The sequence below is a fragment of the Caballeronia sp. PC1 genome, assembly GCF_021353155.1.
Lineage (GTDB): Bacteria > Pseudomonadota > Gammaproteobacteria > Burkholderiales > Burkholderiaceae > Caballeronia > Caballeronia cordobensis.
Genome location: NZ_JAJUBH010000001.1, coordinates 455,320 through 511,953, shown reverse-complemented (window position 1 = coordinate 511,953; position 56,634 = coordinate 455,320). Strand labels below are relative to the sequence as shown.

The 56,634-nt window shown below is 64.6% G+C and carries 52 protein-coding genes and 2 tRNA genes (2 of these 54 cut by a window edge); 24 read left to right on the top strand and 30 right to left on the bottom strand.

From position 1 onward, the window contains the following. Positions 1-963, top strand: partial view of an MFS transporter gene (locus LY284_RS02495; RefSeq protein ID WP_233384420.1) — the 3' portion only. It extends 297 nt beyond the left edge of the window; only the last 963 of its 1,260 coding nucleotides appear in the window; its start codon lies off the left edge, out of view; the stop codon is at positions 961-963. 334 nt (positions 964-1,297) lie between these two features. Next, a complete protein-coding gene (locus LY284_RS02490) occupies positions 1,298-2,269 on the top strand; it encodes a fimbrial protein (RefSeq protein ID WP_233384412.1) in 972 nt (323 codons plus the stop codon). 18 nt (positions 2,270-2,287) lie between these two features. Here the strand turns inward: LY284_RS02490 and LY284_RS02485 are convergent, their stop codons facing one another. From LY284_RS02485 to LY284_RS02465, 5 genes are all read right to left on the bottom strand, one after another. Then, a complete protein-coding gene (locus tag LY284_RS02485; RefSeq protein ID WP_233384402.1) occupies positions 2,288-4,198 on the bottom strand; it encodes a propionate--CoA ligase in 1,911 nt (636 codons plus the stop codon). Between the two features lie 139 nt (positions 4,199-4,337). After that, positions 4,338-4,814, bottom strand: coding sequence for a hypothetical protein (locus LY284_RS02480; RefSeq protein WP_233384400.1), 477 nt, complete (start codon positions 4,812-4,814; stop codon positions 4,338-4,340). After that, complete coding sequence (locus LY284_RS02475; protein WP_233384398.1) at positions 4,811-5,062, bottom strand: hypothetical protein; 252 nt, start codon at positions 5,060-5,062, stop codon at positions 4,811-4,813. The genes LY284_RS02480 and LY284_RS02475 overlap by 4 nt, the downstream gene beginning before the upstream one ends. 138 nt (positions 5,063-5,200) lie before the next feature. Beyond that, complete coding sequence (locus LY284_RS02470; protein ID WP_233384396.1) at positions 5,201-5,953, bottom strand: 5'-methylthioadenosine/adenosylhomocysteine nucleosidase; 753 nt, start codon at positions 5,951-5,953, stop codon at positions 5,201-5,203. Next, entirely contained in the window at positions 5,950-8,316 is a 2,367-nt protein-coding gene (locus tag LY284_RS02465) for a UvrD-helicase domain-containing protein (protein WP_233384387.1), read from the bottom strand. The genes LY284_RS02470 and LY284_RS02465 overlap by 4 nt, the downstream gene beginning before the upstream one ends. 182 nt (positions 8,317-8,498) lie before the next feature. Here LY284_RS02465 and LY284_RS02460 point away from each other — a divergent pair, with 182 nt between their 5' ends. Together LY284_RS02460 and galU are read left to right on the top strand one after the other, a co-directional pair. Next, the gene (locus LY284_RS02460) at positions 8,499-11,366 is read left to right on the top strand and encodes a valine--tRNA ligase (RefSeq protein WP_233384373.1); all 2,868 of its coding nucleotides are present in this window, start codon (positions 8,499-8,501) and stop codon (positions 11,364-11,366) included. Between the two features lie 79 nt (positions 11,367-11,445). Beyond that, entirely contained in the window at positions 11,446-12,327 is an 882-nt protein-coding gene (gene galU, locus LY284_RS02455; RefSeq protein WP_014191873.1) for a UTP--glucose-1-phosphate uridylyltransferase GalU, read from the top strand. Between the two features lie 70 nt (positions 12,328-12,397). Here the strand turns inward: galU and LY284_RS02450 are convergent, their stop codons facing one another. Further along, positions 12,398-12,625 carry a sulfurtransferase TusA family protein gene (locus LY284_RS02450; protein ID WP_008341954.1) on the bottom strand — a complete coding sequence of 76 codons (228 nt, stop codon included), beginning with the start codon at positions 12,623-12,625 and terminating at the stop codon, positions 12,398-12,400. A 345-nt stretch (positions 12,626-12,970) separates the two neighbouring features. Between LY284_RS02450 and LY284_RS02445 the strand changes: the two genes are divergently transcribed. Then, the gene (locus LY284_RS02445) at positions 12,971-13,306 is read left to right on the top strand and encodes a helix-turn-helix domain-containing protein (protein WP_233384344.1); all 336 of its coding nucleotides are present in this window, start codon (positions 12,971-12,973) and stop codon (positions 13,304-13,306) included. A gap of 9 nt (positions 13,307-13,315) precedes the next feature. Here the strand turns inward: LY284_RS02445 and LY284_RS02440 are convergent, their stop codons facing one another. The 3 genes from LY284_RS02440 to LY284_RS02430 are packed head-to-tail and all read right to left on the bottom strand — an operon-like array spanning position 13,316 to position 16,201. Further along, positions 13,316-14,332 (bottom strand): Gfo/Idh/MocA family oxidoreductase, encoded by a 1,017-nt coding sequence (locus tag LY284_RS02440; protein ID WP_233384336.1) that lies wholly within the window; start codon positions 14,330-14,332, stop codon positions 13,316-13,318. Next, a complete protein-coding gene (gene iolG / locus LY284_RS02435; protein ID WP_233384327.1) occupies positions 14,329-15,333 on the bottom strand; it encodes an inositol 2-dehydrogenase in 1,005 nt (334 codons plus the stop codon). The genes LY284_RS02440 and iolG overlap by 4 nt, the downstream gene beginning before the upstream one ends. Next, positions 15,323-16,201, bottom strand: a complete 879-nt coding sequence (locus LY284_RS02430) for a MurR/RpiR family transcriptional regulator (RefSeq protein ID WP_053568490.1) — start codon at positions 16,199-16,201, stop codon at positions 15,323-15,325. Before LY284_RS02430 ends, iolG begins: the two co-directional genes overlap by 11 nt. Before the next feature lie 203 nt (positions 16,202-16,404). Here LY284_RS02430 and LY284_RS02425 point away from each other — a divergent pair, with 203 nt between their 5' ends. The 7 genes from LY284_RS02425 (at position 16,405) to iolB (ending at position 25,755) form a co-directional block, all read left to right on the top strand. Then, complete coding sequence (locus LY284_RS02425; RefSeq protein ID WP_014191877.1) at positions 16,405-17,457, top strand: sugar ABC transporter substrate-binding protein; 1,053 nt, start codon at positions 16,405-16,407, stop codon at positions 17,455-17,457. Positions 17,458-17,578: 121 nt separating this feature from the next. Continuing rightward, on the top strand, positions 17,579-18,730 hold the full coding sequence (locus LY284_RS02420) for an ABC transporter permease (protein ID WP_053568491.1): 1,152 nt from the start codon (positions 17,579-17,581) through the stop codon (positions 18,728-18,730). Positions 18,731-18,741: 11 nt separating this feature from the next. After that, entirely contained in the window at positions 18,742-19,527 is a 786-nt protein-coding gene (locus tag LY284_RS02415; RefSeq protein WP_041730532.1) for an ATP-binding cassette domain-containing protein, read from the top strand. Positions 19,528-19,539: 12 nt separating this feature from the next. Further along, positions 19,540-21,522, top strand: coding sequence for a 5-dehydro-2-deoxygluconokinase (gene iolC, locus LY284_RS02410; protein ID WP_233384325.1), 1,983 nt, complete (start codon positions 19,540-19,542; stop codon positions 21,520-21,522). After that, positions 21,519-23,402 carry a 3D-(3,5/4)-trihydroxycyclohexane-1,2-dione acylhydrolase (decyclizing) gene (iolD, locus tag LY284_RS02405; protein WP_233384323.1) on the top strand — a complete coding sequence of 628 codons (1,884 nt, stop codon included), beginning with the start codon at positions 21,519-21,521 and terminating at the stop codon, positions 23,400-23,402. The genes iolC and iolD overlap by 4 nt, the downstream gene beginning before the upstream one ends. Before the next feature lie 644 nt (positions 23,403-24,046). Then, a complete protein-coding gene (gene iolE / locus LY284_RS02400; protein ID WP_233384314.1) occupies positions 24,047-24,943 on the top strand; it encodes a myo-inosose-2 dehydratase in 897 nt (298 codons plus the stop codon). Further along, the gene (iolB, locus tag LY284_RS02395; RefSeq protein ID WP_045450822.1) at positions 24,940-25,755 is read left to right on the top strand and encodes a 5-deoxy-glucuronate isomerase; all 816 of its coding nucleotides are present in this window, start codon (positions 24,940-24,942) and stop codon (positions 25,753-25,755) included. The genes iolE and iolB overlap by 4 nt, the downstream gene beginning before the upstream one ends. Here the strand turns inward: iolB and LY284_RS02390 are convergent. From LY284_RS02390 to alaS, 8 genes are all read right to left on the bottom strand, one after another. Next, positions 25,752-26,444, bottom strand: a complete 693-nt coding sequence (locus LY284_RS02390) for an ABC transporter ATP-binding protein (RefSeq protein WP_233384312.1) — start codon at positions 26,442-26,444, stop codon at positions 25,752-25,754. The two genes, iolB and LY284_RS02390, sit on opposite strands and share 4 nt — an antisense overlap. Continuing rightward, entirely contained in the window at positions 26,441-27,181 is a 741-nt protein-coding gene (locus LY284_RS02385) for an ABC transporter ATP-binding protein (RefSeq protein ID WP_233384310.1), read from the bottom strand. Before LY284_RS02385 ends, LY284_RS02390 begins: the two co-directional genes overlap by 4 nt. Then, entirely contained in the window at positions 27,178-28,266 is a 1,089-nt protein-coding gene (locus LY284_RS02380) for a branched-chain amino acid ABC transporter permease (protein ID WP_233384308.1), read from the bottom strand. Before LY284_RS02380 ends, LY284_RS02385 begins: the two co-directional genes overlap by 4 nt. Further along, positions 28,259-29,140: a branched-chain amino acid ABC transporter permease gene (locus LY284_RS02375; protein WP_232355432.1), complete on the bottom strand. Its 882-nt coding sequence runs from the start codon at positions 29,138-29,140 to the stop codon at positions 28,259-28,261. Before LY284_RS02375 ends, LY284_RS02380 begins: the two co-directional genes overlap by 8 nt. Before the next feature lie 70 nt (positions 29,141-29,210). Next, positions 29,211-29,645 carry a thioesterase family protein gene (locus LY284_RS02370; protein ID WP_014191888.1) on the bottom strand — a complete coding sequence of 145 codons (435 nt, stop codon included), beginning with the start codon at positions 29,643-29,645 and terminating at the stop codon, positions 29,211-29,213. Positions 29,646-29,720: 75 nt separating this feature from the next. Continuing rightward, positions 29,721-30,776 carry a low specificity L-threonine aldolase gene (locus LY284_RS02365; protein ID WP_233384296.1) on the bottom strand — a complete coding sequence of 352 codons (1,056 nt, stop codon included), beginning with the start codon at positions 30,774-30,776 and terminating at the stop codon, positions 29,721-29,723. A gap of 112 nt (positions 30,777-30,888) precedes the next feature. Then, positions 30,889-31,134 (bottom strand): hypothetical protein, encoded by a 246-nt coding sequence (locus LY284_RS02360; RefSeq protein ID WP_041730535.1) that lies wholly within the window; start codon positions 31,132-31,134, stop codon positions 30,889-30,891. A 154-nt stretch (positions 31,135-31,288) separates the two neighbouring features. Further along, on the bottom strand, positions 31,289-33,913 hold the full coding sequence (gene alaS, locus LY284_RS02355; RefSeq protein ID WP_233384294.1) for an alanine--tRNA ligase: 2,625 nt from the start codon (positions 33,911-33,913) through the stop codon (positions 31,289-31,291). Between the two features lie 213 nt (positions 33,914-34,126). Here alaS and LY284_RS02350 point away from each other — a divergent pair, with 213 nt between their 5' ends. Next, entirely contained in the window at positions 34,127-35,347 is a 1,221-nt protein-coding gene (locus LY284_RS02350) for a CaiB/BaiF CoA-transferase family protein (RefSeq protein WP_233384292.1), read from the top strand. 37 nt (positions 35,348-35,384) lie between these two features. Here LY284_RS02350 and LY284_RS02345 read toward each other — a convergent pair whose 3' ends face one another. Further along, positions 35,385-35,597, bottom strand: a complete 213-nt coding sequence (locus tag LY284_RS02345; RefSeq protein WP_041730537.1) for a hypothetical protein — start codon at positions 35,595-35,597, stop codon at positions 35,385-35,387. A 331-nt stretch (positions 35,598-35,928) separates the two neighbouring features. On the opposite strand from LY284_RS02345, the gene LY284_RS02340 reads away from it, so the two are divergent. Further along, a complete protein-coding gene (locus tag LY284_RS02340) occupies positions 35,929-37,638 on the top strand; it encodes a glutamine--tRNA ligase/YqeY domain fusion protein (protein WP_045450829.1) in 1,710 nt (569 codons plus the stop codon). A gap of 92 nt (positions 37,639-37,730) precedes the next feature. Beyond that, positions 37,731-38,687 carry a transporter substrate-binding domain-containing protein gene (locus LY284_RS02335; RefSeq protein ID WP_077157320.1) on the top strand — a complete coding sequence of 319 codons (957 nt, stop codon included), beginning with the start codon at positions 37,731-37,733 and terminating at the stop codon, positions 38,685-38,687. Here the strand turns inward: LY284_RS02335 and LY284_RS02330 are convergent, their stop codons facing one another. The 3 genes from LY284_RS02330 to LY284_RS02320 form a co-directional block, all read right to left on the bottom strand. Further along, entirely contained in the window at positions 38,688-39,137 is a 450-nt protein-coding gene (locus tag LY284_RS02330; protein ID WP_233384284.1) for an NUDIX hydrolase, read from the bottom strand. A gap of 19 nt (positions 39,138-39,156) precedes the next feature. After that, positions 39,157-39,555 carry an RT0821/Lpp0805 family surface protein gene (locus LY284_RS02325; RefSeq protein WP_233384281.1) on the bottom strand — a complete coding sequence of 133 codons (399 nt, stop codon included), beginning with the start codon at positions 39,553-39,555 and terminating at the stop codon, positions 39,157-39,159. Between the two features lie 123 nt (positions 39,556-39,678). Further along, on the bottom strand, positions 39,679-41,022 hold the full coding sequence (locus LY284_RS02320) for a cytochrome-c peroxidase (RefSeq protein ID WP_233384272.1): 1,344 nt from the start codon (positions 41,020-41,022) through the stop codon (positions 39,679-39,681). 247 nt (positions 41,023-41,269) lie between these two features. On the opposite strand from LY284_RS02320, the gene LY284_RS02315 reads away from it, so the two are divergent. Further along, on the top strand, positions 41,270-42,835 hold the full coding sequence (locus LY284_RS02315; RefSeq protein ID WP_233384252.1) for an acid phosphatase: 1,566 nt from the start codon (positions 41,270-41,272) through the stop codon (positions 42,833-42,835). Positions 42,836-42,903: 68 nt separating this feature from the next. On the opposite strand, the gene LY284_RS02310 is transcribed toward LY284_RS02315, so the two are convergent. After that, positions 42,904-43,605 carry a GntR family transcriptional regulator gene (locus LY284_RS02310; RefSeq protein WP_233384237.1) on the bottom strand — a complete coding sequence of 234 codons (702 nt, stop codon included), beginning with the start codon at positions 43,603-43,605 and terminating at the stop codon, positions 42,904-42,906. A gap of 148 nt (positions 43,606-43,753) precedes the next feature. On the opposite strand from LY284_RS02310, the gene LY284_RS02305 reads away from it, so the two are divergent. Together LY284_RS02305 and LY284_RS02300 are read left to right on the top strand one after the other, a co-directional pair. Beyond that, positions 43,754-44,956: an amidohydrolase family protein gene (locus tag LY284_RS02305; protein WP_233384228.1), complete on the top strand. Its 1,203-nt coding sequence runs from the start codon at positions 43,754-43,756 to the stop codon at positions 44,954-44,956. Next, positions 44,953-46,254, top strand: a complete 1,302-nt coding sequence (locus tag LY284_RS02300) for a cyanate transporter (RefSeq protein ID WP_233384219.1) — start codon at positions 44,953-44,955, stop codon at positions 46,252-46,254. The genes LY284_RS02305 and LY284_RS02300 overlap by 4 nt, the downstream gene beginning before the upstream one ends. On the opposite strand, the gene LY284_RS02295 is transcribed toward LY284_RS02300, so the two are convergent. From LY284_RS02295 to LY284_RS02280, 4 genes are all read right to left on the bottom strand, one after another. After that, the gene (locus LY284_RS02295; RefSeq protein WP_233384208.1) at positions 46,154-46,609 is read right to left on the bottom strand and encodes a hypothetical protein; all 456 of its coding nucleotides are present in this window, start codon (positions 46,607-46,609) and stop codon (positions 46,154-46,156) included. The genes LY284_RS02300 and LY284_RS02295 overlap by 101 nt on opposite strands. A gap of 239 nt (positions 46,610-46,848) precedes the next feature. After that, positions 46,849-46,925 (bottom strand) — tRNA-Arg (locus LY284_RS02290). A 101-nt stretch (positions 46,926-47,026) separates the two neighbouring features. Beyond that, a complete protein-coding gene (locus LY284_RS02285) occupies positions 47,027-47,857 on the bottom strand; it encodes an undecaprenyl-diphosphate phosphatase (RefSeq protein ID WP_053568508.1) in 831 nt (276 codons plus the stop codon). A gap of 297 nt (positions 47,858-48,154) precedes the next feature. Then, positions 48,155-48,298: a hypothetical protein gene (locus LY284_RS02280; protein ID WP_156903062.1), complete on the bottom strand. Its 144-nt coding sequence runs from the start codon at positions 48,296-48,298 to the stop codon at positions 48,155-48,157. A gap of 128 nt (positions 48,299-48,426) precedes the next feature. Here LY284_RS02280 and LY284_RS02275 point away from each other — a divergent pair, with 128 nt between their 5' ends. The 3 genes from LY284_RS02275 (at position 48,427) to LY284_RS02265 (ending at position 50,494) form a co-directional block, all read left to right on the top strand. After that, complete coding sequence (locus LY284_RS02275) at positions 48,427-49,329, top strand: aldose 1-epimerase (RefSeq protein WP_014191902.1); 903 nt, start codon at positions 48,427-48,429, stop codon at positions 49,327-49,329. A 125-nt stretch (positions 49,330-49,454) separates the two neighbouring features. Next, on the top strand, positions 49,455-50,144 hold the full coding sequence (locus LY284_RS02270; protein WP_014191903.1) for a peptidoglycan DD-metalloendopeptidase family protein: 690 nt from the start codon (positions 49,455-49,457) through the stop codon (positions 50,142-50,144). A gap of 29 nt (positions 50,145-50,173) precedes the next feature. After that, positions 50,174-50,494 carry a hypothetical protein gene (locus LY284_RS02265; RefSeq protein WP_014191904.1) on the top strand — a complete coding sequence of 107 codons (321 nt, stop codon included), beginning with the start codon at positions 50,174-50,176 and terminating at the stop codon, positions 50,492-50,494. A 5-nt stretch (positions 50,495-50,499) separates the two neighbouring features. Here LY284_RS02265 and LY284_RS02260 read toward each other — a convergent pair whose 3' ends face one another. The 3 genes from LY284_RS02260 to LY284_RS02250 all read right to left on the bottom strand — a co-directional run bounded on the left by LY284_RS02260 (position 50,500) and on the right by LY284_RS02250 (position 51,242). Further along, positions 50,500-50,643 carry a hypothetical protein gene (locus LY284_RS02260; protein ID WP_233384199.1) on the bottom strand — a complete coding sequence of 48 codons (144 nt, stop codon included), beginning with the start codon at positions 50,641-50,643 and terminating at the stop codon, positions 50,500-50,502. Positions 50,644-50,921: 278 nt separating this feature from the next. Then, positions 50,922-51,095 (bottom strand): hypothetical protein, encoded by a 174-nt coding sequence (locus LY284_RS02255; protein WP_014191905.1) that lies wholly within the window; start codon positions 51,093-51,095, stop codon positions 50,922-50,924. Between the two features lie 70 nt (positions 51,096-51,165). Then, positions 51,166-51,242: transfer RNA gene (locus tag LY284_RS02250), tRNA-Pro, on the bottom strand. Positions 51,243-51,326: 84 nt separating this feature from the next. On the opposite strand from LY284_RS02250, the gene LY284_RS02245 reads away from it, so the two are divergent. Beyond that, a complete protein-coding gene (locus LY284_RS02245) occupies positions 51,327-51,785 on the top strand; it encodes a histidine phosphatase family protein (protein WP_014191906.1) in 459 nt (152 codons plus the stop codon). A gap of 147 nt (positions 51,786-51,932) precedes the next feature. After that, on the top strand, positions 51,933-52,757 hold the full coding sequence (locus LY284_RS02240; RefSeq protein WP_014191907.1) for a GNAT family N-acetyltransferase: 825 nt from the start codon (positions 51,933-51,935) through the stop codon (positions 52,755-52,757). A 61-nt stretch (positions 52,758-52,818) separates the two neighbouring features. Here LY284_RS02240 and ppx read toward each other — a convergent pair whose 3' ends face one another. Next, on the bottom strand, positions 52,819-54,330 hold the full coding sequence (gene ppx / locus LY284_RS02235) for an exopolyphosphatase (RefSeq protein ID WP_041730539.1): 1,512 nt from the start codon (positions 54,328-54,330) through the stop codon (positions 52,819-52,821). 264 nt (positions 54,331-54,594) lie between these two features. Here ppx and ppk1 point away from each other — a divergent pair, with 264 nt between their 5' ends. Next, a protein-coding gene (ppk1, locus tag LY284_RS02230) for a polyphosphate kinase 1 (protein ID WP_045450840.1) crosses the window boundary here: on the top strand, positions 54,595-56,634 show its 5' portion. 24 nt of this gene lie beyond the right edge of the window; the window shows 2,040 of its 2,064 coding nt (coding positions 1-2,040); the start codon lies at positions 54,595-54,597; the stop codon falls past the right edge of the window.

Below are 56,634 nucleotides of genomic sequence, written 5' to 3'. Positions count from 1 at the left end.
AAGCCGTATTCGCTTCCCGTGGGCATGGGCTTCACCTTGTCGGGCCTGCTGCTGATGTCGGTCGCGGGCAACTTCGGCACGCTGCTCATCGCGGCGGCGCTCGTCGGCTGCGGCTCGTCGGTGTTTCATCCGGAGTCGTCGCGGGTCGCGCGCATGGCCTCGGGCGGCAAGCACGGTCTCGCGCAGTCGCTGTTTCAGGTAGGCGGCAATGCGGGCTCGTCGCTGGGTCCCTTGCTCGCCGCGCTGATCGTGATTCCGCACGGGCAGAAGAGCATCGCGTGGTTCTCGGCGGCGGCGCTCGTCGCGATGTTCGTGCTGGCCAACATCGGCCGCTGGTACAAGCGCCATCCGGCGACGAAGAAGGGTCGCAAGCAGGTCGCGCACGCGACGCTGCCGCGCAACAAGGTCATCATGGCGATGAGCGTGCTGGTGCTGCTCGTGTTCTCGAAGTACTTCTATCTCGCGAGCATCACGAGTTACTTCACCTTCTATCTGATCAGCAAGTTCGGCCTGTCGGTGCAGGCTGCGCAGATTCATCTGTTCGTGTTTCTCGCGGCGGTGGCGGCGGGCACGATCATCGGCGGGCCGGTGGGCGACAAGGTCGGGCGCAAGTCCGTGATCTGGGTGTCGATTCTCGGCGTCACGCCGTTCACGCTCCTGATGCCTTATGCGAATCTGTTCTGGACGGGTGTCTTGTCGGTGATCATCGGGCTCGTGCTGGCTTCGGCGTTCTCGGCGATTCTCGTTTATGCGCAAGAGCTGATTCCCGGCAAGGTCGGGATGGTGGCGGGCTTGTTCTTCGGCTTCGCGTTCGGCATGGGCGGCGTGGGCGCGGCGGTGCTCGGGTATCTCGCCGACACGACGAGCATCGACTACGTGTACAAGGTGTGTTCGTTCCTGCCGCTGCTCGGCGTGCTGACGGTGGTGTTGCCGAAGACGCAGGAGACGCCGGCGAAGGCTTGAGGTTATTGCGGTCTGGATGGGCGATGCGCCCGGTCGATTGAATCGGCCGGGCGTTTTGCTTTGTGACGCGTTTCATCTTCGATGACCGGCAGCGTCGGCGTAACGGCAAGACATGAAGCAGTCTTCATAAGTTAGCCCTACGTATCATTTTCATTCCGGGAAAGAACAGCGGCATTGCGCCCACGCGCGCGTCTTTCTGAAATCACCGCTGTTTCCTATACTTCTGCACACTGGCCGCGCAAGGCCCGCAGCGCCGATGCTCGCACGATGACGACCGTCGTCTCCCATGAAACGCGGCGAAACATCGGCGCCGCTCACTTCACAGAACGTAACAATGACGCGAACGAATTGGCTTCGCCTGTTTCGTATTCTCGTGTTGCTCGCATTGCCGGCCTGTTCGATCGGTGAGGCGCGAGCGGACTGCACCGCGTCGAGCGGCATGCCCGCGGTGTTCAGTTACGGCTCCGTGGCCGTCTCGAACACGGTCGCCGTGGGCGACGTCATTCCGGGCACGGTGAAGGCCTTCACTGTCGTGGGAAAGTGCGTATCGAGCGGCGTGTTCGGCAAGCCTATCGTCGCTTGCCCGGGCAGCGGCACCGAAGTGTCCGGCATGACCGGCGTCTACCCGACGAACGTGGCGGGCGTCGGCATGAGAATGCGCGATTCCAACGGAAATCCTCTCTCTGGAACTGGCGGCTGCTCGATGACTTCCGTTCTGGGCTACGTCGGCGCGGACGGCCGCTACAACTTCACGGCGTCGTTCGAACTCGTGAAAACCGGCACGGTGTCGTCCGGGTTGCTGGTGGGTGCAATCTACTATTCCGGCGTGCTCAACACGGGCGTGCCGCTGAACGACGGCGCCTATACCATGTCCGTGCCGAACAACACGCCCGTCACGGCGATCACCTGCAACGTCACCGCCGCGACCGCGAATCAGACGATCACGCTGGCGACCGTCAGTCCCTCGGCGTTTCCCGCCCTCGGCTCGACGGCGGCGAGGACGCAGTTTTCACTGGATCTGAGTTGCCAGGCAGGCGTGAACGTCTGGGTGGTGTTCAGCTCGACATCGGGATCGTCCGGTATGGCAAGCGTATTGGGGAACGCCGGCACGGCGCAGTCCATTGGCGTGCAATTGCTCGACGCCACGCAAACGCCCATCACGCTCGATACGCCGCTCATGCTGACGTCCAGCACGACGGGCAACATGTCGTTCCCCTTCTTCACTCAATACATCCGCACGGGCGCCACTGCCGTCACGGCAGGCACCGTGCGCGCAACGGCCGTCTTCACATTGAACTATCAATGACGCGCGACGTTGCGCTCGTCATGCCTTGCCCTGTCGCGCGTCTCCCAGCGCCTCCCTGACCTGCATCAGCGCCCCCGGGTCTTCGATCGTCGGCAACTCGCCCGGATCGCGCCCTTCCGCGAGCGCGGCGATCGCCCTTCGCAGCAGCTTGCCGGACCGCGTCTTCGGCAGCATCGTCACGAAATGCACGCGCGATGGACGCGCGATCGCGCCGAGCTGCGAATCCACCGCGTGACACAGCTCCGCTTCGAGCCCCTCGCGCGCGCCGGGCGCGTTGATGCGGTCCGCGTCGCGCAGCACCACGAAGGCCGCCGCGGCCTGCCCCTTCACTGCATCCGCGATGCCGACGACGGCCACCTCCGCCACCGCCGGATGCGCCGACAGCGCCTCCTCGATCTCGCGCGTGCCGAGCCGATGCCCGGCGACATTGATCACATCGTCGGTGCGGCCGAGAATCGACACGTAGCCGTCTTCGTCCTGCACGCCCCAGTCGAACGTCGAATAGACCTCGTGGCCCGGCACGCTCTGCCAGTACGTGGAGACAAAGCGCTTGTCGTCGCGCCACACGGTCTGCATGCAGCCCGGCGGCAACGGATAGCCCAGCGTCACGACGCCCTTCTCGCCCGGCGCGCATACGTCGCCGGTCGCCTCGTTGCGCAGCCTGAGATCGAAGCCCATCGACGGCACGCCGGGCGAGCCGAGCTTCGACGGCAATTCCTCGATGCCGCGCGGTATCGCGATCATCGGCCAGCCGGTTTCCGTCTGCCAGTAATTGTCGATGACGGGCTTTTTCAGCGCGCTCTGGATCCACTGCGCGGTCGGCTCGTCGAGCGGCTCGCCCGCGAGAAAGAGCGTGCGCAGGCTCGACAGGTCGTACTTCTCCATCAGCGCCGGGTCCTGTTTCTTGAGGACGCGGATCGCGGTCGGCGCGGTGAACATCAGGTTGATCTTGTATTGCTCGACGAGCCGCCACCAGACGCCGCCATCGGGACGGATCGGCGTGCCTTCGTACATCACGGTGGTCAGACCCGCGATCAGCGGCGCATAAATGATGTAGCTGTGCCCAACGACCCAGCCGACGTCCGATGCGGTGAATATCGTGTCGCCCGGCGCGCCCTGAAAGATATGCTCCATCGACGCGGCGAGCGCGACCGCGTAGCCGCCCACATCGCGCTGCACGCCCTTCGGGCGGCCCGTCGTGCCGGAGGTGTAGAGAATGTAGGAAGGCTCGTTCGATTCGAGCCATTCGCAAGGCACGTGGGCATCGAAAAACTGTTCGCGCAGCGGCTCGTAGGCGACGAGATAGCTCGCCTGCAGACGCTCGGGCGCAAGCTGCCGGTCGATGAGCAAGACTTGCGGCACCTTGTATTCGGCGCGCGACAACGCCTCGTCGACGAGCGGCGTGTAGTCGATCACCTTGCCCGCGCGCGCGCCGGCATCGGCGGTGACGATCAGCGCGGGCTCGGCATCGTCGATGCGCGCCGCGAGATTCGGCGCCGCGAAGCCGCCGAACACGACCGAATGGATCGCGCCGATGCGCGCGCACGCGAGCATCGCGAACAGCGCTTCAGGGATCATCGGCAGATAGATCAGCACGCGGTCGCCCTTCTTCACGTGCAGCGAGCGCATGACCGCCGCCATGCGGTTCACTTCGGCATGCAGCTCGGCATAGGTGTAATGGCGCTCGATGCCCGTTTCCGTCGAGACATACACGAGCGCATCCTGTTGCGCGCGCGTGGCGAGATGCCGGTCCACCGCGTTATGGCACAGATTCGTTTTACCGCCGACGAACCAGCGCGCGAACGGCGGATGGCTCGCGTCGAGCACGGCGTCGAACGGCGTCTGCCAATGGATGCGGCGGGCCTGTTCGGCCCAGAACGCTTCGGGTTCGTCGATCGAGCGGCGATACGCTTCTCGGTAAGTCGGCATGCGCGTCCTCTGCAAAGCGGCGTTGACGGGCCTTAGCGGTGCATGGGGCCAGAGTCAGCGCTACAGCGCCAACGCTGGCCGACACAGCATAGAGCAGGCCACCGGACGCGGCTAGACAGGGGACGCCCTGATCGGCGTTCTACAGCGCCCGTGTGCGCGCGGCGGCGTCGTCAGCGGATGCCGTGTGCTTCAGCAGCACGGGCACGAGTTCGCCCGCAACCCGCATGCTCGACACGACGACCGTGCGCACGCCGCTGCCATCGGTCAGCGCGCGCAGCGTTTCGCGCGTCGTCGCACGCGCCTCGATGCGCGGCTCGATCACGATCATTCCGCGGCAGCAGGCGGCGAGCGTCGCGCGATGGGTACGCATCCACGCGGCGCGCAGGCGCGCGTCGTCGGCGGATTCGCTTTCGTCGTGCTCGGCCACCAGCACGAAAGGCGTCCCGAGCTTCACGAGGCGGCGCATCTGCGCGCTCCACGCGAATGCATAGCCGGGCTTCACGGCGCGCGGGCGCACGCGCACGAGCGGAAAGCGGCTCGTGTCGAAGAGGCGCGCATCGAGCGCGGGCGCGGAGGTCGATGTCGGGAACAGGTCGGCGGCGGTCACTTCGTTCACAGTGGTTTCGGGCTCCAGTAGTTGAGCGCGGCAATGAGACTCGGCCAGCGGGATCGTCGCGGCACGACGCGCCGTTTCGGCAACGCGCGCGGCGCACGGCGCTTGTCCTGCTTCGGCGCGGGTGTGCTCGCGGTGGATGTATCGCTCCAGGCGCGGCGCGTCGTTTCGAGCACCTTCGCCGCATTTGCGGCGATCGCGCGCGTCTCGCCTTGCGGACCGCGCGTGCGCGCGTCGGATTCGGTGGTCATGTCGGCCCTCCTCATGTCGGTCCTCCATTCGTGATGCTCATTGTATTGAGAATCATTCTCACTTACAAGAGAAGAAAAAGCGCGCGGGAAGGCGCGCCTTATCGATGATTCCTCGTCACGGCAAGGTTTTGGACCGCGTCAGGCGCGGGCGCGCAGGAAGCGCGACAAAATGCCCGACGAATACGTCGCGGCAATCGAGGCGAGAAATTCGGCGAACGATGCGGGCGCGGCCGCGTCGGCGGTATCGGAGATGGTGCGCACGACCGCGCACGGCACGTCGTGCTCGTAGCAGACCTGCGCGATGGCCGCCCCTTCCATTTCGACGGCGAGCGCGTCCGGCAATGCGTCGCGCAGGGCGAAGAGCGCGTCGTGGCTCGCGATGAAGCGATCGCCGCTCACGATGAGCCCGCGGTGCACACGCGGCGCGTTCACCGCGAAGCGCTCGGACAGCGCGCGGCCCGCCTCGGCGATGAACGCGTCGGCAGCGGCGGCGAGCGCATCGGAAAAGGCGCCGTCGGCGTGAAAGTGCGAACGGTCCAGCAGCGGCACCTCGAAGCGCGGAAAGAGCGGCGAAGCGTCGAGATCGTGCTGCATCAGCGCGTCCGCGACGACGATATCGCCCACCTGCACGTCGGCCCGCACGCCGCCCGCGACGCCCGTGAAGATGATCGCATCGGCCTCGAAAACGTGGATCAGCGCGCTCGCCGTCGCGGCCGCCGCCACCTTGCCGATGCGTGCGAGCGTCACGACGACAGGCAAGCCGTGCGCGTCGCCGACGTAATAATCGCGCCGCCCGAGCGTGACGGTGCGCACTTCGCCCGCCGCGCGCATCTGCGCGATCAGATCGCCCAGCTCCTGCGGCAACGCCGCCATGATGCCGAGCCGCTTCATTCGACGGCCTGCAGTTTCGCGACCGAGAGCGCGAGCCATTTCTCGCCGTGGCGCTTGAAGCGCACTTGGGCGCGCGCATCGCCGCCGGAGCCTTCGAGCGCGGTCACGGTGCCTTCGCCGAACTTCGTGTGGAAGACCGCCTGGCCGACCTTGAAGCCCGCATCGGCGGCGCGCTGCTCGTTGGCGAACGACGGCAGCGCAGCGCTCGCGCCCTGATCGCGCGCATAGCCCGCGGCGCCGCCGCGTTCCTGTCCCGGACGCGCGAACCAGTCGCGGCCCCAGCCGGCGTTGTCCGAACGGCCGCCCCAGCGCGCGCCCGCTTCCATCTTCGGCGTGAGCCATTTGAGCGAGCCTTCGGGCAATTCGTCGAAGAAACGGGAACGGATGTTGTAGCGCGTCTGCCCATGCAGCATGCGGCTTTGCGCGAACGACAGATAAAGCCGCTCCTTCGCGCGCGTGATCGCGACGTACATGAGACGGCGCTCTTCCTCCAGCCCGTCCGATTCCTGCGCGCTGTTCTCGTGCGGGAACAGCCCTTCTTCGAGACCGGTGATGAACACCGCCGTGAATTCGAGGCCCTTCGCCGCGTGCACGGTCATCAGTTGCACGGCGTCCTGGCCGGCTTGCGCCTGGTTGTCGCCGGCTTCGAGCGAGGCGTGCGACAGGAAGCCGGCGAGCGGCGTCATGGTGTCGGGGTTTTGCGCGGGATCGGTGATGGTCGGCGCATCGAGCACTTCGATCTCGCCGTCCTCGCTGACGATCTCGGGCGCAGCCGTAGCGTCGGGGCGCAGCGGAATCGAGCGCGCGGGCGTGTCGAGGCCGTAGCCTTCTTCGCTGACGAACGCCGCCGCCGCGTTCACGAGTTCCTGCAAGTTCTCCAGCCGGTCCTGCCCTTCGCGCTCGGTTTCGTAGAACGCGGCGAGACCGCTCGCGCGCACGACGTATTCGACTGTTTCGGGCAGGCTCATCTGCTGCGTCTCGGCGCGCATCTTCGCGATGAGCGTCGCGAACGCGCCGAGGCTCGATCCCGCCTTGCCGGTGACATACGGCACGGCGGCGGCCATCGAACAGTTATAGAGACGCGCGGCGTCCGCCACCTGCTCGATGGAGCGCGCGCCGATGCCCCGCGTCGGAAAATTGACGACGCGCGCGAACGCGGTGTCGTCGTTCGGGTTGTCGATGAGACGCAGATACGCGAGCGCGTGCTTCACTTCCTGTCGCTCGAAAAAGCGCAAGCCGCCATACACGCGATACGGAATGCCCGCATTCACGAGCGTATGTTCGATCGTGCGCGACTGCGCGTTGCTCCGGTACAGCACCGCGACCTCGCCGCGCGCAATGCCCGTGTTGATGAGCGCCTTGATTTCTTCGACGATCCAGCCCGCTTCCTGCGAATCCGTCGCGGCCTCGTAGACGCGCACCGGCTCGCCGTGGCCCGCGTCGGTGCGCAGATTCTTGCCGAGCCGCCGCGCGTTGTTCGCGATCAGATAGTTCGCCGTGTCGAGAATATGGCCGTGCGAGCGGTAGTTCTGCTCCAGCTTGATGAGATTGCGCACGCGGAATTCGTTCTCGAAATCGCGCATGTTGCCGACATTCGCGCCACGGAACGCGTAAATGGACTGGTCGTCGTCGCCCACGGCGAAGATCGCGTTGTGCTCGCCCGCGAGCAGCTTCAGCCACGCGTATTGCAGCTTGTTCGTGTCCTGAAACTCGTCGACGAGAATATTGCGGAAACGCGCCTGATAATGCGCGCGCAGCGGCGGATTGTGCGCGAGCAGTTCATGACAGCGCAACAGCAGTTCCGGAAAATCCACCACGCCTTCGCGCTGGCATTGCTGGTCGTAGGCTTCGTAAAGCTCGACGAATTTGCGATTGAACGCGTCGGTGGCGTCGACGTCTTTCGGACGCAGACCCTGCTCCTTCGCGTTGTTGATGAAGTACTGGAGGTTCTTCGCCGGATACTTTTCGTCGTCGACGTTCAGGCCCTTCATCAGCCGCTTGATGGCCGAAAGCTGGTCCGCTGTGTCGAGAATCTGGAAAGTCTGCGGCAGGCCGGCGTCGCGGTAATGCGCGCGCAGCATGCGGTTGCACAGGCCGTGAAAGGTGCCGATCCACATGCCGCGCGTATCGATGGGCAGCAAGGCGGACAGGCGCGCCATCATCTCGCGCGCGGCCTTGTTCGTGAAGGTCACGGCGAGCACGGTCGGCGGCGACGCGTAGCCCTGCTGGATCAGCCACGCGATGCGCGTAATGAGCACGCGCGTCTTGCCGCTGCCGGCGCCCGCGAGAATGAGCGCGGGCTCGTTCGGCAGCGTCACGGCGGCGAGTTGTTCGGGGTTCAGATTCGCGAGCAGGTCGGGCATGGGAAAGTCAGACGACGGAGAAACGGCGCAATCGGCGGGCCGACCATTATAAGACCGCGCCGATGGCAGCGTTTTTGCCCATCCCCTTCGACCGGGGGCCGAAAACGGCGGTCCGTCGTGTGGGAACCTTATAATTGGAGATTCCCTCGCATTTTTTCACGCTTTTTTCGGCAGATTTCACAATGAGCGACAACACGCTTGCCAAGAGCTTCGAGCCTCAAAATATCGAGTCCCAATGGGGCCCGGAATGGGAAAAGCGCGGTTACGCCGCGCCGACATTCCAGGAAGGCGCGAAGAATTTCTCCATCCAGTTGCCGCCGCCGAACGTCACCGGCACGCTGCACATGGGGCACGCGTTCAATCAGACCATCATGGATGGCCTCACGCGCTATCACCGCATGCTCGGCGAGAACACGCTGTGGGTGCCGGGCACGGACCACGCGGGCATCGCAACGCAGATCGTCGTCGAACGACAGCTCGATGCGCAAGGCGTCTCGCGTCACGATCTCGGCCGCGAGGAATTCCTCAAGCGCGTGTGGGCGTGGAAGCAGCAGTCCGGCTCGACCATCACGAATCAGGTGCGCCGCCTGGGCGCATCGATCGACTGGTCGCGCGAATACTTCACGATGGACGACAAGATGTCGGCCGCCGTGCGCGATGTCTTCGTCACGCTCTATAAGCAAGGGCTCATCTATCGCGGCAAGCGCCTCGTGAACTGGGACCCGGTGCTGGGCACGGCGGTGTCCGATCTCGAAGTCGTGAGCGAGGAAGAGAACGGCAGCCTGTGGCACATCCAGTATCCGCTGCCGGACGGCTCGGGACATCTCACCGTGGCGACCACGCGCCCCGAAACCATGCTCGGGGATGTCGCCGTGATGGTGCATCCGGAAGACGAGCGTTACCGGCATCTGATCGGCAAGACGGTGGTGCTGCCGCTGTGCGATCGCGAAATCCCGGTCATCGCCGACGAATACGTCGATCGCGAATTCGGCACGGGCGTCGTCAAGGTCACGCCCGCGCACGACTTCAACGACTATGCCGTCGGCCAGCGCCACAAGCTGCCGCAGATCGAGATCCTCACGCTCGACGCGAAGATCAACGACAACGCGCCGGCGAAGTATCGCGGCATGGATCGCTTCGAAGCGCGCAAGGTCGTCGTGCAGGATCTCGAAGCGCTCGGCCTGCTCGACTCCGTGAAGCCGCACAAGCTGATGGTGCCGCGCGGCGATCGCACCAACGTGGTCATCGAGCCGATGCTCACCGACCAGTGGTTCGTCGCGATGAGCAAGGCCGCGCCCGAGGGCACGTTCAATCCGGGCAAGTCGATCACGGAAACCTCGCTCGACGTCGTGAAGAGCGGCCAGATCAAGTTCGTGCCGGAGAACTGGACGACCACGTACTATCAGTGGCTCGAGAACATCCAGGACTGGTGCATCTCGCGCCAGCTCTGGTGGGGCCATCAGATTCCCGCGTGGTACGGCGAGAACGGCGAGATCTTTGTCGCGAAGACCGAGGAAGAAGCGCGCGCGGATGCCGACGCGCAAGGCTACACGGGCGCATTGAAGCGCGATGAAGACGTGCTCGACACGTGGTTCTCGTCCGCGCTCGTGCCCTTCTCCTCGCTCGGCTGGCCGAACGAGACGAAGGAACTTAAGGCGTTCCTGCCGTCGTCGGTGCTGGTGACGGGCTTCGACATCATCTTCTTCTGGGTCGCCAGAATGGTGATGATGACCACGCATTTCACCGGCAAGGTGCCCTTCGACACCGTTTACGTGCACGGCCTCGTGCGCGACGCCGAAGGCCAGAAGATGTCGAAGAGCAAGGGCAACACGCTCGACCCGATCGATATCGTCGATGGCATCGATCTCGAAGCGCTCGTCGCGAAGCGCACGACGGGCCTCATGAATCCGAAGGCCGCCGCGCAGATCGAAAAGAAGACGCGCAAGGAGTTCCCCGACGGCATTCCGGCGTTCGGCACGGATGCGCTGCGCTTCACGATGGCCTCGATGGCCACGCTCGGCCGCAACGTCAACTTCGATCTCGCGCGTTGCGAGGGTTATCGCAACTTCTGCAACAAGCTCTGGAACGCCACGCGTTTCGTGCTGATGAATTGCGAAGGCCACGATTGCGGCTTCGCGAATCCGGGCGCGTGCAAGCCGGGCGATTGCGGTCCCGGCGGCTACACGGACTTTTCGCAGGCGGACCGCTGGATCGTGTCGCTGCTTCAGCGCACGGAGGCGGAAGTCGAGAAAGGCTTCGCGGACTATCGATTCGACAACGTCGCGAGCGCGATTTACAAATTCGTGTGGGACGAATACTGCGACTGGTATCTCGAACTCGCGAAGGTGCAGATTCAGACCGGCGCGCCGGAACAGCAGACCGCGACGCGCCGCACGCTCCTGCGCGTGCTCGAAACGGTGCTGCGTCTTGCGCACCCGATCATTCCGTTCATCACGGAAGCGTTGTGGCAGAAGGTCGCGCCGTTGACCGACGCCTTCCCGCAGGGCGCCAAGGAGGGCGAAGCGTCGATCATGACGCAGGCTTATCCGCGCGCCGAGCAGAAAAAGATCGACGAATCTGCCGAACAGTGGGCCGCCGAACTGAAGACTGTCATCGATGCATGTCGTAATCTGCGCGGCGAAATGAATCTGTCGCCCGCGGTGAAGGTGCCGCTGCTCGCGCACGGCGACGCGGCGCGCCTCACCACATTCGCTCCGTATGTCGCCGCGCTCGCGCGCCTGTCCGAAGTGAAGATCATCGACGACGAAGCCGCTCTCGACAAGGAAGCCCACGGCGCGCCCGTGGCGATCGTCGGAAGCAGCAAGCTGGTGTTGAAAGTCGAGATCGATGTCGCGGCGGAACGCGAGCGTCTGACGAAGGAAGTGGAGCGTCTGAACGCCGAGATTGGAAAATGTAACGCCAAGCTCGGTAATGAAAGCTTTGTTGCAAAAGCGCCGGCCGCTGTCGTTGAACAGGAGCGCAAAAGGCTGGCAGAATATGGAACCACTATCGAGAAGCTCCAGGCGCAATTATTGCGTCTGCCTGTCTGAATTGGAGGTTCGAATCGCTAGCCGATCCGCTCCGGTTGTCTCGACGTTCTAAATGATTTAAGAGGATCAGGGTCATCACATGCTAAAAGTTACCAAAGCGGTTTTCCCCGTCGCAGGTCTGGGCACGCGGTTTCTTCCCGCGACCAAGGCCAGCCCGAAGGAAATGCTGCCAGTCGTGGACAAGCCGCTGATTCAGTATGCGGTCGAAGAAGCAATGGCGGCCGGCATTACCGAAATGATCTTCGTCACCGGCCGCAGCAAGCGTGCCATCGAAGACCATTTCGACAAGTCCTATGAAATCGAAGCGGAGCTCGAAGCACGCGGCAAGGACAAGCTGCTCGAACTCGTGCGCAGCATCAAGCCCAGCCATGTCGACTGTTTCTATGTGCGTCAGGCCGAAGCGCTCGGTCTCGGCCACGCCGTGCTGTGCGCGGAAAAGCTCGTCGGCGACAACCCGTTCGCCGTGATCCTCGCGGACGACCTGCTGTACGGCAAGCCGCCCGTGATGTCGCAGATGATCGAAGTCTTCGACCACTATCACAGCTCGGTCATCGGCGTCGAAGAGATCCCGCAGCAGGATTCGAAGTCGTACGGCATCATCGACGGCAAGGAATGGGAGGACAACATCTTCAAGCTGTCGGGCATTGTCGAGAAGCCGGAACCGGCGGTCGCGCCGTCGAACCTGGGCGTGGTGGGCCGTTACGTGCTGAAGCCGCGCGTTTTCGATCACATCCGCGCGCTGAAGCCGGGCGCGGGCGGCGAACTGCAACTGACGGACGCGATTCAATCGCTGCTGTCGGACGAGCAAGTGCTCGCGTACAAGTATCACGGCACGCGTTTTGACTGCGGCAGCAAGCTGGGCTATCTGAAGGCGACGGTGGAATTCGCGCTGCGCCACCCGGAAGTGAAGCAGGAATTCGAGGAATATCTGCGCAATCGCGCGCCGATTCTCGAAGGCTGATTTTTCGCTTTCGCGTTAAAAACCCGTCACGCGTGACGGGTTTTTTGTTTCTGCGCGCTACTTCGCGGTTTCAACGACGCCGCATCAGAAAGATGAACGTCTTGTCCTGCGCCGTCGATTCGACGATCTCGTTGCCGGTCTGCTTGGCGAACGCCGCGAAATCGCGCTGCGAACCCGGGTCCGTGGCGAGAACCTTCAGAATCTGGCCGCTCGTCATGTCCGCGAGCGCCTTCTTCGCCCGCAGAATCGGCAACGGGCAATTGAGCCCGCGCGCGTCGACTTCCTTGTGAACTTCCATCGCGATTGAACCTTTCCTTTGCCTGTGGGATGAGCGGTCGTGAGGTTCGATTTTAACGCAGCGGTCATAAGTTCACCGGCTGCGCAGTCTCATACGCCTGCCGCATCGCGATGCCGATGCGCGCGCCATCCTCCAAGTTGAGAAACCTCTAGTTCATGCGTCATGACATTGAGGATAGCGTTCGTCTGCGAATTCCCATCGATTGCGCGGCGCGAAGCGGGCTTTCAGCCCGGCCGCCTTCGGGCCGGACTCGATCCGGAAGACTGGAAGCCTTACAACGACGTAGGTTCCGGGGTCCGCGAGACTCCGCTACCGCGCGATCGTCCGAGACAGAAAGGAACGAACATGAGCAAGGTCGATACGCACGTTCGGCATGTGACGAAACCCGGAGCGAATCTGTTTGCCGAACTCGGTTTTTCGCCAGAGGAAGCGCGCCGATATCAAACCGAGTCGCAAGCGCTGATCAACCAGACGCTGGCACTGAAGGAACAACTCATGGAAGAACTCGCGACCTGGATTGCCGCACATCATCTCAAGCAATCCGAAGCGGCCGAGATCCTCCACGTCACACGGCCTCGCGTTTCGGATGTCGTGAACAAGAAGACAAGCAAGTTCACGATCGATACGCTGGTCGAAATGCTTGCTCGCGTAGGCAAGCCGGTGAAGCTCGTCATCGGCTGACGACCGCGTTCACAATTCCACCGCCTCCCCTCTCTCATACGCCTGCCGCATCGCGATGCCGATGCGCGTCGCTTCCCGCGCATCGTCGAGCGTCAGCCCCGTCGGCCTGCCTTCCGCCAGCAACGCCACGAACGCCTGCGCCTCGCGCAAGAACGCATCTTCGAAACGCTCAAAGAACGTCGGCGTGCACGCGTTGCGCATGCCGCCCGCATCCGCGATCTCGACGCGGTTCGCACGCGGATTGCGCCCCACCGACACCGCGCCCGCCGTGCCGATCACTTCCGTCTGCGTGTCGTGACCGTGCGCCATGGTGCGCGATGCGTAGAGCACCGCGAGCCGCCCGTCGTCGAACTCGATGGTGCCCACGCCGTTATCGATGTCTCCGCACGCACGCAGGCCTTCGTGGATCGCGATCGTCCCGCTCGCGTACACGCGCTTCGGCTTCGGATTGCCGAGCAGCCAGCGCGCGAGATCGATGTCGTGCACGCTGCAATCCAGAAAAAGCCCGCCCGATGTCGGCGCGAAACGCACGAAAAAGCCATCGGGATCGTTCTTGTCGCAGGTCTGCGAGCGCACCATGAACGGCCTGCCGATGACGCCGTTCGCAATGCTATCGAAGGCATCGCGATAGCTCGCATCGAAGCGTCGCACGAAGCCGATCATCACGTGCAGATGCGGATGACGCGCGGCCTCCTCGATCACGGCGTCGCATTCGGCGAGATCGAGCGACAGCGGCTTCTCGCAGAACACGTGCTTGCCCGCGCGCAACGCGGCGATGATCTGCCGCGCGTGCAGCGATGTCGGCGTGACGAGCCAAACGGCATCGATCGACGCATCGGCGAGCATGGCATCGTAGTCGGCATGAAGCGTCAGTTCGGGCAGGCTCGACGACGCCCACTCGCGCTCTTCCTGAACCGGACTGCACGCCGCGACGAGCGCAGCGCCCGGCACATGCCACGCGAGATTCGCGGCATGGCGCCGCCCGAGCCGCCCCAATCCGGCAATACCCACGCGCACCGTTTTCATGCGACGTGCTCCGCGAGATTCACAATGCGTTTCTCGCGCCACGACACACTCGCGGCTTCGGCAAGTTCCAGCGCATTCAGGCCATCCGCGACCGTCGTGCGCACCGGCTTGCCGTTGGTGACTGCATCGAAGAAATGCGCAATTTCCGCCGCGTACGCCGCACGATAGCGCTCGAGAAAGAACGCCTCGGGCACGTCGCTCGACACGGCCGTCTTCGTGTACGACGTGACTTCCGTCGGCCGCACGTTGCCCGCCTGCAGCATGCCGCGACTGCCGAGCAGCTCGAAGCGCTGATCGTAGCCATACGCCGCGCGCCGCGCCGTGTTGATCTGGCACAGCCGCCCGCGCTTCGTGCGGATCGTCACCGCGGTCGAATCGATGTCGCCCGCCTCGGCGATCGCCGGATCGGCGAGGCAACTGCCCGTCGCGTGCAGCGTCTCGGCTTCGTCGTCGAGAATCCAGCGGAAGATGTCGAAGTCGTGGATCAGCATGTCCTTGAAGATGCCGCCCGAGTGCCTGATGTACTCGACCGGCGGCGCGCCCGGATCGCGGCTCGTGACGATCAGCATTTCCGGATCGCCGATCTCGCCCGCATCGATGCGCGCCTTCAACGCGGCAAAGGTCGGATCGAAACGCCGCTGAAAGCCGATCATGCAGACGACGCCCGCCTTCGCCACTGCATCGGCGCACGCGCGGGCGCGCTCGATCGTCAGATCCACGGGCTTCTCGCAGAACACGTGCTTGCCCTGCGCCGCCGACGCCTGAATCAGATCGGCATGCGTATCCGTGCTCGAACACACGACCGTCGCGCCGATGGACGCATCGCCCATCGCGACATCGACGTCGGCGACCTTTGCATCGTAAAGCGAAGCCAAAGCAGCCGCCGCATCGCGATTCACATCGACAACATAACGAAGCCGCACGCCCGGCTGCCGCGCGAGATTGGCCGCGTGAATCTTGCCGATGCGCCCCGCGCCGAACACCGCCACATCAATCGTCATAGCCACCTGTCTCCCTGGATTCCTCGACGTTCAATTCGAGCCGGTACGCGAGCGCAATGAACAGCGCCTGGCACAGGCAAATGGTGCTCGTGAGCGAACGGAAGGCGAACGCGCTGCCCTCCTTCACGAGCAGGCTCGCGCTCGCGTGGCGCGCGAGCGGCGAAAGCTGGCTGTCGGTGATGACGAGGGTCGCCGCGCCCTGATGCTGCGCCGCGCGCACGCAATATTGCGTTTCCTTGCCGTAGGGCGCGAAGCTGATCGCGACCACCACGTCCCCCTTCTTCACGCTGCGGACCTGCTCGCGGAACATGCCGCCGAAGCCCGAAATCAGATGCACGCGCTTTTTCGTGTGCTGCAAGGCATAGACGATGTAGCTCGCCACCGCGAACGAGCGCCGCACGCCGATCACGTAGATGTTTTCCGCCTGCGACAGCATGTCGACGGCGGCTTCGAACTGTGCGTCGTCGAGACCGGCGGCGAGTTCGTCGAGACCCGTGCGGCTCGCCGCGATGAACTCGCGCGCCACCGACACGCCCGAGGCCTCGCCCGCTTTTTCGTCGATGAGCTTGCGTATGCGCTGCTGATAGCTCTGCTGCGAGCCGCCGCCGCCCGCGTACGCCTGCCGGAACACGGCCTGAAGGTCGGAGAAGCCGGAAAACCCGAAGCGCTGCGCAAAGCGCACGACCGCCGACGCATGCACGCCGCACGCGCTCGCGATATCGCTCGTGCGGTCCATCATCACGCTTGGGCGGTGCTGCTCGATATAGGTCGCCACGCTCTTCAACTGGCGCGGCAAGGAATCGTATGCATCGGTGATCCGCTGCATCAGTTCGTCGACGCTCTGCACGTCGGTGCTGGCTTCATCCATCACAGGCTCTTGTTCGATGTTCGTCGTGCAACCGATTATAGGAAGGCGGCAAGCAAATTGGAATGTATTTTCCATTTGTCGCACACATGAAATTTCTATTGCAGAGCACCGAAAACTGACCTACTCTTGGTCGTGAGCACGGAGCACGACGCTGCGGCTCGCGGGAACATCACACCAAACAACAACCGAGATAGGTGGAGACAATGACCCTTTGCAACGGTCGGGCCGCGCTACGCGCGCTGGTGGCTGCTGCTGCGTTCTGCAGCGCGGCGATGATGGCGGCGAGTCCCGCTCACGCGGCGCCCGACGCGAAGTTCGTGCTGATCAGCCACGCGCCGGACTCCGATTCGTGGTGGAACACCATCAAGAACGCGATCAAGCAGGCCGACGAAGACTTCAACGTGCAAACCGATTACCGCAATCCGCCGAACGGCGATATCGCGGACATGTCGCGCCTGATCGAGCAGGCGGCCGCGCGCAATTACGACGGCGTCATCACCACCATTGCGGACTTCGACGTGCTGAAGAGCGCGATCAACAAAGTGACCGCGAAGAAGATTCCGCTCGTGACGATCAACTCGGGCACCGAAGAACAAAGCGCGCAGCTCGGCGCGATCATGCACGTTGGGCAGCCGGAATATGTCGCGGGCAAGGCGGCCGGCGAGAAGGCGAAAGCCGCGGGCGTGAAGTCGTTCCTGTGCGTGAACCACATCGCGACGAACACGGTGTCGTTCGATCGATGCAAGGGCTTCGCGGATGCGCTCGGCATCGACTACAAAGCCTCGACGCTCGATTCGGGACAGGACCCGACCGAGATCCAGTCGAAGGTGTCGGCGTATCTGCGCAACCATCCGGACACGCAGGCGATCCTCACGCTCGGACCCACGCCCGCTTCGGCGACGCTCAAGGCCGTGGTGCAAATGGGCCTGCAAAACAAGGTCTATTTCGTGACCTTCGACTTCTCCGATGACATCGCCAAGGCGATCAAGGACGGCACGATCAAGTTCGCCATCGATCAGCAGCCGTATCTGCAAGGCTATATCCCGGTGGCGGTGCTCGCGATCGCGAAGAAGGAGCACACCACCGATCCGGCGAAGATCCGTCAGATTCTCGAAGCGAATCCGAAGTTCAAGGCGCGCCTCGACACCTACGGATTGCAGCCGTCGTACGGTCCGAAGAACATCCGCTCGGGGCCGGGCTTCATCACCAAGGAAAACCTCGACAAGGTCGTGAAGTACGCGGGCCAATATCGTTGATCAACTTCGGGCGGTGTTGCTGACGCCGCCCGCTTTCATCAAAGACGTATCGCTCTCTATGCACGTCTGCGTCCGTTCGCGGACGCGGCAGGCACCTGCACGTACGTATCAAGGAGACATCATGGGCGTAGCCGGAAAGCACTATCCGCCACACGCGAACGCTGAAACCACCGATGCGGTCAAGCCTTCCGACGAGCGCGTGCGGCGGCAATCGTGGTTTGGCCATTTGCTGAACCGGCCGGAATTCGCGGCGATTTCCGGCACCGTGCTCGTGTTTCTCGTGTTCGGCTTCGCCGCCGGATCGTCGGGCATGTTCAATCTCGACGGCGTGATGAACTGGTCGCAAGTGGCCGCCTATCTCGGCCTGCTCGCGGTCGGCGCGTGCCTCCTGATGATCGCGGGCGAGTTCGACTTGTCGATCGGCTCGATGATCGGTTTCGCCGGCATGATGGTCGCGCTGCCGTCGGTCTACTTCCATTGGCCGATCTCCGTATCGATTCTCTTCGCCTTCGTCATGTCGATGCTGCTCGGCGCGCTGAACGGCTATCTCGTGATGAAGACGCGCCTGCCCTCGTTCATCGTCACGCTCGCGTTTCTCTTCATTCTGCGCGGACTGACGCTCGCGTTGTCGATCATGTTCGCCGACCGCACGATCATTTCCGGCGTCGGCGATCTCGCGCAGAACGATGCGATCGCCAACACGCTCTTTCATGGCGTCGCGTTTCATGGCGTGTTCACGTGGCTCGCGCACATGGGCGTCGGCAAATTGCTCGACAGCGGCGAGCCGCTCGTGCCGGGCATTCCGAAGGTCATCATCTGGTGGATCGTGCTGGCGGCGATCTGCGCGTTCGTGCTCGCGAAGACGCGCTACGGCAACTGGATTCTCGCCGTCGGCGGCGATGCGAATGCCGCGAAGAACGTCGGCGTGCCGGTGAAGCGCGTGAAGATTTCGCTCTTCGTGCTGACCGCGTTCTGCTCGTGCCTGTTCGCCGTGCTGCAAGTGTGCGATATCGGTTCCGCGGCGGCCGACCGCGGCCTGCAGAAGGAATTCGAGGCGATCATCGCGGCGGTCATCGGCGGCACCTTGCTCACGGGCGGTTATGGATCGGTGGTCGGCGCATGCTTCGGCGCGCTGATCTTCGGCGTCGTGCAGATCGGCATCACCTACACCAACGTCAGCTCGGACTGGTTCCGCGTGTTCCTCGGCGTGATGCTGCTGATCGCCGTGCTCTTCAATCACTACGTGCGCCGCCGCGTTTCGCAGGCGCAATGAGGAGAAACGACATGAACGACGACAACATCCTCGCGCTCGAAAACGTCAGCAAGTACTTCGGCAAGGTGATTGCGCTGAACGGCGTCACCCTGCGCCTGAAGCGCGGCGAAGTGCATTGCCTGCTCGGCGATAACGGCGCGGGCAAGTCCACGCTCATCAAGACGCTGGCGGGCGTGCACCAGCCCTCTTCCGGCGACTATCTCGTCGATGGCGCGCCCGTGCATTTCGATTCGCCGAAGGAAGCGCTCGATCTCGGCATCGCGACCGTGTATCAGGATCTCGCGCTCGTGCCGCTGCTTTCCGTCGCCCGCAATTTCTTCATGGGCCGCGAGCCGCAGAAAAAGCGCTTCGGCATCAGCGTGATGGATCTCGATCTCGCCGCCGAGACCTCGCGCGCGAAGCTCGCGGAAATGGGCATCAACGTGCGCGATCCGCATCAGCCGATCGGCACGATGTCCGGCGGCGAGAAGCAGTGTCTCGCCATCGCGCGTGCGATCCACTTCGGCGCGCGCGTGCTGATTCTCGATGAACCAACCGCCGCGCTCGGCGTGAAGCAGAGCTTCAACGTGCTGAAGCTCATTCACAAGGCGCGCGAAAAAGGCATCTCGGTGATCTTCATCACGCACAACGTCCATCATGCCTACCCCATCGGCGATTCGTTCACGCTGCTCAATCGCGGCCGTTCGATGGGCACGTTCACGAAAGACACCATCAGCAAGAACGAGGTGCTCGACATGATGGCGGGCGGCGCGGAGATGCAGCAGATGATGAGCGAACTCGAAGGCGCGACGATCTGAGGACTATCCAGCATGCCAATCACTTCCCGTTTTGCTCCCGATCGCGCGCGCGACATCGTCTGTCTCGGGCGCATCGCCGTCGATCTATATGCGCAGCAGGTCGGCGCGCGGCTCGAAGACGTATCGACGTTCGCCAAGTATCTCGGCGGCTCGTCAGCGAACATCGCGTTCGGATGCGCGCGCCTCGGGCTGAACGCATCGATGCTCGCGCGCGTCGGCAACGATCACATGGGACGCTTTCTCACGGAGACGCTCGAACGCGAAGGCTGCGACACGAGCCATCTGCGCATCGATCGCGACCGGCTCACGGGGCTCGTGCTGCTCGGGCTCGAAGATCGCGACACGTTTCCGCTCGTGTTCTATCGCGAGAACTGCGCGGACATGGCCGTCGATGAAAGCGATTTCGACGAAACGTATATCGCGTCGTCGAAGGCCTTGCTCATCACCGGCACGCATTTCTCGACGGAAAAGGTGAACCGCACGAGCCGCCGCGCGCTGGAATACGCGCGACGCAACGACGTGCGCACGATTCTCGACATCGACTATCGGCCGGTGCTGTGGGGGCTCACCGGCAAGGCCGATGGCGAAACGCGCTTCGTCGCGAACGAAGGCGTGACCGCGCATTTGCAACGCATTCTGCCGCTGATGGATCTCGTCATTGGCACGGAAGAAGAGTTTCGCATCGCGGGCGGCAAGGACCGGCTCGCCGATGCGCTCGCGATGGTCCGCAAGGTCACGGGCGCGACGCTCATCGTGAAGCGCGGGCCGCTCGGCTGCTCGATCATCGAGGGCGGTGTGCCCGCCTCCATCGACGATGCGCCGATCCACGGCGGCGTCGAAGTCGAAGTGCTCAACGTGCTCGGCGCGGGCGATGCGTTCGCATCGGGCTTTCTCTCCGGATGGCTGCGCGATGCGCCGCTCGAAGCGTGCGCGCGCGCGGCCAATGCGTGCGGCGCGCTCGTCGTGTCGCGTCACGGCTGCGCGCCCGCGATGCCCACGCCCGCCGAACTCGATTACTTCCTTCAGGCCGCGAAAGAAGACCCTATACGCATGCGCCGTCCCGACCGCGACACGACGCTCGCGCGGCTGCATCGCGTGAGTCCGAAGCGCCGGCAATGGGATGAAGTGCTCGGCTTCGCATTCGATCATCGCAATCAGTTCTTCGAACTCGCGCAGCAGACGGGCGCGAGCGACACGCGCATCGCCACGCTCAAGAATCTGTTCGTCGAAGCCGTGGCGCAGACGGAGAAGGAGCGCGGGCTCGAAGGGCGTATCGGCGTGCTGATCGACGATCGCTACGGCCAGGACGCACTGAACGCCGCAACGGGACGCGGCTGGTGGATCGGACGTCCGGTCGAACTGCCGGGCTCGATGCCGCTCGTGTTCGATCATGGCCGCTCGGTCGGCACGACGCTCGTGCAATGGCCGCGCGAACAGGTCGTGAAGTGTCTCGTGCAGTATCACCCCGATCATCCGCATGACGTGCGCCTCGAACAGGAAGCACAGTTGCGCGCACTGTACGACGCCGTGCAGGAAAGCGGCCATGAACTGCTGCTCGAAGTGATCGCGCCGAAGAACGGTCCGCCCGTTGAGGAGGACACGGTGTATCGCGCGTTGAAGCGTCTTTACAACCTCGGCATCTATCCGGACTGGTGGAAGCTCGAACCGATGAGCGCGCGGCAATGGCACGCCGTCGATGCGCTGATCGCCGAACGCGACACATATTGCCGCGGCGTCGTGTTGCTGGGTTTGTCCGCGGGCGTCGAGCAGTTGCGCGATGGCTTCAGGGCTGCGGCGGCATCGACAACGTGCAAGGGCTTCACGGTCGGGCGCACGATCTTTCATGAGCCGAGTCATGCGTGGCTCGCGAACGAGATCGACGACAAGGAACTCATCACGCGCGTGCGCCGCACGTTCGAAGCGTTGATCGGCGCGTGGCGCGACGCGCGTTCGTCGCCGGATGAAACGCGTGTCACACAGGAGCAAGCCGCATGAACCAGCGCGCAACGCAAACGGAGACCGCCGTGCAATCGACCATTCGGCTGACCGCCGCGCAGGCGCTCGTGCGCTATCTCGCGGCACAACGCACGGAGCATGGCGAGCCGCTTTTCGGCGGCGTGTTCGCGATCTTCGGGCATGGCAATGTCGCGGGCATCGGCGAGGCACTGTACCGGCATCGCGATGTATTGCCGACGTATCGCGCGCACAACGAGCAGGCCATGGCGCACAGTGCGATCGCGTATGCGAAGGCGCACATGCGCCGCCGCATGATGGCGGTGACGACGTCCATCGGTCCGGGCGCGACCAATCTCGTCACGGCTGCGGCGCTCGCGCATGTGAACCGCTTGCCGGTGCTCTTGCTGCCGGGCGATATCTTCGTGTCGCGCGCGCCCGATCCGGTTCTTCAGCAAGTCGAGGATGGTCACGATGGCGGCGTATCCGCGAACGATGCGTTGAAGGCCGTGTCGCGTTACTTCGATCGCATCATGCATCCCGCGCAATTGCTGAGCGCCTTGCCGCGCGCCATGCGCGTGCTGACGGACGCGGCGTTGTGCGGTCCTGTCACGCTCGCGCTGCCGCAAGACGTGCAGGCGATGGCGTATGACTTCCCTGCTTCGTTCTTCGAGCCGCGCGTCGCGGCGATTCACGCGCCCGCGCCGGTGCCGCGCGAAATCGAGCAGGCCGCCGCGATCTTGCGTGAAGCGCGTGAGCCGTTGATCGTGTCGGGCGGCGGCGTCTTGTATAGCCTCGCGAGCGACGCGATGCGCGCGTTCGCGCACAAGCATGGCGTGCCCGTTGCGGAAACGCAGGCGGGCAAAGGCGCGCTCGCATGGGACGATGCGTTGAACGTCGGCGGCATCGGCGTAACGGGTTCATCCGAGGCGAACGAACTCGCGCATGCGAGCGATTGCGTGCTCGCGCTCGGCACGCGTTTGCAGGACTTCACGACCGGCTCGAACACGCTTTTCACGCAGGCGCGGCTTATCGCGATCAACGCCAATCCGTTCGACGCGCTGAAGCAGAACGCGATGGCGGTGCAAGCGGATGTGCGCGTCGCGCTGGAAGCGCTCTCGGCGGCGCTCGGCGACTGGCATGCCTCGCCGCAATGGACGACGCGCGCGCACCGGCTCGCGAACGAATGGCGCGAGACGGTTGCGCGCGTGACGAATACGCCGCTCGCCGATGGCGTCCTGCCGCGCGAAGCGGATGTGATCGGCGCGGTGCAACGGTCTTCGGCTTCATCGGCTGGGGAGGACATCGTCGTGTGCGCGGCCGGCACCTTGCCCGCCGACTTGCAGAAGCTGTGGCGTGTTGCCGGGCGGGGCGGCTATCACGTCGAATATGGCTATTCGTGCATGGGCTATGAAATCGCGGGCGGACTCGGCGTAAAGCTCGCGCGGCCGGAGCGCGAGGTCATCGTGATGGTCGGCGATGGCAGCTATCTGATGATGAATAGCGAGCTTGCGACTTCCGTGATGCTTGGCGCGAAGGTGATCGTGGTGTTGCTCGATAACCGCGGGTTTGGCTGCATTAATCGCTTGCAGCAAGCTTGTGGGGGGGCGCCGTTCAATAACCTCCTCGAGGATTGCAAGCAGGGTTCTTTGGGCGCGCCGCGGGTGGATTTCGCGATGCATGCGAGATCGCTGGGGGCGCTGGCTGAGCATGTTTCCAGTCTGGATGAATTACAGGCTGCGATGATGCGGGCGCGGGGGGCGGATCGGAGTTATTTGATTGCTATCGATACCGATGGGGCTCGGCCTACCGAGGAGGGGGGGTGGTGGTGGGAAGTGGCTGTTCCTGAGGTTTCTGAACGGAGTGATGTTGTGGGGGCTCGGGAGGCGTATGAGAGGGCTTTGCGAGCGCGCGGGGTTTGAGGTTTTTTTTATTTTTTGGGCTGCTATGGAATCCTGCTTTCTTGTCGGTTTATTAGCACTGCCCCTCCCCGGGGCGGGGGTAACTTTCTTTGCTGCTGCAAAGAAAGTCACCAAAGAAAGCAGCTTCTCACCGCCCGCAGTCACACGCACGTTGGCCATTCTTCTCCTCCGGGAACGGCCCTCGCCTAAAGAGTGCCCTCACAGGCCCAATCGGGCTTGGATCGCGCACGGTCTGACAAGCCAGTGCGCGAAGCGCACTGGCCCAGCACGAAATAGCACCGGCACAGCGCTACGCGCTGCCGTCGGGTATGCCGGGGAAACCCACGCATACCCGATTAACCCGTCGGCCGCGAAGCGGGCCGGAGCTTGAGATGGCTGTACCAGTTCGTTAAGCGGCGCGACGTGACGGACCGTGCGCGATCCAAGCCCGATTGGGCCTATGGGGGCACTCTTTAGGCGAGTGCCGCCTTGGAGGAGAAAAGTGGCCAAACTGCGTGTGACCGCGGGCGGTGACAAAGCTGCTTTCTTTGGTGACTTTCTTTGCAGCAGCAAAGAAAGTTACCCCCGCCCCGGGGAGGGGCAGTGCTAATAGACCGACAACAAAGCAAGTTCTACGACCCCGACGACAACAAAGGCCGAAGAAAATGAAAGTCCGCATAGGCATCAACCCACTCTCGTGGATGAACGACGATCTCCCCTCCCTCGGCGGCGAAACACCCTTATCCACCGCCTTAACCGAAGGCAAACAAATCGGCTATGAAGGTTTCGAGCTAGGCAACAAATTCCCCCGCGAGCCGCAAGCGCTAAAAACGCTGCTGCAAGAATACGACTTGGCGCTCGTCTCCGGCTGGTACTCCGGCAGACTGGCAGAACGCAGCGCGGAAGAAGAAATCGAAGCAGTCGCCAAACACCTCGACCTGCTGCAAAAAAACGGCGCAACGGTGATGGTCTACGGCGAAGTAGCGAACTCGATCCAGGGCGCGCCACGCCCCCTCTACCAGCGCCCGCGCTTCTTCTCGGAAGCGCAATGGACGGCATACGCCGAGCGCCTGAACCGCTTCGCCGAATTTACGCTCTCGCGCGGCGTGCGCGTGGCCTATCATCATCATATGGGTGCGTATGTCGAAACGCCCGCCGATGTCGATCGCCTCATGGCGCTCACCAACGATACCGTGGGCCTGCTGTTCGACGCGGGTCACATCACGTTCGCGGGCGGCGACGCCCTCGCCGTGCTGCAAAAGCACATCGCACGCGTGTGCCACGTACATTGCAAGGACGTGCGCCCGGAGATCGTGAAGCTCGCGCGCAACCGCAACTGGAGCTTTCTCGATGCGGTCATCAACGGCGCATTCACCGTGCCGGGCGATGGCGCCGTCGATTATCCGGGCATCGTCGCGTGTCTCGCGAAGCACGATTACGAAGGCTGGCTCGTCGTGGAAGCGGAACAGGACCCAGTGATCGCGCCGAGCTACGCCTATGCGGACAAGGGCTATCGCACCTTGCGCGCGCTCGTCGACAAGACATACAAGGAGGCAGCATGAGCCTGCTAGTGAAAGCATCGCGCGAGGAGCAGACCATCGCGCGCGTCACACCCGATTCCGCGGGCTGGAAGCATGTCGGCTTCGCGGCGTATCGCCTGAACGCGGGCGATGTCGTGCATGTCTACGACGCGGATCGCGAAAGCTGCATCGTCGTGCTGACAGGCACGGTGAGCGTCGAAGCCGGCGACGAGCACTGGCCGTCGATCGGCACGCGCGACAGCGTGTTCGAAGACGCCGCGCCCTACGCGGTCTACGTGCCGCCGAAGCTCGCCGCGATCGTGCACGCCGAGCGCGATGCGGAAATCGCCGTAGCGAGCGCGCCCGCGAAGGGCGACTTCCCGCCCCGTCTCATCGAACCCGCGCAGATGAAGCGCTCCACGCGCGGCCGCAACGCCAATACGCGCTACGTATGCGACATTCTTCCGCAAACCGAAGCGGCCGAGTCGCTGCTCGTGGTGGAAGTGCGCACGCCGGGCGGGCATGCATCGAGCTATCCGCCGCACAAGCACGATCGGGACAACGTGCCGCTCGAAAGCGCGCTGGAAGAGACGTACTACCATCGATTGAATCCGCCGCAAGGCTTCGCGTTTCAGCGCGTCTATACCGATGAACGCGATCTCGACGAAACCATGACCGTCGAAGATCACGATGTCGTGATGGTGCCGCGTGGCTATCATCCGGTCGTCGTGCCGTATGGATACGACAACTACTATCTGAACGTGATGGCGGGCGACAAGCGCACGTGGCATTTCAAGAACGATCCGAAGCATGAATGGATCGTGGAGCGGGACAGCAAGGCGTCGTCGTCCTAGCCGACCGAAAGCCATTCGCGCATGACCTGCGCGTCGCGCGCGAAGGCCTCGATCGGACCGTCGAACCGTATCGCCCCATGCCCCATTACGGCGACGCGCGCATCGAGCATGCGCGCGATCGTCAGGCGCTCTTCGATCAGCAGCATCGCGACGCCGCGTTCGCGCAGCGCCTTCAGACACGCGGCCACTTGCGCGAGCACGTGCGGCGCGAGCCCTTCGCCGGGTTCGTCAATGACCACGAGCGACGGATCGCCCGCCAGCGTGCGCGCAAGCGCGAGCATCTGCTGTTCGCCGCCCGAGAGCAGGCCCGCTTTCACCGCTGCGCGCGCTTCCAGCGCCGGAAACAGGCGATACGCTTCACGCAGCGTGAACCGCGTGCCCTTTGTTTCGCCGAGCAAGAGGTTCTCGCGCACTGTCAGCGCGGGAAACACGTCGCGCGTTTCGGGCACATAACCGATGCCCAGCCGCGCGATCCGGTACGGCCGCAAGCCGACCAGCCGCACATCGCGATAACGCATGTCGCCTTCGCTGCGCACGAGGCCCATGATGGCCTTTGCGAGCGTCGAACGCCCCGAACCGTTACGGCCGGCGAGCGCCACCGCTTCCCCTTCGCCGATGACGAGATTCACGCCGTGCAGCACTTGCGCCGCGCCGTACCATGCACGCAAATTCTCGATGCACAAGCTCATGTCGCCGCCCCGCCGAGATAAGCGTCCTGCACGTCGGGATTCGCGCGAATCGCGGCGGGCGTGCCGGTTGCGATCACGCGCCCTTGCACCAGCACCGAGATGCGATCCGCGAGACCGAAGACCGCGTCCATGTCGTGCTCGATCACGAGCAGCGTGCGCCCTTGCGTCGTCGCGCGGATCAGGGCGAGCGCGCGCGTGGCTTCCGCGCGATTCATGCCGGCGGTCGGTTCGTCGAGCAGGATGACGGGCGCGTCGGTGGCGAGCGCGATGCCCAGATCGAGCGCGCGCTGCTCCGCATACGTGAGCCGCGCGGCGCGTTCGTTGGCGCGTTCCGCCAGGCCGATCGCATCGAGCATCGCGCGCGCGCGTTCATCGATATGTCTCGATGGCAGCCATTTATCGATGAAGCGCGCGGACGCCGCGCCGAGCGCCGCGCAACGAAGGTTGTCGAGCACGGACATCGCGCCGAACACGCTGGTCGTCTGGAAACTGCGCGCGAGCGTTCGCGAGACCCGCTGCGGCGATTGATGGGTCACGTCGATTCCGTTCGCGACGATGCGCCCCGCATCGGGCCGCGCGCGCCCCGAAATCAGATCGAAGAGCGTGGACTTTCCCGCGCCGTTCGGCCCGATGAGCGCGTGCCGCTCGCCCGCCGCGACGTCCAGATCGACGCCGTGCAACACGCGCGTCGCACCGAAACGCTTGACGACGCCACGCACGTCGAGCGCGGCGTTCATCGCGCGGGCCTCGTGCGGCGGGCGAGCCAGACACCGAGCAGCGCGCACGGCAACGCGAAAAGCCACATCGCATCCTGCCGACGCGAGTACAGCGACTCGACGACGATCACCACCGCCGCGCCCCACGCGATCGCGCTGACGAGCCCGAAGCACAAGCCCCGCGCATCGCGCCTGAACAGCCCGACGATACCCTCGGGCGCGGCGACGACCACCCACATGAAGAAGAGCCCGAGATACATCGGCCAGGCGGCGGTGACGCTCGCCACGGCGACGCTGAAGAAGGTCAGCAGCACCGCTCCGGCAACGGGCCCGAGGAACGCGCCCGCGCCGCCGATCACCGTCGCGACGAGCACGCTCGTCGATCGCGCGAGGCCGACGCTTTCCGCCGACACCAGTTCGACGTTGATCAACGCCAGCACACCCGCGATGCCCGCGAAGAACGCCGACACGACGAGCATGGTAAGACGCACGCGCGCCGGCGCGAAGCCGATCGCCGCGGCGCGCGCGGGGTTGTCGCGCACGGCGTTGGCGAGACGGCACATCGGCGTGCGCGAGAACGCGAACATCGCGAGCGCGGAGATCGCGCACCAGCACGCGATCAGTGCATACGCCTCGGCAAGCGGCCCGAAGGTCCACGCGAAGAACGGCGGCCCGCTCGCGCGATCGATCGTCACGCCGCCCTCGCCGCCGAACCAGCCCGGCACGAGCCACACGCACGCGGCGACGAGCTCGCCCAGGCCGAGCGTGATCATCGCGAAGGCCGTGCCCGCGCGCTGCGTCGAGATCGCGCCTAAGACGACGGCAACGAGCATCGCCGCCACGCCGCCGATGACCGGCAAGAGCGGCAACGGCACGCCGAAGCGATTGAACACCTGCGCGGCGGCGAATGCGCCGAGACCCGAATACACCGCGTGCCCGAACGACAGCAAGCCCGTCTCGCCGAGCAGCAGGTTGTACGAGAGCGCGAAGACGATGAGCGTCGCCGTTTGCGCGAGATACGCGAGCAGCCACGATTGATCGAAGACGAGCGGCGGCAGCGCAAGCGCGAGCGCACACACGAGCGCGAGCGCGATGAACTTACGCATCGCGCGTGCGCTCGCCGAAGAGTCCGCGCGGGCGCAGCGCGAGCATCGCGACGAGCAGCAGATACGGCAGCACGGGCGCGAGTTGCGCGACGGTCAGCCCGGCCCACGCGTCCGGCAAGGTCACGCCGAACGACGCGGCCATGCTTCCCGCCGACGCGCTCGCGCCCACCGCGAAAGTCTGCACGCAGCCGACGAGCAGCGAAGCCGCGAGCGCGCCGGAGAGCGAGCCGAGACCGCCGATCACCACGACGACGAACACGATCGGGCCGACCGCATCGGCCATTCCGGGCTCGATGACGGCGAGCGGCGCGCCGATCACGCCGCCCGCGGCAGCCAGCGCAGCCCCGACGGCGAAGACCATCGTGAATACGCGCGGCACATCGTGGCCGAGCGTTTCCACCGTAGCGGGATGCGTCAGCGCCGCGCGCACGACGAGGCCGGTCTTCGAGATGCGCAGCACGAGCCAGAGCGCGGCGAGCATCGCGATGGCGACCGCCATCATGAACACGCGATAGCGCGCGAACGACGCGCCGAAGAGCGTGAAAAGCGCTCCGTCGAGCACGCGCGGAATCGTCGCGGGCACGGGACCGAGCCCCCAGACGAGCTTCACGCCCTCGCCGATCACGATGGCCGCGCCGAAGGTCAGCAGCATTTCCGCGAGCGCGCCGCGCGCATGCACGCGTCTTAACAGCAGGCGTTCGAACCCTGCGCCCGCCACGCCGACCACGAGCGGCGCGCCGATCAACGCGAGCCAGAAGCCGCCATACGCGGCGAGCGCCTGTCCGACATATGCACCGAGCATGTAGAAGCTGGCGTGCGCGAAGTTCAGCACGCCGAGCATCGAGAAGATCAGCGTGAGGCCAGCGGACAGCATGAAGAGCAGCAATCCCACGCTCACGCCGTTGAGCAGGCTCACGGCCAACCACTGAAGCAAGACGCAGCCCTCAGTTGGCGAGCGGCTTGAGCGCGGCGACGAGCGGCGCCGGCAGCGGCACCGGCCTGCGCGTGACGCGATCCACGTAGACGTGCACGAAATGCCCTTGCGCGGCGGCTTCGTCGGACCCTTGCGTGAAGATGCCGACTTCGTAACGCACGCTCGTGTTGCCGAGCTTCTCGACGCGCAAGCCCGCCTCGATCGGCTCGGGAAACACCACGGGCGCGAAGAAATTGCAGCGCGTCTCGACCACGAGGCCGATAGTCTCGCCCTCGCTGAAATCGAGCACGCCCGCGCGCAGCAGGTACTCGTTCACGACCGTGTCGAAGTAGCTGTAATAGACGACGTTGTTGATGTGCCCGTAGACGTCGTTATCCGACCAGCGCGTGCTGATCGACAGAAAGTGCGCGTAGTCCGCGCGCGTGGTCGGCGTCGGCTTGGTCATCGTCGGGATGGACGCGAGTCCGGTGGAGAAGGTGCGGGCATGGTGGAGCGCTGCGGCGCGGGTGTCAATCCGGATTCAACGCGCGGCGGCCAACGCGCGCACGTCGTCGGCGAAGCGCTCGACGGTCTCGCGTTGCGTGTCCCATGCGCACATCAGACGGCAGCCGCCCGAGCCGATGAACTGGTAGAAGCGCCAGCCCTTCGCGCGCAGCGCCGCGGCGACGTGCGCCGGCAGTTCGGCGAACACGGCATTCCCTTCGGGCTTGAACAGCAGGCTGACGCCGGGAATGGCGACGAGCCGCTCGGCCATCAGTTGCGCCATCGCGTTGGCGTGACGCGCGTTGCGCAGCCAGACGTCGTCATCGAGAAGGCCCAGCCACGGCGCGGAGATAAAGCGCATCTTCGAGGCGAGCTGTCCCGCCTGCTTCAGCCGATACGCAAAATCGGCGGCGAGCGAACGGTCGAAAAACACGACCGCCTCGCCGACCGGCAAGCCGTTTTTCGTGCCGCCGAAGCACAGCACGTCCACGCCGGCGCGCCACGTGATCTCCGACGGATGCACGCCAAGCGTCGCGACCGCGTTCGCGAAGCGCGCGCCGTCCATGTGCACTTTCAGATGCCGGCGCTTCGCGATCGCCGCGATCGCGCGAATCTCCTCGACGGTGTAGACGGTGCCGACTTCGGTCGCCTGCGTGAGCGCGACGACCTTCGGCTTCGGATAGTGGATGTCCGCGCGCTTGGTGACGAGTTCCTCGATGGCATCCGGCGTGAGCTTGCCGTTCTCGCCCTTCGCCGTGAGCAGCTTCGAGCCGCCGGAGAAGAACTCGGGGCCGCCGCATTCATCGGTTTCGATATGCGCGAGCTCGTGGCAGATGACCGAGTGATACGACTGGCACAGCGAGGCGAGCGCGAGCGAATTCGCCGCCGTGCCGTTGAACACGAAGAAGACTTCGCAGTCGGTCTGAAAGAGATCGCGGATGCGGTCGCAGACTTGCGCCGTCCACGAATCGTCGCCGTAGGCGGGCTCGTGGCCGCTCGTATTCGCCTGGATCAGCGCCTCTAGCGCTTCGGGGCAGATGCCTGCGTAGTTGTCGGAGGCGAAATGCTGGGTCGGGTCCGTGGGTGCTGTCATGGGATCGCTTCGATGGCCGGTTCGAACGCGGCGCGCGCGAGCGGGAAAGCTTCGCGCGCGCCGGCAATCGGGCCATTTTAGCGGCTCAGCGGTTCACCCGGCCGGCGAGCGGTCACTTGGCGTTCGGCGCGCTCGCGGCGTTGGCCTGCTGGGCTTCCTGCGCCTTCTTTTCCTTCTTGTTCGCTTCGTGATGGCCGATCGCGCAGCCGCCAACCGCGCCCGCCGTGCCGTGGCCGCCCGCGACGTGCCCCGCCACGCCGCCGACGGCCGCGCCCTTCAGACAGCCCTCCGCCTGCGCCGCGCCGGTGGCGGCGAGCATCGCCGAAGCCAGAATGATCGATGCGAGTGTGCGATTCATCAGTCGTCTCCCTTGTGTTGATTGAACGTCACGATGAGAGACGCACGCGCCATACCTGACAGTGCGTAATGAAAAACGGCCCGATCTTCATCAGATCGAGCCGCCTTAACGGAACGTGAAACGCGGAACGCGAACCGCGCTTAAAGCATATGGCTTAAAGCTGCTGCTGCACCCAGCCCTGAACGCCCGCGAGCGCGGCCGGCAGATTCGCCGGCTCGGTGCCGCCCGCCTGCGCCATGTCGGGACGGCCGCCGCCCTTGCCGCCGACCTGCTGCGCGACGAAGTTGACGAGCTCGCCCGCCTTCACCTTCTTGGACGCATCCGGCGTCACGCCCGCGATCAGGCTGACCTTGCCGCCCTCGACCGATGCGAGCACGATGGCCGCGCTCTTCAGCTTGTCCTTCAGCTTGTCGACGGTTTCGCGCAGCGTCTTCACGTCCGCGCCTTCGAGCGTCGCGGCGAGCACCTGCACGCCCGACACATCGACGGCCTGCGCGACGAGTTCATCGCCCTGGCTCGCGGCGAGCTTCGACTTCAACGCGCCGAGTTCCTTTTCGAGCGACTTCACGTGCTCCTGCACCTGCGCGATGCGCTGCGTGAGCTCGGAAGGCTGCGCCTTCAGCACGCCCGCCGCCGCGTTGATGCGCTGATCCAGTTCCTGCACGTAGCGCACGGCGTTGTCGCCGGTGATGGCCTCGACGCGCCGAATGCCCGCCGCGACGCCGCCTTCCATCACGATCTTGAAGAAGCCGATGTCGCCCGTGCGCTGTACGTGCGTGCCGCCGCAGAGTTCGCGCGAGAAGCCGAGATCGAGCACGCGCACAGTGTCGCCGTATTTCTCGCCGAAGAGCGCCATTGCGCCGCCCTTCACGGCTTCGTCGTAAGACATCACGCGGACGACGCCCGGCGCGTTCGCGATGACCTCGTTGTTCACGATCGCTTCGACGCGGCGGATTTCGTCGTCCGTCATCGGCGCGTTGTGGGCGAAGTCGAAGCGGGTTTTATCGGCATCGACGAGCGAGCCTTTCTGCTGCACGTGGCCGCCGAGCACTTCGCGCAACGCCTTGTGCATCAGGTGCGTAGCCGAGTGATTGCGCGCGGTGCGGGCGCGGCGGATACCGTCGATTTCCGCCTTCACGACGTCGCCGACCTTGAGCGTGCCCTGCTTGACCGTGCCGTGATGACCGACGACGTCGGCCTGCACTTTCAGGGTATCGGCGACGGCGAAGCGCACGTTCGCATTCGCGAGCACGCCCTGATCGCCGACCTGACCGCCGGATTCCGCGTAGAACGGCGTGTGATCGAGCACGACGACGGCTTGCTGGCCGTCCTTCGCCTGTTGCACCGACGCGCCTTCGACGTAAATCGCGAGAATCTTCGCGTCGTCGAAAATCTCCTTCTCGTAGCCGTGGAAGGTGGACTTCGCGCCCGAGTAGTCGAGGCCCGCCGCGAGCTTGAACTTGCCCGCCGCGCGCGCCTGGTCGCGCTGGCGCGCCATGGCGTCGTCGAACGCGGGTTCGTCGACACTCACGCCGCGCTCGCGGCAGACATCCGCGGTCAGATCGAGCGGGAAGCCGTAGGTGTCGTGCAGCTTGAACGCGAGTTCGCCGTCCAGTTGCTTCACGCCTTTCTTGTCGAGATCGGCGAGTTCGCCTTCGAGGATCGACATGCCGTGCTCGATCGTTTCGAAGAAGCGCTCTTCTTCCTGACGCAGCACGTCGGTCACGCGTTGCTGCGCATCCGCCAGTTCCGGGTACGCCGCGCCCATTTCCGCGACAAGATCGGCCACGAGCTTGTGGAAGAACGCGCCCTTCTTGCCGAGCTTGTAGCCGTGGCGGATCGCGCGGCGCACGATACGGCGCAGCACGTAGCCGCGGCCTTCGTTGCCGGGAATCACGCCATCGACGATCAGGAACGAGCACGCGCGGATGTGATCCGCGATCACCTTCAGCGAATTGTTTTCCAGGTCCGGCGTGTTCGTTTCGCGTGCGGCCGCCTTGATGAGCGTCTGGAACAGATCGATCTCGTAGTTGCTATGCACGTGCTGGAGCACGGCGGCGAGACGCTCGAGACCCATGCCGGTATCGACGCACTGCTTGGGCAGCGGCGTCATGTTGCCTTGCGCGTCGCGGTTGAACTGCATGAACACGAGATTCCAGATCTCGATGAAGCGGTCGCCGTCTTCCTCGGGAGATCCCGGCGGGCCGCCCCAGATTTCCGGGCCGTGGTCGTAGAACACTTCGGAGCACGGGCCGCACGGGCCGGTGTCGGCCATCTGCCAGAAGTTGTCCGATGCGTAGCGCGCGCCCTTGTTGTCGCCGATGCGGATGATGCGCTCGACCGGCACGCCGATTTCCTTCGCCCAGATGTCGAAGGCTTCGTCGTCTTCCTGGTAGACCGTGACAGTGAGCTTCTCGGCGGGAAGCTGATAGACCTTCGTCAGCAGTTCCCAGCAATAGTGGATCGCGTCGCGCTTGAAGTAATCGCCGAACGAGAAGTTGCCGAGCATCTCGAAGAACGTGTGATGCCGTGCCGTGTAGCCGACGTTCTCCAGGTCGTTGTGCTTGCCGCCCGCGCGCACGCTGCGCTGCGCGGTGGTCGCGCGCGAGTACGGACGCGATTCGCTGCCCAGGAACACGTCCTTGAACTGGACCATGCCCGAGTTGGTGAAGAGCAGCGTCGGGTCGTTGCCGGGCACGAGGCTCGACGAACGCACGATCGTATGGCCCTTCGATTCGAAAAACTTCAGGAATTTCTCGCGTATTTCGGCGGCTTTCATAGCGTACGGGGCGTGTCTTCGGTTCTTTGATGGCGCCCGCGGGCAACGCTTTTCGGGCGCTGCCGGCGTGGCAAGGGTGATTGTCGATTATACGGGATTCGCCGCGCGCGGCCCGTCCGGCGGGCGCGCTCGCCAGGGTGTCCGCTATCGCGCGCGCGGCGGTTCTGTGCGACAGTCGCGATTCGGGAGACATCAACGAGCGAGACGAATCGAATGGGAGCATTGAGCCATATCCGCGTACTGGACCTGACCCGCGTGCTGGCGGGACCGATGTGCGCGCAGACCCTCGCCGATTTCGGCGCGGACGTCATCAAGATCGAGCGGCCCGAAACCGGCGACGACACGCGTCACTGGGGCCCACCCTACCTGAAGACGCCGGACGGCGAGGACACGCGCGAGGCCGCCTACTATCTCGCGGCCAACCGCAACAAGCGCTCCGTGACCGTGGATATCGCCACGCCGGAGGGCCAGCAGATCGTGCGCGAGCTCGCCGCGCAAAGCGATGTCGTCCTCGAAAACTACAAGGCCGGGCAACTGAAAAAGTACGGGCTCGACTATGAATCGCTCAAGGCGGTGAAGCCGGACATCGTCTACTGCTCGGTCACGGGTTTCGGGCAGACGGGGCCGTATGCGCCGCGCGCGGGCTACGACTTCATCGTGCAGGGCATCGGCGGCTTCATGAGCATTACCGGCGAGCGCGACGGCCAGCCGGGCGGCGGCCCGCAAAAAGCCGGCGTCGCGATCGCGGATCTGATGACCGGCATGTACGCGACGATCGGCGTGCTCACCGCGCTCGCGCACCGCGACCGCACGGGCGAAGGGCAATACATCGACATGGCGCTGCTCGACGTGCAGGTCGCGATGCTCGCCAACATGAACACCAACTTCCTCGCGAGCGGCAAGCCGCCGGTGCGCTGGGGCAACGCGCATCCGAACATCGTGCCGTATCAGACCTTCCAGACGAGCGATGGCTGGATCATCGTCGCGGTGGGCAACGACGGGCAGTTCCGCAAATTCGTCGAAACGGGCGGGCGCGGGGAACTCGCGGACGACGCGCGCTTCTCGACGAATCCGTCGCGCGTGCGCAACCGCGACCTCCTCGTGCCGATTCTCGCGGACATGGTGCGGCTCAAAGGCAAGCACGCGTGGATCTCGGAACTCGAAGCGGCGGGCGTGCCGTGCGGCCCGATCAACGATCTCGGCGAAGTGTTCGACGACCCGCAAGTGCTCGCGCGCAAGATGCAGATCGACCTGCCGCATCCGACCGGCGGCGCCGTGAAGCTCGTCGCGAACCCGATCAAGATGAGCGCGACGCCGCCCGAGGCGCGCTCGCATCCGCCGATGCTGGGCGAGCACACATCGGACGTGCTCGCGAGCGTGCTCGGCTACGACGAGGCGAAAATCGCGCGATTGCGGGAAGCGAAGGCGATCTGACGCATCGGCGCGGTATCAGCGCTGTATGAGCGCAGTATTAGCGAACCCCGGCGCCGATGAGCCCGCCCGCCGCCGCGCCCGCGACGGTGCCGATCGGCCCGCCCGTGACGAGATAGCCGAGCGCGCCGCCCGCGGCCGCGCCGACGCCGGCGTGCGCCTGCTGGCGCGAGACGTTGGCGCAGGCGGCGAGGCTCGACACGAGTGCGGCCGCGGCGGCGAATTTGAGCGTCGTGATGGCGATCTTTTTCATGATGGCTATCCTTGTGTTGTCGTTGTGATGTGTTGTGCTTTTCTTGCCGCGGCGCCGCCGAAGCGGGCGCATTCCAGGCAGGCGAGCCGATCTTAAAATCGCACGCGCGCCCCTTTCAACGCGATTTACGTCCCGTTACGGCGGTTACGAACGCCGCGCTTCGCGGTAATCGATGTAATGGAACCGCCGCAAACCCGCGCGGGCTGTCCCGCACGGTTGCGTAAGGTAGAATCGACCCAATATTCAAGGCATTCGTACGCGTTTCCCGCAGGGTCACGCTTCCCGAACCGTTCTCACGCGCGCGAGCGCATCCGCTGGCACCTTCTTTCGCATGAACACCGATCGCAACGACGCCCCGGCGCCATCCAATTTCATTCGCAACATCATCGAAGACGACAACCGCTCCGGCAAATGGTCGCAGCGGGTCGAAACGCGCTTTCCGCCGGAGCCGAACGGCTATCTGCATATCGGCCATGCGAAAAGCATCTGCGTGAACTTCGGCCTTGCCGCGCAATACGGCGGCGTCTGCCATCTGCGCTTCGACGACACGAACCCCGAGAAGGAAAGCGTCGAATACGTGGATTCGATCATCGACGCCGTGAAGTGGCTCGGCTTCGAATGGAACAAGAACGGCACCGAGCACAAGTACTTCGCGAGCGACTATTACGACAAGCTGTACGAGTACGCCGAAATGCTCATCAAGAAGGGCCAGGCGTATGTGGACAGCCAGACCGCCGAAGAGATGCGCGCCACGCGCGGCTCGGCCACCGAAGCGGGCATCGACTCGCCGTACCGCACGCGCACGCCCGACGAGAACCTCGACCTTTTCCGCCGCATGAAGGCGGGCGAGTTCAAGGAAGGCGAGCACGTGCTGCGCGCGAAGATCGACATGGGCTCGCCGAACTTCAACATGCGCGATCCGGTCATCTACCGCATCCGCTTCGCGCATCACTACCGCACGGGCGATACGTGGTGCATCTACCCGATGTACGACTACGCGCACTGCGTGTCGGACGCGATCGAAAACATCACGCATTCGCTGTGCACGCTGGAGTTCGAGGATCACCGGCCGCTCTACGACTGGTTCCTCGCGCAACTCGCCGACGACGGCGTGTTCGAGCGCCCGCTTCCGCAGCAAATCGAATTCTCGCGCCTGAACCTCACGTATGCGATCACCAGCAAGCGCAAGCTGCTGCAACTCGTGCAGGACAATCACGTCGAGGGCTGGGACGACCCGCGCATGCCGACCATCGTCGGCGTGCGGCGGCGCGGCTTCACGCCCGAGAGCATCCGCCTGATGGTCGAGCGCGTCGGCGTGACGAAGGTCGATTCGTGGATCGACATGAGCATTCTCGAAGGCGCGCTGCGCGACGATCTCGACGATAAAGCGCCGCGCGCGATCGCCGTGCTCGATCCGCTCAAGCTCATCATCGACAACTATCCGGAAGGCCAGAGCGAAGCATGCAGCGCGCCGGTGCATCCGCATCATCCGGATCGCGGCGTGCGCTCGTTTCCCTTCTCGCGCGAGTTGTGGATCGAACGCGAAGACTTCCAGGAAACGCCGCCGAAAGGCTATTTCCGCCTTTTCCCCGGCAACAAGGTGCGCCTGAAGTATGGCTTCGTCGTGGAATGCACGGGCGCGGACAAGGACGAGAACGGCAACGTGATCGCCGTCCATTGCAACTACTTCCCGGACAGCCGGTCGGGCACCGAAGGCGCGAACAACTACAAGGTGAAAGGCACGATCCACTGGGTCAGCGCGGCGAGCGCCTATGCGGCCGAAGTGCGTCTCTACGACCGTCTCTTCAAGGAACCGCAACCGGGCGCGGGCGGCGCGGAATTCCTCGATGCGCTGAATCCGGATTCGAAGCGCGTGGTGAACGCCTATCTCGAACCTTCCGCGCGCGAAGCGAACGCCGAAGACCGCTTCCAGTTCGAGCGGCACGGCTATTTCGTCGCCGACCGCGTGGATTCGCAGCCGGGCAAGCCCGTGTTCAACCGCATCGTCGGCCTGCGCGACAGCTGGGGCAAGCCGGCCTGACGCCGGAGCAGTCGAAGTACGAAGCGCCGCGCGGCCACGCGGCGCTTCCCGCGCGTTACCGCAATCGTCGCAAGCCGCCTCACGAGGACATCATGAAGCTGCCGCACCGCTCACGGGCGCAACGAACTGCCGCCGTCGCCTCCCTGCTGCTCGCGGCCGTCAGCGCGCATGCCGCCACCGCCGCCGAACTCGCAAGGGCGCAGGCCGCCGTCGATCAGATGCAGCCCTCCGCGACGCTGCGCAAGATCGCCGAAAACGGCGCGATCGTGCTGGGCACGCGCGAATCGTCGGTGCCGTTTTCATACACGGTGAAGCAGCAGCCGGTCGGCTACTCGTACGACATCGCGCTGAAGGTCGTCGATGAGATCAAGAAGCGTCTCAACATGCCGAATCTCGCCGTGAAGAACGTGCAGGTCACGTCGGCGAATCGCATTTCCTATGTCGTGAACAATCAGGTCGATCTCGAATGCGGCTCGACCGCGCATGTCGCCGAGCGCGATCCGCTCGTCGCGTTCTCGAACAGCTTCTTTCAGTACGGCATCCGCATGGCGGTGAAGAAGAAGTCGGGCATCCACGATTACGCCGACCTCGCGAACAAGACCGTCTCGACCACGGCAGGCACGTCGGACGAGCGCATGCTGCGGCAGATGGACATCGACCAGAAGCTGAATCTGCGCATCATCAGCGCGCGCGATCATGCGGAAGGCTTCGCCGCGCTCAAATCGGACCGCGCGGTGGCGTTCGTGATGGACGATCCGCTGCTCTACGGCAAGATTGCGCAGGAAGGCGCGGCGCGCGGCGAATACAGGGTGACGGGCACGTCGCTCGCGAACGAGGCGTACGGCTGCATGATGCGCAAGGGCGATCCGGTGTTCAAGCGCATCGTCGATGACGTGATCGCCAACATGCAGCGCTCGGGCGAGGCGGCGAAGCTCTACGAAACGTGGTTCATGCGGCCGATCCCGCCGGACGGCATGAACCTGCAATTCCCGATGTCGGCGGAAATGAGAGCGCTCTTCGCGCATCCGAACGACCGCACGGTCGACTGATCAAAGCGTCTCGTGCAGTTCCGCGAGCGACAGCGTGGTCTGGAAAAGCCGCGCGAGGCTGCGGCTCGCGTACCGGTCGACATCCGCCGGACTGACCCAGCGGTACGCATCCATCTCGGGAATCATCGTGCCGTCGCTATAGCGTGGGAAGTACGATTCGCAGATGCAGTTCTCGAGCCGCACGTCCTCTGCGCTCACGCGCACCGCGAAGAGATGCAGATCCTTGTCCCGCCGATAGACGAAGCGCCCGAGATCCTTGAGGCGCTCGGGCGCAATCACGATGCCCGTTTCCTCGACGAGCTCGCGCAAGGCCGCATCGCGCGGGCTCTCGCCGGGATCGGCGGCGCCCTTGGGCACGTCCCAGTGCGTGGTCTCGGTCGCGTGGCAGAGCAGCACGTCGCCTTGCATGTTCAGCATGACCACGCCGCACGATACGCTGCGACCGGTCATCGATTGCGTTCCCCGTTCATCACTGCTTCTTGAGTTTCCACTTGCCGTCGCTCTGCTTGCAGGCAACCGGCGTCCAGGTTTGCGTCTGCCCTTTCGCGTGCGCGACGAGCGTGATCTTGCGGCACTTCAGGCCGTTCGATTCGAAGCTGTTTTCGGGCGTGACGGTGCCGTTGATCGGCACCGTGTTGCCGGCGCCCTTGTTGTCCCAGTCGAGCGACTCGCCGTCCTGCTTCGTGTTTAGCGCGACCTGCGCGGCATTGTTGAGCGCCTGGAGATCGCGCTGCTTCATGTAGGTGATGGGCGTGTCGTTCAGAAAGCCCAGATTGGCCGCTTCGGCCTGTGCGCTCACGGCCAGAATCGCGGCGGCGGCGATCGTCAGATACGGGGCGCGGGCGAGCGCCCGATGTGTGTTCGGCATTGGATTCTCCTCGTTGCGGATGTTTGGCCGTCTGCACGTGCAACCAGAGCGGCAACGGAATCACCAACTGCAGCGCGCGCGAGCGGGCCGCACCGAGGATAGCATGACGCGGGCGCGTCAGACTCAGTTGGACGCGGACTTCACTTCGCCGATGCCGATGCCCTTTTGCGAATCCTTGTCCTTCGCGGGGTCGTAGCCGTCGGTCAGCGTGTTGAGGAACGCGACGACGTCCCGGATCTCGGCTTCGTCGAGCGCGGGCTTGTCGCCCTTCTTGCGGTCGAACGGCGGATCGGTATTGATATTCGCCCAATACCGCTTCGGCAGATCGTCGAATTTCTCGACGACGCCTTGCTTCGACACCGGATAGAACTTCTCGGGGTTGGTGTCGCGCTCGACATAGAAGCGCACCACGTCGTCCAGCGTGTGATAGATGCCGTTGTGGAAGAAAGTCTTGCGCGTCGCCACGTTGCGGAGCGTGGGCGTGCGGAAGATGCCGCAGTAGTCGTCCTGCCCTTTCAGGTCCGTGCGCTCGGGGCCGCACGCGCCGAGATCGTGGAACTTCGGATTCTTGTTGATCGGCAGCGCGCGATTGCGCGGCACGCCGAGCGCGATCAGGCCGAAATCGCTGAACTGCGGCGGCGAGCCGTCTTTCGCGCGCTGGCTGATGTGACACGACGCGCAGTTGCCCTTGTTCTCGTCGTTGAAAAGCTGCAGGCCGTGCATCTCGGCGGCGTTGAGCTTCGCGCGGCCGGCGAGAAACGCATCGAACTTGCTCGTGTACGGGTAGAACTGCGCGGGCGTCTGCTCGAACGCTTCGAGCGATTGCAGCACCGCGGTGAAGGTCTTGTCGTCGCTGTCGAAGACGCTGCCGCCGAAGGCCTTGCGGAAGTCGTCTGCATACGTAGACGCCTTCACCGCAGCCGCGACCCTGGCCGGCGTGCTGCCCATTTCGAACGTCGACAGAAGCGGAATGCGCGCCTGATCCGCGCCGTGATCGACGCGGCCGTCCCACGTCAGTCCGCCGGTCGGGCCGGCATCGACGCTTTCATCGCCTTCGTCGTCGGAATCGTGGAAATGCCGCGTGAACGCGGGCACCGATTGCAGATACCTGAGCGAGGGCACCGCGCGAAATCCCGGCCGATGCATGTCGTTGCCGCCGAGCTGCACGGACAGTGCATTCGGCGGCCCGAACGCGTGGCCCGGACTGTGACACGACGCGCAGGCGAGCTTGCCCGAGCCGGAGAGCGACGGATCGAAGAAGAGCTTTTCGCCGAGCGTCGTCATCTGCTTCACGTGCGCGAAGACTTCGGCGCGCGTCTGCGCTTGCGGTGCGGCGCCGGGGGCCGACGGCTGCGTCGGTGCATTCGTGTTCGCACTGGCCGCATGGGAATCGCAGCCGCTCATCGCGGCGGATAACGCGGCGAACGCGAGCGTGCAGAGAACGAACGGCAGACGCATCGAAGACATGGACGTGTGACATCGAATTGAAAGAAGCCGAAGCGTATGTCGGGCGTATGTCTTTCATGTGACAAACGCGGACGCTTTCACGGCGAGGCTGCTTCGTAATATTTATTAAGCGAACATTACGCAAACGAAAGCCTTATTACATGGCTTCGTCAACTTGCGTTGCGACACTGCGCACGCCGGCGGGCAAAGGCTTCCCCACGACAAAGCCCGCGTCGTGCGCCGGTTCACAACACAAGAGAGAATCGCAATGAACAAAAAACTCGTTTGCGCGGCGCCGCTCGCGGCGACGGTCGCATTCGGCCTCTACGCATGCGGCGGCGACGACAATCACGACAACGACATCTCCTCGGTGAAGAACGTTGTCGTGATCTACGCCGAGAACCGCAGCTTCGATAACCTGTACGGTCATTTCCCCGGCGCGAACGGTCTGCAGAACGTAACGGCCGCCAATTCGCAGCAGCTCGACCGCGACGGCAGCTTGCTGGCCACGCTGCCGAAAATATGGGGCGGCCTGACGGCGACGGGCGTAACGCCCGCGATCACCGAAGCGATGACGGCGAACCTGCCGAACACGCCCTTCGCGATCGACGCGGCAAACGGCTTCAACACGCAGCTCAACGTCACGACGCGCGATCTGTATCACCGCTTCTACGAGAACCAGATGCAGATCGACGGCGGCAAGAACGACATGTTCGCCGCGTGGGGCGATTCGGGCGGCCTCGTGATGGGCCACTACGACACGCCGCCGGACAAGCTGCCGCTCTACAAGATCGCGCAGCAATACACGCTCGCGGACAACTTCTTCATGGGCGCGTTCGGCGGCTCGTTCCTGAACCACCAGTGGCTTGTCTGCGCGTGTACGCCGGTCTATCCGAACGCCGACAAGAGCCCCGCGGCCGGCTCGGTCTCGGCGGTGAATCCGGACGGCGTCTCGCTCAAGCTCGCGAAAGCCCCGGGTTCGGCGCTCACCGGCAATACGTCGGGCCTCTTCGTGAATTCGGGCAACCTCACGCCGGACTTCTACGCGATCAACACCATGCAGCCGCCGTATCAGCCGAGCGGCAACAAGCCTGCGACGGGCGGCGATCCGAACCTCGCGGACCCGGGCCAGGCCACCACGCTGCCGCCGCAGACGCAACAGCACATCGGCGATCTGCTGAACAATGCCGGCGTGAGCTGGGCGTGGTACGGCGGTTCGTGGGGCGCGGCGCTGGCGGACCGCTCGGTCATCAACGGCGCGGTCAACGTGGTGCCTGACTTCCAGACGCACCATCAGCCGTTCAATTACTTCGCCGATCTCGCGCCGGGCACGGCCAACCGCGCGCAGCATCTGCTGGACGGCGGCACGAACGGTTCGGAGTTCATCAAGGCGATCGACGCGGGCACGTTGCCGCAAGTCGCGTTCTACAAGCCGCAGGGCAACCTGAACGAGCACGCCGGTTACACGGACGTCGCGCAGGGCGACCAGCACATCGCCGACCTGATCTCCCATCTGCAGAAGAGCCCGCAGTGGAAGAACATGGTCGTCGTCGTGACCTACGACGAAAACGGCGGATTCTGGGATCACGTCGCGCCGCCGAAGGGCGACCGCTGGGGTCCGGGCACGCGCATTCCGGCGCTCATCGTCTCGCCGTATGCGAAGAAGGGCTTCGTCGATCACACGCAGTACGACACGACGTCGATCCTGCGCTTCATCACCAGGCGCTTCAGCCTGCCGTCGTTGCCGGGTATCACCGCGCGCGACGCCGCGCTCGCCGCCAACGGCGCGCAGAAGATGGGCGATCTGACCGGCGCGCTCGACTTTTCGCAGTAAGCGTTATTCGGCGCTGCAATGGAACGGGCCGCGGTGTGAAAACCGCGGCCCGTTTTTTTTCGCATGCGTCAGGCGCCTGCGAACAGCGACGCCAGATCGTTCGTGCGCGTCCCGCCCGCCTGCGCGAGCACGCGCGCTTCCAGTTCGTCGAGATGCGTGCGCATTGCGGCGAGCGCGGTGCCGAGATCGCCTTGTTCCAGCGCGTCGACGAGTCGGCCATGTTCGTCCGATGCGCAGTTCGACAGCTTGGTCGGATCGAACAGCGCCTTGTAGAGCTCGGTCTTGGCGACGAGCTTCGCGAGAAAAACATGCACCTCCGGCGCGCCGGCGAGTTCCGCGAGCAGCAGATGGAAGCGCCCCGCGAGCCGCACGCATTCCTCCACGCTGCCCGCCTTCACCGCGCGCTGCTCTGCCTTCACATGCGCGCGCAGCGCGCGCTTCGCCTGCGTCGCGAGCGTGCCGCACAGCGCCGCGACGACGCCCGCCTCCACCACCTGACGCGCGCGATAGACCTCGCGGATGTCTTCGGGCGTCGGCGACGGCACGAATGCGCCGCGATTCGCCTCCAGCGTCAGCTTGCCTTCCGCGCCGAGGCGCGCCAGCACCTTGCGGATCGTGCCGCGCGTGCAGTCGAACGCGGCGGCAAGCTCGCGCTCGACGAGCTGCGCGCCCGGCGCGAGCTTGCCGTGCAGGAGCGCCGACGTGATCGCGGCGTAGACGCGCTCGTCAGCGGAAATTTCGTTGGATGATGTGTCCTTGCGAGATGCCATGATGCCTGTCGTGCTTGCGTTGATCCGCATTGTAGCCAGTGCCCGCGCGCCGATGCGAATTCGGGCTATCACTTTCGGCGTATTTTTGGTTGACCAAACACTGCTAGAATGGTCAACCAAATGCACGGAGCACGGGAGGATACATCGTATGAAACCATCGATCTGGATCGTCGATGCACGACCGTTCGGCGGCGCGCCGATGGACGTGCGCATAACGGGTGCGAAGAGCGGCGCGGTCATCGACGCGATCGTTCCTCACGGCGAGCGCCAGCCCGCGCCCGGCGACACGGTGATCGACGGCGCGTCGGCGCTGCTGTTGCCCGGCTTCGTGGAAGGTCATACGCATCTCGACAAGACCACGTGGGGCATGCCGTGGTATCGCAATGCGGTGGGCCCGCGTCTCATCGACCGCATCGAGAACGAGCGGCGCTGGCGCGCGCAAAGCGGTCACGACGCGGCCGCGGCCTCGCGCGCGCTCGCCCTCGCCTTTCTGCGCGAGGGCACGACGCGCCTGCGCACGCACGTCGATATCGACACCGATGCGGGTCTGCGTCACCTCGAAGGCGTCTGCGATACGCGCGCCGCGCTCGCCGACGTGCTCGACATGCAGATCGTCGCGTTCCCGCAATCCGGCGTGCTGAAGCGCCCCGGCACGCGCGAGCTGCTCGATGCGGCGCTTGCGAATGGCGCGGACGTGCTCGGCGCGCTCGATCCTGCTTCCATCGACGGCGATCCGGCCGCCTCGCTCGATCTCACCTTTGCACTCGCGACCCGGCACGGCAAGCCGATCGATATGCATCTGCATGAGCCCGGCGAGCTCGGCGCGTTCACGTTCGATCTGCTGCTCGACCGCGTGGAGGCGCATGGCTACGCGGGGCGCGTCGTCGTGAGCCACGCGTTCTGCCTCGGCGCGCTGCCCGATGCGCGGCGCGGCGCGCTGCTCGAACGCATCGCGCGCGCGGGCGTCGCGCTCCTGACGACCGCGCCCGCTTCCGTGCCGGTGCCGCCGTTTCGCGAGACGCGCGCGGCGGGCGTGACGCTCTTCGGCGGCAACGACGGCATTCGCGACGCCTGGACGCCCTTCGGCTCGCCCGACATGCTCGATCGCGCGAGGCTGATCGCGATGCGTTACGACCTGCGCCGCGACGACGATCTCGCCGCCGCGTTCGATTGCGTGTCGATCGAAGCGGCGCGCGCGTGCGGCTTTGCCGACTATGGCCTCGCGCCGGGCATGCGCGCCGATCTCGTGCTCGTCGACGCGGAGAACGTCGCGCAAGCCGTCGCCATGCGCCCGCCGCGCCGCTTCGTGATGGCCAACGGCACGCCGATCGCTTCCGGGTTCACGCGATGACCCCGCGCGCATCGAACCTCGCGTGGCTCGCGGTGATCGTCGCGATCGGGCTGAATCTGCGGCCGCTCTTAACATCGATCAGCCCGCTGATGGGCGTGATCCTGAACGCGACGGGGCTGTCGTTTCGCGGCGCGTCGATGCTGACCGGCTTGCCCGTCGTGGCGATGGGCGTGTGCGCGTTCGGCGCGAGCGCTCTTTCAGGCGCGATGGGCAATGCACGCGGCGTCGCGATCGGGCTGGTGGCGATCGTCGTGGCCTGCGCAGCGCGGCTCGTCGCGGGACACGCGGCGGCGCTGATCGCGAGCGCGGCGATCGCAGGCACGGGCGTCGCGGTCATTCAGGCGCTGTTGCCCGGCGTGATGAAGACGCGCTTTTCCGCGCGCCTGCCCTTCGCAATGGGCCTCTATTCGGCGTCGATCATGGCGGGCGGCGGGCTCGGCGCGAGCATCACGCCGGCGGTCGCGTCGCGCATGTCGTGGCAGGCGGGGCTGGCTTTCTGGGCCTTGCCCGCGGCGATCGCGCTCGCGGTGTGGCTGCTGCTCATGCGCGCCGACGCATTGCCGCGCGCTTCGTCGCCGCGCCGCGCCGCGCGCGCGCCATCGCTCTTTTTCAATCGCCGCGCGTGGACGCTCGGGATTTTCTTCGGGCTCGTCAACGGCGGCTACACGAGCCTCGTTGCGTGGATGCCCGCGCATTACCAGCAACTCGGCCGCGGCGTAACCGAAAGCGGCGCGCTGCTCGCGATGCTCACGGTGTTTCAGGCGTCGTCCGCGCTGCTCCTGCCGATGGCGGCCGCGCGCTTCGGCGGCGGCCGCGACCGGCGTCCGTGGCTTGCGCTCGGGCTCGTCGCGCAACTGGCGGGCTTCGGCCTGTTGCTCGTCGCGCCGCTTTCGTCGCCGCTCGTGGTCGTCGCGCTGCTCGGCGGCGGGCTTGGCGGCGTGTTCGCACTCACGCTCGTGCTGACGCTCGATCACGCCGACGATCCGGAGCTCGCCGGGCGGCTCGTCGCGTTCGTGCAGGGCGTGGGCTTCGTGATCGCGGCGTTGGCGCCGGTCGTCGCGGGCGTGGTGCGCGACGTGAGCGGCGGCTTCTCGATGTCGTGGATGATGCTCGCCGCCAGCCTCGTCGCGATGATCGCGCTGAATGTCGTGTTCAGCCCGCGGAGTTATGCACGGGCGATGGCCGCGCGCGGCGAGGTCAGCGCACCGCGCGGCACGCGAAGTATTCGTCGAGCAGATCGGTCATCTGCCACACGGGGCACGGACGGCGACAATGTCCGTCGTAGCCCGCTTCCTTGAGCCTCGCGATCGGCTCTTCGGGCAGAAAGCCGCTCATTGCGATGACGAGGCGATGGGCGTCGTCATCGGCTTCGCGCAGTGCGCGCACGAGCGCATAGTTGCCGCTGCCGCCGACGCGTGTATCGAGAAAGAGCACATGCGGACGCCATTGCCCGACGATCCGTCCGACCGACGATGAATCGACGGCCAGTTGCGCCGGAAAGCCCTTGAGCTCGAGGAGCGACACGAGCGATGCGCCGAGCACGCGCTCCGACAGCGCGAGCAGCACGCGACGCGATTCGGGCGGCAGACGCGATTGCTTGCGAGTCCATAGCGAGCATTGCGCCGGGCTGGTTTCGTAGGCTCGGTTGTTCAAGGCGTTCCTGTCACCTTCGTGGAGCGGCGCGCGCCACGGTGAGGCATGCGCGCACCGGGAGCGGGCTGCGTGTCGAACCGGAATTGTGTGTAAGCGTTGCGGGGCGCGGGATTGCGGGATCCGCTGTGTTCGTGCGGAAAGAAGGGGCAGGAATTAGGCCAGGAGGGGCTCGGCGCGTTTGCGCTGGCTTCAAAAAGCAAAAAGCCCAGTCGCATAGACCGGGCTCGAAGCGGACCACTTGGCCCGCCCTACACGACTCGAACGTGTGACCTACGGCTTAGAAGGCCGTTGCTCTATCCAGCTGAGCTAAGGGCGGAGAACCGGAACGCGCGGCCAGGCTGACAATCGAAACTCAGCCACGGATCGGGAAGAGACCGCGATTTTACCTCATTCGCCGCCGCGCCTGTCCCGCGTTCGTTACACCGGTTGCGGATGCATCATGAACCAGCCGAAGAAGAAGATGCCCGCGATCACGCAGTACACGCCGAACGAAGCGAGCTTTCCGTGCCCCTCGAAATAGCGCATCAGAAAACGCACGCTCAGATACGCCGCGATGCCCGTCAGCACGCCGCCGAGCACCGCATCGGCCAGTTGCCCCGGCGCGTGAAAGAGCTTCGGCAATTCGAGCACGCCCGCCGCGAAAATGATCGGCGTGCCGAGCAGGAACGAAAACTCCGCCGCCGCCTCCGCGGTGAGCCCCGCGCCCACGCCCGCGATCATCGTCAGGCCGCTGCGCGAGAAGCCGGGAATCAGCGCGCCGATCTGCGCAAGCCCGACCAGAAACGCCTGCCTGAACGTGAGCTTTTCGGGCGCGCGCGTCGCGCGGTTTCTCTGCAGGCGGTCACCCAGCCACAGCAGCACGCCGTTGACGATCAACGCCGCCGCGACGATCCGCAGATCGTGAAAAATCGCCTCCAGGCGCTTTTCCAGCAGCAGCCCGACGATGCCCGTCGGAATCGTGCCGATGATGAGCGCCCACATCATGTGGCCGTCGTCGTTGCGGCGGCCGCCGAGCGACGCGAAAAAGCCGCGGATCAGCGCGATCCAGCGATCACGGAAATACCAGAGCAGCGCGATGGCCGTGCCGAGATGCAGCGCGACGAGAAACGGCAGCAATTGCGGCGCGTGCTTGTCGATATGCATGCCGATCAGGCCGGGAACGAGCAGCGTGTGACCGAGGCTGCTGACCGGAAAGAGTTCGGTCACGCCCTGGAGCACGCTCAGAAAAACGAGAAACCACAGAGTCACGCGTCGGTCCTTTTTTGAGGAGGAGAAAGGACGCGCCGTGCAGTTCCATCCCTCGCATCTCGCGAAGCCGAAAGAGGCGGACCGGGAAGGTGGAACAGGAGGGATAAGTCGATACGGCGCGCAAACGGGACCGATTATGCCGGTCGCGAAATCGAGCGCCAAGCGGTAACTGCACACAAAATGTATCGACAGTCAACCGTGGGTTAAACGAACAACTATCGCAAGGAAAACCTAAGCCTTCCGAAAGGAATTACGCTTAGACACGCCGTCGAGCGCAGCGGAACGGCGATCGCCCGCTCAGGCCTTCAGCTTATAGAGGAAGATTGCCGTGCTCGCGCCGAAAAGGCCGAACATCGCGACGCCCATCGCCATCGCCAGATCCATGATTACTCCTTGTCCGTCTGATTCCCAACACTGGTTCCGCATAACAACATATTGCATGACGCTTGCTCAGTCGCAATTTCCCGCAAAGGGTTTTTCCGTAGAAAATTTGAAGGCAGAATCGACGGTTCCAGCCGCGCGCCATCGCATGCGCGGCGTCCAGTTCATCCACGGAGCGCACGGCCATCATGTCAACGGAAACTGACGTCATCGAAATCGAGCGCGACGGCGCCGCCCTTCTGCTCGCGCCGCGCGCGGGCGGACGGCTCATGACCTGGCGCGTCGGCGGCGAGCCGGTCATCCATTGGCCCGACACGCCCGACTGGTCGAATCCCGCGAAAATCCGCGGCGGCAATCCGCTGCTCTTTCCGTTTCTCGGCCGGCATTTCGTCGATGGAGAAATCGGCAAATGGCGCGATCCCGAGGGCGTCGTGCACGCGCTGCCGACGCACGGCTTCGCGCGCAATCTGCCCTTCTCCTGCACACGCGACGCCGATGGCCACGGCCTGCGCATGACGCTCGTCGACAGCGACGCGACCCGCGACGGCTATCCGTTCGCATTCCGCTTCGAGGCGGCGTACCGCATCGTCGACGGCAACACGATCGAGGTGGAGCTCACGACGTCCAATCCGGGCGAGGTCGCGCTGCCCTACTACGCCGGGCATCACTTCTACTTCCATTTGCCGCACGCGCAGCGTGGCGAAAGCAGCGTCGAGCTGCCGCGCACCGAGCGGCGCCGGCAACTGGCGGACGGCTCGATCAGCGAGGCCGAGCCGGGCCAGCCGCGTTATTCGCTGGCCGATCCGGCGATCATCGACACGTTCCACTGCCTCACGCGCCCTTCCGACGAGCCGATGCGGCTGAAGACGCCGGGACTCAAGCGCACGGTCAGCTTCGAGCTGGACCAGCCGGACTCGGTGCCGTGGTACGCCGTCACGACCTGGACCGAATCGGACACGTCGGACTTCTATTGCGTCGAGCCGTGGATCGGCCTGCCCGACGCGATCCATAACGGCCGCGGGCTGCGCTGGCTCGCGCCGGGCAAGACCGAAACGGCGTCGCTCCGGCTCGTCGTCACGGCCGGCGAATAAGGCGCGCGGCATCCGTTCAAAGCGTCTTTCTGTCCGGGGAAACCCGAGACGGTAAAATCCTGCCTTTCGATTCGCCGCGCAACCGTGCCGTGCACGGCTCGCGGCGGTGCTTTGCGAGGTCAGGTTTGCAAAAACAAATGAGACGGCTCGTCTGCGCATCGCTCATCGCAGTGTTGGCCGCATGCGGAACGGGGCCGGTCGCGCCGGGGTTCTATCGCGTCGAGCGCGGCGATACGGTGTCGAAGATCGCGCGTGCGAATCGCACGACGGTCAACAACATCAAACGCTGGAACGGGCTCACGAATCCCGATGCGATCGAAGTCGGTCAGGTGCTGCGCATCGCGCCGCCGGCGGGCAGCGCGAGCGCGGCGGAGTCATCGGCTGCGGGCACGGCGAGCGCGAAGAGCGAGACCAGCGCAGAGTCGCTGTCGCAGAACAAGGCCGGGCCGGGCGTCACGCTCGTCTGGCCGGCTCAGGGCAGCGTCATTCGCAGCTTCGACGGCAAGAACTCGAAGGGCATCGACATCGCCAATGCGGCGGGCACGCCCGTCGTCGCGGCGGCAACGGGTAATGTCGTCTACGCGGGCAATGGCCTGCGCGGCTACGGCAACATGCTGATCGTCAAACACGACGACGAGTATCTGACCGCCTACGCCCACAATCGCACGCTGCTGGTGAAAGAAGGCCAGACCGTGCAGCAGGGCCAGCAAATCGCCGAAATGGGCGATACCGACAGCAATCGCACGATGCTGCATTTCGAGGTGCGCTACATGGGCCGCTCGACGGACCCGGCGCGCTACCTGCCGCCCCGCTGAAGGCCGGGCGGACGTTACGAGGAAGATCGATGAGTTTGACGAAGAGGATGAACACGGCCGCGCTCGGCGCGGCGCTGGCGCTGAGCGGCGCGCTCGCCGGCTGCGCGAGCGGCCCCACGATGACCTATCTGCCTTCCGGCGAGACGGGCTTCGCGATCAATTGCAGCGGCGCCGATGCGAGCACGAGCTGGGCGGCCTGCTACAAGCAGGCGGGCGAGACATGCGGCGCATATGGCTACGATGTGGTGTCGAAAGACGCGGACAACGGCGCGACGGCGGGCGGCTCGGTCGGCGGAATTTTCGGGGCGAACATCAAGACCCGCTCGATGGTGATCCGCTGCAAGCAGTGACGCCATCAGGCGTCGGCGGTGTCGTCCTTCGAGTGTTTCGAGCGCCGCGTGCGCCAGTGTCCCGACAGCGGATCGATATGCGCGGCGAACGCAACGAGCGATGCCACGGCGAGCGGCGCGACAGCGGCGAAGAGCCAGAGCAGATTCATGGCAGACACAATTTGAAACAAGTCCGCCCGATAATACCTGCCCCGGCCACATTCTGCAGAAACCAACTGCCGCCAAACGTGCGGCAGGCAGCGCTTCGCGGTTTCGCTGTTCCCCTCGTCGCTTTTCATCCCGTTACGTGCCGAAACAACCGCACACAAAAGCGCGCGGCGGATGTCCCTAGACTGGCGTCAGCCCGTGCCCGATCTCCGCGCGAACGGGGGCGCGGGTCAGAAGCCCCGGTGTGCCCGCATCGGGGCTTCGCTTTTTTCGTGGAAGATTATTGCGGCTTGGCGGACGGCGCGATCATCGATGGCGGCGTCATGTCCGTCGGCACGCCCTTGTAGTCGGGCGGATCTTGCGGCGGGTGCTTCTGGCGCGCGGGCTCGGCGCATGCGCTCAGGCCGAGCGCGATGAACGCGGTGCAGAGTAAGGCGGAAACGAGACGCGGCATGAATCTCCCGGACGGTCGTCGAAAAGACAAAGGGGTTACAAGCCGTAACTTGTAACCCCTTCGTGTATCGTGGTCGGAGCGAAAGGATTCGAACCTTCGACCCTCTGATCCCAAATCAGATGCGCTACCAGGCTGCGCTACGCTCCGTCGAGCCGCAGATTGTAACGTGACCGATGCGCATCCGCAATGGCGAGTTCAGAGTTATGTTCTCATCAACCGGAGACGATCTCGATGAACCTCATTCTGTGGCGTCACGCCGAAGCCGAAGACCAGGCGTCGAGCGATCTCGCACGGCAGCTCACGCCGCGCGGGCGCAAGCAGGCGCAAGGCATCGCCAAATGGCTGAGAGCGCGCGTCGGCGACGACGCCGTGCTGCTCGCCAGCCCCGCGACGCGCACGATCCAGACCGCCGAAGCCTTCGGGGACCGTTACCGTGTCGCCGACGAGCTCGCGCCGGGCAACGGCGCGCAGGCCGTGCTCGATGCGGCGGGCTGGCCCGACGGCATCGCGGAAACGGTCGTCGTGATCGGGCACCAGCCGACGCTCGGCCACGTCGCCGCGCTTTTGATGACCGGCCACGAAGCGGAATGGCCGATCAAGAAATCGGGCATCTGGTGGTTTCAGGGGCGCACGCGCGGCGGCGACGGCCAGGTGGTGCTGCGCGCCGTGGTCAATCCCGACCTGCTCTGAGCCGTAATCCGCGCCGCATTCGGGCGGCGTAAGCTCGCCGTCATGCGCGTGTCGTTTCATCGAAACGTCATTGCGATGCCATGCGAGCGTCACCGCGCATTACTACATTGGCGAGGACTTGAAGCCACGTCCTGTCGAGGAACGCCAATGCAAGATTTGCCGACGCCTTTCCTGCAACTCGGAGCGTCATCGCTCTCGCTCGATTCGCGCCGCCACCTTCCGCGCCCTTCCGAAACGCATACGGGCCGCGAGCGCCTGCAAGTCGCGTGGGCGCGCGACGACGACGCCCTGCGCGACGCCCAGCGCCTGCGCTATCGCGTGTTCTCCGAAGAAATGGGCGCACGCCTGTCCGGTCCCGCCGGTCTCGATGTCGATGCCTTCGACGCCTACTGCGATCACCTGCTCGTGCGCGATCTCGATACGCTGCAGGTGGTCGGCACGTATCGCGTGCTGCCGCCGCATCAGGCCGCGCGCATCGGCCGTCTGTACGCGGAAAGCGAGTTCGACGTGTCGCGCCTCACGCACCTGCGGCCGAAGCTCGTCGAAGTGGGCCGCTCGTGCGTGCATCCGGACTATCGCAACGGCGCGGTGATCATGTCGCTGTGGGGCGGCCTCGCCGCGTACATGATGCAAAACGGCTACGAGACGATGCTCGGCTGCGCGAGCGTCGGCATGATCGACGGCGGACATTACGCCGCGAATCTCTACACCTCCCTTCCCGCCGATGCGCTGACGGCGCCCGAATATCGCGCGTTCCCGCACACGCCGCTGCCGGTCGAGGAACTGCGCACCGGCGCGAACGTGAGCCCGCCGCCGCTCGTGAAGGGTTATCTGCGTCTCGGCGCGAAGATCTGCGGCGCGCCGGCCTGGGATCCGGATTTCAATACCGCGGACTTCCTCACGCTGTTCCGTCTGTCGGAGATCAACGCGCGCTATGCGCGGCACTTCATCGGCGACATGCAGGGGCGGTAAAGCCCCAAAACGCAACAAGGCCCCGCTCGACGGGGCCTTGTTCCTTGCGGCATCGATTCACTCAATCGCCCGTATAGACCACGCGATACGGCCGGCCGATCTTTTCCCATTCCATCGCTTCCTGCACGAGGCTGTAATCGGTGAGCGGATTGTTGGCCACCCATTCGTTGGGCAGATGCACTTCGAAGCCGCCGCCCGCCCGTTTCACCTCGATGCCTGGCAGCCCGACATCCGTGCGCCGGCGCGACAACAGCGCCGCAAGCCGCAGACAGAACAGCAGCGTCCAGTCGATGTCGCGCGCCTGCGCGATCTTGCCGAGCTTGCCCGCGTGGCCGAGCACGAGCGCCGCGAGCCGGGCCTGATCGGTGCGCGAGAAGCCGGGCATGTCGGCGTTGCTCGCGATATACGCGGAGTGCTTGTGATAGGCGCTATGCGCGATCGACAAACCGATCTCGTGCAGCGACGCCGCCCACGCGAGGAACATGCGGTTTTCCTCGCGCACGTCTTCATCGGGCTCGCCGAGCTGATCGTAGAAACTGATCGCCAGTTCGCCGATGCGCTCGGCCTGCGCGGCATCCACGCCATAGCGGCGCTTGAAGCCTTCGACCGTCACCGTGCGCATGTCCTGATGCTGCGAGCGCCCGAGCAGGTCGTACAGCACGCCGAGCCGCAAGGCGGCGTCGGTGGTATCGGCGTATTCGACGCCCAGTTCCTCGAACACGCCGAGCATGATCGACAGGCCGCCCGCGAGCACCGGCACGCGATCCGGCTTGAGCGCGACGAGCTTCAGCCGGTTCACGTTCTCGGCCTTGATGAGCGCGCGCTTGAGCCGCTCCAGGCCGACGCGCGAAATGCCGTGCGTGACATCGGGATCGTTGAAGCCGTTCGCCTCGATCAGTTCCGCGAGCGCGCGCGCCGTGCCCGACGAACCGATCGCCTGATCCCAGCCCGTCTGCTTGTATTCGCGCGAAATGATCTGAATCTCGCGCTTGGCGGCGAGCTCGGCCTGGCGCATGGTGTATTCGTCGACATTGCCGGCCGGGAAGAACTGGCGGCTATGGCTCACGCAGCCGATATAGAGGCTCTCCATGTGGATCGGCGTGTAATGCGAGCCGATGATGAACTCCGTCGAGCCCCCGCCGATATCGACCACGAGCCGCTTGCCCGCGCTCGCCGGCACCGAATGCGCGGCGCCCGCGTAGATGAGGCGCGCTTCCTCGCGCCCGGCGATGACTTCGATCGGAAATCCGAGCGCGCTTTCCGCCTCGACGAGAAAGTCGTGGGCGTTTTTTGCAACGCGCAAGGTATTGGTGGCGACGGCGCGCACCTGATCGGGATGAAAATCGCGCAGGCGTTCGCCGAAGCGCTTCAGCGCATCCCAGCCGCGCACTTGCGATGCGCGGTCGAGCATCTTGTCCTTCGAGAGTCCGCCGCCGAGCCGCACGGGCTCGCGCAGCGCGTCGACCTGGTAGATCTGGCTGCCGGCGGGCGTTTCCTCGACCCGGCCGACGATCAACCGGAAGCTGTTCGATCCGAGGTCGACCGCGGCAAGAAGATGGGGATGTGTGACCATCGGAGATCCGGAAATCGTGAAGTGGGGAAAGGCACTGTCACAGCGGCGCTGTTGCAGCGCACGAATTTTATTCTATGCCGCCGCGGCGCGCGCCCGCTCGAAGCCGTGCGCGGAACATCCGAAAATCGCGCGTGCGCGCTAGCGACGCTATCCGCATAATGAGTAGAATTCGTGAAAATCGTTCTGTCATAAAAAACACATGATACTGTGAGAACATCTGAGAGCTTCCTTGCCCATCTGATCGAGACACCCTCCCTCCCCCCGATGTCCATACGCTATCCGTTATTCAACCGCGAACTGGGCATTTTAGGTTTCAACGAGCGCGTCCTCGCGCAAGCCGCCGACACGACGGTTCCCTTGCTTGAACGCCTGCGATTCATTTGCATCACGAGCAGCAACCTCGACGAATTCTTCGAAGTCCGTATGGCGGGTCTGCAAGAGCAGATGCGCGACAACCCCGGCTCGCTGTCGCCGGACGGCATGTCGCTGCAGCACGTCTACGACCTGGTTTCGGAACGCGCGCAGCGCCTCGTGCGCCAGCAATATTCGATGCTGCACGACATCGTGCTGCCCGCGCTCGAAATGGAAGGCATCTACTTTCACGGCGCGGAAGACTGGACCGAGCAGCAGACCGCGTGGGCGCGCGACTACTTCTACAACGAGCTTTTGCCGGTGCTCACGCCGATCGGGCTCGATCCCGCGCATCCGTTTCCGCGGGTATTGAACAAGAGCCTGAACTTCGTCGTCGAACTGGAAGGCACGGACGCTTTCGGCCGCCAGGCGATGATGGGCATCGTGCAGGCGCCGCGCGCGCTGCCGCGCCTCGTGCGCATGCCCGAGGCGTTGTCGGGTTATCCGCATGGCTTCGTGCTGCTCAGCTCGTTCATGCAGCACTTCGTCAACGAACTGTTTCCTCATCTCGTCGTGCGCAGTTGCAACCAGTTCCGCATCACGCGCAACAGCGAGCTTTTCGTCGATGAAGACGAGATCACCAATCTGCGCGTCGCGCTGCAAGGCGAACTGCCCGCGCGGCATCTGGGCAATGCGGTGCGGCTCGAAGTGTCGGCGGAAACGCCGCCGCATCTCGTGCGGCGCCTGCTCGACGAAGGTCAGTTGAGCGAACGCGATGTGTATCGCGTGAACGGGCCGGTCAATCTCGTGCGTCTGATGCAGTTGCCCGAGATGGTCGACCGGCCGGACCTCAAGTTCGTGCCGCATATTCCTTCGGTGCCGAAGGCGATCGCGAACACGTCGAATCTCTTCGATGCGATCGATCAGGGCGATATCCTGCTGCATCATCCGTACGAGAGTTTTCAGCCGGTGCTCGAACTGCTGCTGCAGGCCGCGAAAGATCCTCAAGTTGTTGCCATCAAGCAGACGATCTATCGCACGGGCACCGATTCCCCGTTGATGGATGCGCTCATGCAAGCCGCGCGCAACGGCAAGGAAGTCACGGTCGTCGTGGAACTGCTCGCGCGCTTCGACGAAGAGACGAACATCAACTGGGCGTCGCAGCTCGAAGCGGTGGGCGCGCATGTGGTGTATGGCGTGGTCGGCCACAAGTGCCACGCGAAGATGATGCTGATCGTGCGGCGCGTATCGCAGGGCGGCAAGCTTGTCCTGAAGCGTTATGCGCATCTGGGCACGGGCAACTATCATCCGCGCACGGCGCGTCTTTATACCGACTTCGGTTTGATGACTTCGGATCAGGAGATGTGCGAAGACGTGCATCACGTCTTTCAGCAGTTGACGGGAATCGGCGGCGAGATTCCTTTGAATCAGCTATGGCAGTCGCCGTTCACGCTGCACGCGAAGCTCATCGACGCGATTCGCGCCGAGGCCGAGCATGCGCGCGCGGGCCGGCGAGCGCGGATCGTCGCGAAGATGAATGCCCTGCTGGAGCCTACGGTGATTGCCGCGCTTTACGAGGCGTCGCATGCGGGCGTGAAGATCGACCTGATCGTGCGGGGCGTGTGCTCGCTGAAGCCGGGGGTCGAGGATCTTTCGGAGAACATCACAGTTCGGTCAATCGTCGGGCGGTTTCTCGAACATCATCGCATCTTCTATTTTTATGCGAATGGCAAGGAAGATGTGTTTCTTTCCAGCGCGGACTGGATGGATCGGAACTTCTTCAGGCGCGTGGAGGTGGCGTTTCCGATTCGCGATCGGCGGTTGAAGCGGCGGGTTATTGCCGAGGGCTTGTCGGTTTGTCTTGGGGATAATCAGTCGGCGTGGGTGATGCAGAGTGATGGGCATTATCGGAAGCGGAGGCCGGGGAAGGCTATTCGCAATGCGCAATTGGGG

Coding starts and splice junctions, on each gene's coding strand:
- LY284_RS02450 (WP_008341954.1), bottom strand. CDS start 12,625: ATGGAAGTTCACAAGGAAGTCGACGCGCGCGGGCTCAATTGCCCGTTG.
- LY284_RS02245 (WP_014191906.1), top strand. CDS start 51,327: ATGAACCTCATTCTGTGGCGTCACGCCGAAGCCGAAGACCAGGCGTCG.
- LY284_RS02385 (WP_233384310.1), bottom strand. CDS start 27,181: ATGAACGCCGCGCTCGACGTGCGTGGCGTCGTCAAGCGTTTCGGTGCG.
- LY284_RS02420 (WP_053568491.1), top strand. CDS start 17,579: ATGGGCGTAGCCGGAAAGCACTATCCGCCACACGCGAACGCTGAAACC.
- ppx (WP_041730539.1), bottom strand. CDS start 54,330: ATGGTCACACATCCCCATCTTCTTGCCGCGGTCGACCTCGGATCGAAC.
- LY284_RS02350 (WP_233384292.1), top strand. CDS start 34,127: ATGGGAGCATTGAGCCATATCCGCGTACTGGACCTGACCCGCGTGCTG.
- iolD (WP_233384323.1), top strand. CDS start 21,519: ATGAACCAGCGCGCAACGCAAACGGAGACCGCCGTGCAATCGACCATT.
- iolC (WP_233384325.1), top strand. CDS start 19,540: ATGCCAATCACTTCCCGTTTTGCTCCCGATCGCGCGCGCGACATCGTC.
- LY284_RS02315 (WP_233384252.1), top strand. CDS start 41,270: ATGAACAAAAAACTCGTTTGCGCGGCGCCGCTCGCGGCGACGGTCGCA.
- alaS (WP_233384294.1), bottom strand. CDS start 33,913: ATGAAAGCCGCCGAAATACGCGAGAAATTCCTGAAGTTTTTCGAATCG.
- LY284_RS02490 (WP_233384412.1), top strand. CDS start 1,298: ATGACGCGAACGAATTGGCTTCGCCTGTTTCGTATTCTCGTGTTGCTC.
- LY284_RS02465 (WP_233384387.1), bottom strand. CDS start 8,316: ATGCCCGACCTGCTCGCGAATCTGAACCCCGAACAACTCGCCGCCGTG.
- LY284_RS02335 (WP_077157320.1), top strand. CDS start 37,731: ATGAAGCTGCCGCACCGCTCACGGGCGCAACGAACTGCCGCCGTCGCC.
- LY284_RS02300 (WP_233384219.1), top strand. CDS start 44,953: ATGACCCCGCGCGCATCGAACCTCGCGTGGCTCGCGGTGATCGTCGCG.
- LY284_RS02275 (WP_014191902.1), top strand. CDS start 48,427: ATGTCAACGGAAACTGACGTCATCGAAATCGAGCGCGACGGCGCCGCC.
- LY284_RS02425 (WP_014191877.1), top strand. CDS start 16,405: ATGACCCTTTGCAACGGTCGGGCCGCGCTACGCGCGCTGGTGGCTGCT.
- LY284_RS02365 (WP_233384296.1), bottom strand. CDS start 30,776: ATGACAGCACCCACGGACCCGACCCAGCATTTCGCCTCCGACAACTAC.
- LY284_RS02430 (WP_053568490.1), bottom strand. CDS start 16,201: ATGGATGAAGCCAGCACCGACGTGCAGAGCGTCGACGAACTGATGCAG.
- LY284_RS02345 (WP_041730537.1), bottom strand. CDS start 35,597: ATGAAAAAGATCGCCATCACGACGCTCAAATTCGCCGCCGCGGCCGCA.
- LY284_RS02475 (WP_233384398.1), bottom strand. CDS start 5,062: ATGACCACCGAATCCGACGCGCGCACGCGCGGTCCGCAAGGCGAGACG.
- LY284_RS02460 (WP_233384373.1), top strand. CDS start 8,499: ATGAGCGACAACACGCTTGCCAAGAGCTTCGAGCCTCAAAATATCGAG.
- LY284_RS02260 (WP_233384199.1), bottom strand. CDS start 50,643: ATGAATCTGCTCTGGCTCTTCGCCGCTGTCGCGCCGCTCGCCGTGGCA.
- LY284_RS02440 (WP_233384336.1), bottom strand. CDS start 14,332: ATGAAAACGGTGCGCGTGGGTATTGCCGGATTGGGGCGGCTCGGGCGG.
- LY284_RS02370 (WP_014191888.1), bottom strand. CDS start 29,645: ATGACCAAGCCGACGCCGACCACGCGCGCGGACTACGCGCACTTTCTG.
- LY284_RS02280 (WP_156903062.1), bottom strand. CDS start 48,298: ATGCAATATGTTGTTATGCGGAACCAGTGTTGGGAATCAGACGGACAA.
- LY284_RS02305 (WP_233384228.1), top strand. CDS start 43,754: ATGAAACCATCGATCTGGATCGTCGATGCACGACCGTTCGGCGGCGCG.
- LY284_RS02310 (WP_233384237.1), bottom strand. CDS start 43,605: ATGGCATCTCGCAAGGACACATCATCCAACGAAATTTCCGCTGACGAG.
- LY284_RS02265 (WP_014191904.1), top strand. CDS start 50,174: ATGAGTTTGACGAAGAGGATGAACACGGCCGCGCTCGGCGCGGCGCTG.
- LY284_RS02390 (WP_233384312.1), bottom strand. CDS start 26,444: ATGAGCTTGTGCATCGAGAATTTGCGTGCATGGTACGGCGCGGCGCAA.
- LY284_RS02330 (WP_233384284.1), bottom strand. CDS start 39,137: ATGACCGGTCGCAGCGTATCGTGCGGCGTGGTCATGCTGAACATGCAA.
- iolB (WP_045450822.1), top strand. CDS start 24,940: ATGAGCCTGCTAGTGAAAGCATCGCGCGAGGAGCAGACCATCGCGCGC.
- iolE (WP_233384314.1), top strand. CDS start 24,047: ATGAAAGTCCGCATAGGCATCAACCCACTCTCGTGGATGAACGACGAT.
- galU (WP_014191873.1), top strand. CDS start 11,446: ATGCTAAAAGTTACCAAAGCGGTTTTCCCCGTCGCAGGTCTGGGCACG.
- LY284_RS02340 (WP_045450829.1), top strand. CDS start 35,929: ATGAACACCGATCGCAACGACGCCCCGGCGCCATCCAATTTCATTCGC.
- iolG (WP_233384327.1), bottom strand. CDS start 15,333: ATGACGATTGATGTGGCGGTGTTCGGCGCGGGGCGCATCGGCAAGATT.
- LY284_RS02360 (WP_041730535.1), bottom strand. CDS start 31,134: ATGAATCGCACACTCGCATCGATCATTCTGGCTTCGGCGATGCTCGCC.
- LY284_RS02375 (WP_232355432.1), bottom strand. CDS start 29,140: ATGCTGTCCGCTGGCCTCACGCTGATCTTCTCGATGCTCGGCGTGCTG.
- LY284_RS02325 (WP_233384281.1), bottom strand. CDS start 39,555: ATGCCGAACACACATCGGGCGCTCGCCCGCGCCCCGTATCTGACGATC.
- LY284_RS02380 (WP_233384308.1), bottom strand. CDS start 28,266: ATGCGTAAGTTCATCGCGCTCGCGCTCGTGTGTGCGCTCGCGCTTGCG.
- LY284_RS02445 (WP_233384344.1), top strand. CDS start 12,971: ATGAGCAAGGTCGATACGCACGTTCGGCATGTGACGAAACCCGGAGCG.
- LY284_RS02240 (WP_014191907.1), top strand. CDS start 51,933: ATGCAAGATTTGCCGACGCCTTTCCTGCAACTCGGAGCGTCATCGCTC.
- LY284_RS02415 (WP_041730532.1), top strand. CDS start 18,742: ATGAACGACGACAACATCCTCGCGCTCGAAAACGTCAGCAAGTACTTC.
- LY284_RS02485 (WP_233384402.1), bottom strand. CDS start 4,198: ATGCCGACTTACCGAGAAGCGTATCGCCGCTCGATCGACGAACCCGAA.
- LY284_RS02470 (WP_233384396.1), bottom strand. CDS start 5,953: ATGAAGCGGCTCGGCATCATGGCGGCGTTGCCGCAGGAGCTGGGCGAT.
- LY284_RS02255 (WP_014191905.1), bottom strand. CDS start 51,095: ATGCCGCGTCTCGTTTCCGCCTTACTCTGCACCGCGTTCATCGCGCTC.
- LY284_RS02320 (WP_233384272.1), bottom strand. CDS start 41,022: ATGTCTTCGATGCGTCTGCCGTTCGTTCTCTGCACGCTCGCGTTCGCC.